Raw genomic sequence first — 55479 nt, forward strand, 5'->3', positions numbered from 1 at the left:
ATGGGTATGAACGAGGCTGCAGCGCTCGCGGAGGTCGAGGTCCCGGCAGGCGAGATGCCGGCAGGCGCGACGGAAGTGCTGGCGCTGGCGCAATCGCCGCAGCGCTTCATCAACCGCGAGATTTCCTGGCTGCACTTCAACCGGCGCGTGCTGGAGGAGGCGGAGAACCGCAACCACCCCCTGCTGGAGCAGTTGCGCTTCCTCTCCATCTCCGCCAACAACCTCGACGAGTTCTTCATGGTCCGCGTGGCGGGCCTGAAGGAGCAGGTGCGCGAAGGCGTGCAGACGCGCAGCCCCGACGGCCTCACCCCGTCCGAGCAGCTCGCCACCATCCTCGCCAGCGCCGCCCAGCTCATCTCCGACCAGCAGGGCCGCTGGCTGGAGCTGCGGCACGACCTCGCCGGCGTTGGCATCGTGCTGGTGGACGGCGCGGAGGTCACGGCCGACGACCTGGTGGTGCTGGACCGGCACTTCCTCAACCATGTCTTCCCGGTGCTGACCCCGCTCGCCATCGACCCGGCGCACCCCTTCCCGTTCATCCCCAATCTTGGCTTCTCGCTTGCGCTCCAGCTGGTGCGGCAGTCGGACGGGCGGGGCATGAACGCGCTCATCCGCATCCCCGCCAAGGTGGAGCGCTTCATCCGCCTGCCGGATCTTGGCACCGGCGCCCTGCGCTTCATCACCCTGGAGCAGATGATCGGCCTGTTCATCTCCCGCCTCTTCCCCGGCTACGCGGTGAAGGGTCAGGGCGTGTTCCGGGTGGTGCGCGACAGCGACCTTGAAATCGAGGAAGAGGCGGAGGATCTCGTCCGCCTGTTTGAGACCGCGCTGAAACAGCGGCGCTATGGCGAGGTGATCCGCATGGAGGCGGATGCCGCCATGCCGGCGGAACTCCGCAATTTCGTCGCCCGCGAGCTGGGTGTGAACGACGACGAGATCTTCGTGGTGGGCGGCGTGCTCGCCCTGAACGAATTCTCCCAGCTGGTCTCGGTGGACCGGCCGGACCTGAAGTTCCAGGCCTACAACGCCCGATTTCCCGAGCGCATCCGCGACCACGGCGGCGACTGCTTTCTCGCTATTCGCGAGAAGGACATTCTGGTTCACCACCCTTATGAATCCTTTGACGTGGTGGTTCAGTTTCTCCGCCAGGCCGCCCGCGACCCCAACGTCGTCGCCATCAAGCAGACCCTCTACCGCACCTCCTCCGACAGCCCCATCGTGAAGGCGCTGGCCGAGGCGGCGGAGGCCGGCAAGTCGGTGACCGCGCTGGTGGAGCTGAAGGCCCGCTTCGACGAGGAAGCCAACATCCGCTGGGCCCGCGACCTGGAGCGCGCCGGCGTGCAGGTGGTGTTCGGCTTCATCGAGCTGAAGACCCACGGCAAGCTCTCCATGGCGGTGCGGCGCGAGGGCGCACAGCTCTCCACCTACGTGCATGTGGGCACCGGAAACTACCACCCCATTACCGCCCGCATCTATACGGACCTTTCCTTCTTCACCGCCGATCCGGTGATCGCCCAGGACGTGGCCCGCATCTTCAACTTCATCACCGGCTATGCCACCCCCGGCGAGCTGGACGCCATGGCGGTCTCGCCCACGGGCCTGAAGCCGCGGCTGCTCAACCACATCGCCGACGAGATCGAGTTCGCCAAGGCCGGCCGCCCGGCCGCCATCTGGCTGAAGTGCAACTCGCTGGTGGATCCGGAGATCATCGACGCGCTGTACGAGGCCAGCGCCGCCGGCGTGCAGGTGGATTGCATCATCCGCGGCATCTGCTGCCTGCGCCCCGGCATTCCCGGGCTCTCCGAGAACATCCGGGTAAAGTCCATCGTGGGCCGCTTCCTGGAGCACTCGCGCGTGTACTGCTTCGGTGCCGGCCACGGCCTGCCAAGCCCCAATGCGGTGGTCTACATCTCCTCGGCGGACCTGATGCCGCGCAACCTCGACCGCCGGGTCGAGACCCTGTGCCCCATCACCAATCCCACGGTGCACGAGCAGGTGCTCGACCAGATCATGGTCGCAAATCTTATCGACAACCAGCAGAGCTGGCGTGTCTTGCCGGACGGCTCCTCCGAACGCATAGTCCCCGCGCCGGGCGAAGAGCCGTTCAACGCCCATCAATATTTCATGACCAACCCGAGCTTGTCCGGACGTGGAAAGTCTCTCAAAGATTCTTCGCCGCGTAGCCTCTTCGTCCGTCGTTGACGGCGAGGAGGTGACCCGCGCGCCCGGCCGGCTCTTCACCGGGGCGCCGGTCGCGGTCATCGATATCGGCTCCAACTCGGTCCGCCTCGTGGTCTATGAGGGGCTGAGCCGCGCGCTCACGCCCATCTTCAACGAGAAGGCCCTGTGCGGGCTCGGCCGCGAGGTGCTCTCCACCGGGCGCCTGCCGCAGGATGCGGTGGACCGTGCCCTGGCCGCCCTGAAGCGGTTCCGCGCCCTGTGCGACGCCATGGAGGTGGGCGAGGTCCATGCCCTCGCCACCGCCGCAGCGCGCGACGCGGAGAACGGCCCCGCCTTCATCGCCGAATGCGAGGCCATCTGCGGTCGCAAGATCGAGCTGCTCACCGGCAAGCGCGAGGCGGAACTCGCCGCCGCCGGCGTGGTGGCCGGTGTCTATGCGCCGGACGGCATCGTGGGCGATCTCGGCGGCGGCTCGCTGGAGCTGGTGGACGTGAAGGGCCGCGCCATCGGCACCGGCGTCACCCTGCCGCTCGGCGGGCTCGCCCTGCAGGATCGCTCGGCCCGCTCGCCGCGTAAGGCGGAGAAGATCGTCCGCGAGACCATCCCCGAGGCCGAGGTTCTGGGGGCGCTGGCCGGCCGCACCTTCTATGCGGTGGGTGGAACGTGGCGGGCGCTGGCGCGCCTGCACATGTACACCAAGGGCTATCCGCTCCACGTGATGCATGGCTATGTGATTCCCGCCCGCGAGGCGCTGGACTTCACCCGCATCGTGCACCGGGCCGACGCCGAGGCCCTCGCCCATATCGACGTGGTCTCCGATGCCCGCCGTCCCCTACTCGCCTATGGCGCGCTGGTGCTGGAGAACATCGTGCGGCAGGGCCGGCCGTCCGAGGTGGTCATCTCCGCTCTCGGCGTGCGCGAGGGCCTGCTGCATTCCCTGATGCCGGAAGAGGAGCGCGTCCGCGACCCGCTCCTGATCGCGGCAGCCGAGATGAACGTGCTGCGCTCCCGCTCGCCCCGCCACGGGGAGGAGCTGGTGGCCTGGACCGACGGCTTTTTCGCTTCGGCGCCGGTGCTGGAGGAAGCGGAAGACGAGAAGCGCCTGCGCCGTGCCGCCTGCCTGCTGGCGGACGTGAGCTGGCGCGCCCACCCGGACTATCGCGGCGAGCAGAGCCTGAACATGATCGCCCACGCGGCGTTCGCCGGCATCGATCATCCCGGCCGGGCCTATGTCGCCCTCTCGGTCTATTTCCGGCACATGGGCCTCAACACTGACGAATCCGACACCCGTATCCTGGAGCTGCTCACCACCGGCATGCTGGACCGCGCGCGCATCCTCGGCGCGGTGATGCGGGTCGCCTACGTGCTCTCGGCGGCCATGCCTGGCATCCTGCCGCAGATGCCGCTTCAGGTGCGCGGCGACCAGCTGGTGCTGTCGGTGCCGCGCAAGGTTGTCTCGCTGGTGAACGACCGGGTCTATAACCGCCTGCGCCAGCTGGCCCGGCTCATCGGCCGCGAGCCATTGCTCGAACAGGGCGACTGACCGGCCCGGCCGGGGTCCGCCGGCCTGTTCCTTGGGAAGGGACCGCCTCAGGCGGGCACTGATACACCTGTGACCGGCGTCACGCCGGCGGCGCGGGGCGGTCGCAAGTCCGCCCCAATCCACCTTCACGCTGGTGCCATGAAACAGCTTCTGAACCTGTTTGGCGGAGTTGCCGGCCTTGTGGTCGCGGGCCTCGTGGGCCTTGCGCTGTTCACGCTCGTGGGCGGCCTCATCGTCGTGGCCGGCATCGTGATCACGACACTCGTGCTCGGCGGGGGTGTCTACGCTCTCGTCACCGGCCGGGCGCCGGGCATGCGCCGGGGCGGCTTTTCGTCCCCCTTCGGCTCGGTGCGGGTGTTCGACCTGCGCAGCGGGCAGCCCTTCGGCAATGCCGAACGCGCGCCCGACGAGAACGGCATGATCGACGTGACCCCGCCCAAGCCCTCCGCGTCTTCCGCCCGCACTCAGCGCGACGGCGCCTGAGGATCGCCGACCGGCGATTTTCCTCACCGCCGGAAGCAGCTAGGTTGCCCCGACGCGCGACACCGCGCGGAGGGGGTCGGCACGCGTCATGGACGGGGGTATCGGATCGGGCGCGTATCTGGCGCTGCTTGTGGTCTGCGTCGCGCTGGCGATGCTTACGGTGGTTTCCCACGCCATCGCGCTGGCGATCATCCGCCGCCGCCTCAGCCGGCGCATCCGCGGCAAGATCTACTCCGATCACGTATTCCGCGAGGCGGTGATCATCAGCGCCACCGTGCTGAGCCTCAGCCTTGCCCACATGTTCGAGGTCTGCATCTGGGCAACGGCCTATGTCGCGCTCGGCGCCATCGCCGACCCGCACGACGCGATCTATTATTCCATCTCCACCTACACCACGGTCGGCGCGGACGGGGTGTCCATCGCCAAGTCTTTCCGCGCCATCGCCGGGTTCGAATCGCTCCTCGGCCCGATGATGGTGGCCTGGTCCACCGCGTTCCTGGTGGAGTTCGTCGTGCGCATGCGCGGCCCGGACTCCACCTGAGCCGGGCCGTCGCTGCCCACACGAGCGGCGCCGGTCTTCGACCGGCACGAAGGGGGTTGCGCTCAAGCGCCGCGCGGGCTTGTGCCGATGGGAGATGAGACAAGCTCATCACCCATCGCTGTCACACGCTGGTGGGATAGTTCGGGCTCTCGCGGGTGATGGTCACGTCGTGCACGTGGCTCTCGCGCAGGCCGGCGGAGGAGATGCGCACGAACTGGGCCTTCTCGCGGAATTCCTTCAGCGTGCTGCCGCCCACATAGCCCATGGCCGCCCGCAGGCCGCCGGCAAGCTGGTGGAGCACCGCGCCCACCGGGCCCTTGTAGGCCACCTGGCCCTCGATGCCTTCCGGAACCAGCTTCAGCGTGTCGCGCACTTCCGCCTGGAAGTAGCGGTCGGCCGAGCCGCGGGCCATGGCGCCCACCGAGCCCATGCCGCGATACGACTTGTAGGAACGGCCCTGATAGAGGAACACCTCGCCCGGGCTCTCGTCGGTGCCGGCGAGCAGCGAGCCCACCATGGCGGCGGAGGCGCCGGCCGCCAGCGCCTTGGCGAGGTCGCCGGAATACTTGATGCCCCCGTCTGCGATCACCGGCGTGCCGGTGGCGTAGGCGGCTTCCACCGCATCCATCACCGCGGTGAGCTGGGGCACGCCGACACCCGCCACGATGCGGGTGGTGCAGATGGAGCCCGGGCCGATGCCCACCTTCACCGCGTCCGCCCCGGCGTCGATGAGCGCACGGGCGCCTTCGGCGGTGGCGATGTTGCCGGCGAGGATCTGGGTGCGGTTGGAGAGCTTCTTGATGCGCTCCACCTGATCCAGCACCTTGCGGGAATGGCCGTGGGCGGTATCCACCACCACGAGGTCCACGCCGGCGTCGATCAGGCGCTCGGTGCGCTCGAAGCCGTCAGGGCCCACGGTGGTGGCGGCGGCGACCCGCAGGCGGCCCTGCTCGTCCTTGGCGGCGTGGGGATAGGCCACCGCCTTCTCGATGTCCTTGACGGTGATGAGGCCGACGCAGCGTTCGTCGTTGTCCACCACCAGCAGCTTCTCGATGCGGTACTGGTGCAGGAGGCTCTTGGCTTCCTCCTGGTTCACCTGGCCCTCGCGCACGGTGATGAGCCTGTCCTTGGTCATCAGCTCGGCCACGCGCTGCTCGGGATTGTGGGCAAAGCGCACGTCGCGGTTGGTGAGGATGCCGACCAGCCGCCCGGCGATGGCACCCACCCCGCGCTCCACCACCGGAATGCCGGAGATGGAATAGCGCTTCATGAGGGTGAGGGCGTGGGCGAGGGTCTCGTCGGGATGGATGGTGACCGGGTTCACCACCATGCCCGATTCATACTTCTTCACCTGCCGCACATGCTCGGCTTGAAGCTCGGGCGTGAGGTTGCGGTGGATGACGCCGATGCCGCCCGCCTGCGCCATGGCGATGGCGAGGCGCGATTCGGTCACCGTATCCATGGCCGCGGAGATGATGGGCAGGTTGAGGCTGATGGTCTTGGTGAGCTGGGTGGCGACATCGACCTGGCCCGGCATCACTTCGGAGGCGCCCGGCGTCAGCAGCACGTCGTCGAACGTCAGCGCCTCGCGGAACGGCGCGCGACCGTTGGCGATGGCCGCGGAGGGGGGCACGTTCGAAATCGGGGTGGTCATGGCCAACTCCTTAAGGCGGCGCGGGAAGCCGGGCCGCTGGATCGGGGCCGGAACGGGTTGCTGTCAGACACCCCGCTACGAGTTGGCAGTGGCCGATACCATGAGTGCACGACGAATAGAAGACCTGTTGCGAGGCATTCGCTGCAACGCTCCCATGCACGCAGCGGCGAGCAGCCACCCGCGCGCCTGCACCGGGCCGGCCGGACACCCCGCCGGCCCGTGCGAGCGCTCTATTCGCCGGCGAGGCGCAGCGGCGCGCGGGCCGCGGCTTCCGCACGCCTCAGGCGGTCCTCCGCCGCCGCCACATAGTCCCGGGTCAGCGGCACCGCCTGCTGCCGGCGGGCGAGCTGGATCTGGAACACGTTCAGGCCCTGGTGGCGGAATGCCATCTCGCTGGACGCCAGATAGAATTCCCACATGCGGCAGAAGCGTTCGTCGGTGAGGCGGGCGGCCTCCTCCCGGCGGGCCAGGAAGCGCTGGCGCCAGGCCTTCAGCGTCTCGGCATAATGCAGGCGCAGGAGCTCCACGTCAGTGACGACGAGGCCGGCCCGCTCGATGTGCGGCAGCACCTCCGACAGGGCCGGGATGTAGCCGCCCGGGAAAATATACTTGGTGATGAAGGGGTTGGTGACGCCCGGCGGATCGGAGCGGCCGATGGCGTGCAGCAGCATCACCCCGTCGTCCTTCAGCAGGCTGCGGGCCTTGCGGAAGAAGACGCCGAAATGGCCCACGCCCACATGCTCGAACATGCCCACCGACACGATGCGGTCGAATACCCCCTCCACGTCGCGATAATCGCGCAGGGTGAAGTTCACCCGATCGGCAAGGCCGCGCTCGGCGGCGCGGTGGCGCGACAGTGCCAGTTGCTCGCTCGAGAGCGTGACGCCCTGAACCTTCGCCCCCGCCATCTCCGCGAGATAAAGACCGAGCCCGCCCCAGCCCGAGCCGATGTCCAGCACGTCCAGACCTGCGCGGTCGAGCACGAGCTTGGCCGCGATGTGGCGCTTCTTGGCCAGCTGGGCGTCGTCGAGGCTCTGCCCCTCATGCTCGAAATAGGCGCAGCTGTACTGCCGGTCATGGTCGAGGAAGAGTGAATAGAGCCGCCCGTCGATATCGTAATGGTGCGCCACATTGCGTTGCGACCGGCCGGGCGGGTTGAATTGCGTAATGCGGCGCGACACCCGCCGCAGCAGGTAGAGCAGCTTGGCCGGCGCCGTGGGGTTGATTGAAAACGGCTGGGCCATGACCAGGTCGAGGAAGTCGGCGATGGTGCCCTCCTCCATAACCAGCGTGCCGTTCATGTAGGCTTCGCCGAGCTTCAGCTCCGGGTCGAGGCAGATGTCGCGCTGGGCCGCCGGGCAGGTGATGCGAAGCGCCACCGGCTTCTGCCCTGGCGGCGCATTCCCTAAGGTCATTGTCCGACCGGACGCGGTTGTCACCCTCAGGCCGCCGTGAACGACAACCCGCCGCAAGACCTTTTCCAGCAACCGCTCCATCGGCCGCCTCCACTCAGCTTCAGCCCCAAACCTTTCTCCCGCTCCAAGCCGCGGAGCGTTCATCCGCGGGCCGGCGCCAAGGGGGCGCCACGGGCGCGCCCATTCACGCTCCCATGCCCTGCCTGAATGAAAACGCTCCGGATCCGGCTTTGGTCCGCTCGCCGGCCTTCGACGCCTGATCTGGCGCAGGGCGACGCGGCAAACGTCCCGGCCGGTCCACCCGGATGGCCGCAACGGGTTTCATGAAACCACCAAGGCTGCGGCGTCGCAATATGGCGCTGGGGCGACAACGTCACGTGCGCGCGAGCAGGCGCCGGCAACGTGTGAATGCAAAACGGCGCCCCGGCAGGGGGCCGGGACGCCGTTGGTCTTCCGCGTCGAAAAAGCGTCGCCCCCAATGGAGGGGGCGATAAGGCCTCAGCCCTCGGTGCCTTCCTCGGCCGCCAGCTCGGCGGCGACTTCGGCGCGCTCGATGGCGAGTTCGGCCTCGATCTCGGCATCCTCGTCACGGGCGGTGCGCACGTCCTCGCCGCGGGCCTGACGCTCGGCCTCCTCGGCGTTGCGGGCGACGTTGACCTTCACGGTCACCTCGACCTCGGGGTGCAGGGTCACCGGGACCACGTGCACGCCCAGGGTCTTGATGGGGTGGTTGAGGACGACCTGCTGGCGGTCCACCGTGAAGCCGGCGGCGGTGAGGCCATCGGCGATGTCGCGGGTGGAGACCGAGCCGTAGAGCTGGCCGCTCTCGCCGGCCTGGCGGATCATCGCCACGCTCTGGCCGTTGAGCTTCTCGGCCACCGCCTCGGCGTCCTTGCGGCGCTCCAGGTTGCGGGCCTCAAGCTCGATCTTCATGGTGTCGAAGCGGGTCTTGTTCGCCTTGGTGGCGCGCAGGGCCTTGCCGTTCGGCAGCAGGAAGTTGCGAGCGTAGCCGTCGCGCACCTTCACCACTTCGCCCATCTGGCCGAGCTTGGCGACGCGCTCGAGAAGAATGACATCCATTTTCGTTTCTCCTGTTCGTATTGGATTGGGATTTCTTGGTCGGAATTTCTTGGAAAGTCAGCGGTCGTTCGCGGCCGGCGGTCCCTTGCCGGTGGCGATACGGGAGCGAAGGTCGAGCATGCCGTCGGCAAAGCCGAGCACGGCCATGGCCAGCACCGGCCAGCCCAGCACGGCCGAGGTCACCCAGAGCGCACCGAGGATGAGGGTCCGCGCCGGCTGGCCTTCGGTCAGGGCGTGGACCACAGCGAAGCCGGCGAGGGCATAGGCGAAGGCGAGTGTCAGGGCGCCGGCCGAGGCCGCAAGGCCGGCGAGGCCACCGGCCATGGACAGGGCCAGCACCACGGCAAGCACCAGCGAGGTCACCGGCGGCAGCCGGAAGGCGGCCAGCTTGGGCCACGGCCGCGCCAGCGTGCCGGAGACCCGCGCCGCGCGGGCGGAGAGGTAGAGGCAGGCGAGGTAGGAGGCCATGGCCATCCCCGCCGCCATGGCGGGCAGGACATGGGCGATCAGCGTGGCCATGGCGAGGGGGTCGCGCCCCTCCGCCCCGATGGGCAGGGCCTGGCCGGCCACGAACGCCTGGAAGGTGGCGGTCACCGCCGCATGGTACGCCTCATAGTCCGAGGCCATACCGAACAGGGCCACGGTGACGGAGACGGTGGCGAAGCCCGCCGCCAGCAGCACCAGCCCGCCCACGGGAAACCAGACGAAGCCGTCACGGGCCGCCGGATCCGTCCGGGCGAGAAGCGCCGCATAGGACAGGCCGAGGGCCGGGCCGCCGAGGCCCACCAGATAGGTGATGAGGAAGGTGCCGCCGAAGCCGAGCCACAGCCCGGCGCCCCCGGTGATCACGGCAAGGACCGCAGCCAGCGGGCTGAACGCGATGCCGGCGATCATCACCGGCAGGGGCGAGAGATAGAAGAGGGGGACGGCCAGAACCGAACCCGCCGCGGCGCTGGCGGCAAGCAGTGCGGAGGCCGATCCGGCGGCCAGGCCGATGAGGATAAGAAGTGCCATCCGACAAGCTGTCCCGCTGACGCGGTTAGAGGCGGACCTTGGGTCCACCCCAGCAGACGCCCCGGAGACTTCCCCGCGGCGCGTCGCCAAAACCAAAGGAAAACGCCCTCCCTGGCGGGGAGGGCGAATGGATCAGCGGATCACGAAGGGCAGAAGGCCCAGGAACCGCGAGCGCTTGATGGCGGTCGACAGCTCACGCTGCTTCTTGGCGGAGACCGCCGTGATGCGCGAGGGCACGATCTTGCCGCGCTCGGAGATGTAGCGCTGCAGGAGGCGCACATCCTTGTAGTCGATCTTCGGCGCGTTGGGGCCGGAGAACGGGCAGGTCTTGCGACGACGGAAGAAGGGACGACGCTGGCCACCGCCACCGCCGGCGCCACCGGACTGAGCGAATGCCATCAGACTTCCTCCTCGCCGCCATGGGACTCTTCAGTGGGACGCGGACGGCGCGGGCGGTCCTCGCGACCACCGAAGCCGCGGTCGCCACGGTCACCGCGATCGCCACGGTCCCCACGGTCCCCACGCTCGCCGCGATCGTCGCGGTCGCGCTTCTGGAGCATGGCGGACTGGCCTTCTTCGTGCTCGTCCACGCGCAGGGTGAGAATGCGCAGGACGTCCTCATCGATGCGCTGCTGGCGCTCCAGCTCCTGGATCGCCGCCGCGGGGGCAGTGATGTTCAGGAGCGTGAAGTGCGCCTTGCGGTTCTTGTTGATGCGATAGGTCAGGGACTTCACGCCCCAGTACTCGGTCTTGCCGACCGAGCCGCCATTCGCCTCGATGACACCCTTGAATCGGGTGGTGAGTTCCTCGACCTGCTGCGCCGTCACGTCCTGGCGCGCGAGGAACACGTGCTCGTAAAGCGGCATGTGTTCGTGTGCCTTTCGTTTCACTTCCGTCCACCGGCGCCAAGCCCTTCTTGCCGGAAAGGCGCGAAGCTCGGAAGGCGGGGACACGGGACGACGGGCAGGTGCCCTGTTTTTCAACGCCACAGCGGAGAACGCCGAGGCAAAGAAAGACCGTCCGTTCAGCCCCCGGCCGGGTGCGACGGAAGCGGGGCGTATAGCAGATTCTGCGCCGAAGGCAAGTTTCCGCGCGCCTCTCAGCCGCGAACGCGCCGGCCCTCGCTCAGAACAGGCCCATGCTGGTGCTGGAATTGCGGGTCGGCGCCGCTGGCTTGGCAGAGGCGGGCTTGGCCGAGACCGGCTTCGCGGTGGCGCCGGTCGCGGAGGCGGAGGCCGGATTGGCCGGCTTCGGCTTCTTCTTCGGCGCGGGGGTGGTGGAGGCCACCTTCGGCTCCGGCACGCCCTTGTTCATGGCGATCAGCTCGGAGACCGTGACGAACTTGTAGCCCTTGGCCTTCAGGTCATCGAGCACCTTGGGCATCGCATCCACCGTGGTGGGGTGGATGTCGTGGGCGAGCACGATGGCGCCGGGATGGGCGTGGGACACGATCCGGTCGTGGATGACCTGGGCGTTGCGGTCCTTCCAGTCGAGCGGATCCACCGACCAATAGATGAAGGTCGAGCCGAACTTCTCGCGCAGATGGGCGCGCAGCGCCGGGGTCATGGCGCCGTAGGGCGGGCGCACATAAAGGGGCGACTTGCCGGTGAGCTGCTCGATGGCGGCGTTGGTGTCGCCGATCTGCTTGTCGGCGGCCGCCACCGAAATCTTGGGCAGTTGCGGGTGGTCCCAGGAATGGTTCGCCACCTCGTGGCCCTGCGCGATCATCTGCTTGATGATGGCGGGCGAGGCCGTCGCCCGGCTTCCGAGCACGAAGAAGGTGGCCTTGATGCCCCTCTGCTCCAGCATCTTAAGCAGCCGGGGCGTGGTCTCGGGGTTGGGCCCGTCGTCGAAGGTCATGGCGATGTAGGGGCCATCCACCACCGCGGAGGAATAGGCCACCAGCTTCTGCGGCGAGGTTCCGGTCGGGGCGGACGTCGCCGCCGGCGTGGACATGCCTGCGGCGGGGGCCGGCGGCTCGGCGGCGGTCTGCGAGGCGGCGAAGGTGCCGGTCGGCGTCATGGTCGCGAGGGGCTGGGTCGCGAGAGGCTTGTTGGCGGAGGGCGCCGGCTGAAAGGTCTGGCCAAAGGCTGAGCCCAGGCCGATCACGCCCACGGCGGCAAAAGCGAGAAATCCCCAGGAAGCCTTCACGACGGACCACTTTCCATGTCTGTGCCAGGCGACCATAGCCCGGTTTCGTTCACGCCTGACCCACACGTTTCGCCTAAGGCCTATGCATAAAATGTGAAGCGGAAGAGGCAAACGCCCCTGCTTCCGCAAAGTCAAGTTCCCTCGCCTTGACTCGCCCACATTCCGGGTGTCTCTGCCCTCCCCAAATTTGATAATTGGAGGGCCGCGCATGTCGGATGGGCCGCGTACAGGATCTCAGACCGCCTTTATCTTCCCCGGGCAGGGCAGCCAGGCCGTGGGAATGGGCAAGGCGCTGGCGGACAATTTCCCGGCCGCGAAGGCCGTGTTCGATGAAGTGGACGCCGCCCTTAACGAGAGCCTGACGCAGGTGATGTGGGACGGCCCCATCGACGCGCTGACCCTCACCGCCAACGCCCAGCCGGCCCTCATGGCGGTTTCCCTCGCCGCGCTGCGCGTGCTGGAGACCGAGGCGGGGCTGGACCTCGCCCGCGAGGCCGCCTTCGTGGCCGGCCATTCGCTGGGCGAATATTCGGCCCTCGCCGCCGCCGGCGCCCTCACCATCACGGAAGCCGCCCGGCTGCTGCGCATCCGCGGCCGCGCCATGCAGGAGGCGGTGCCGGTGGGCGAAGGCGCCATGGCTGCCCTGCTGGGCCTCGACTACGACCAGGCGGTGGCCGTGGCGGCGGAAGCTGCCGGCGACGACGTGTGCGAGGCGGCCAACGACAACGCCCCCGGCCAGGTGGTGGTCTCCGGCACCAAGGCGGCGGTGGAGCGTGCCATCGTTATCGCCAAGGAGAAGGGCGCCATGAAGGCCCTGCTCCTGCCCGTATCCGCCCCCTTCCATTGCCGCCTCATGGGACCGGCCGCCGAGGCCATGGAAGTGGCTCTCTCCGGCTCCACCGTGATGACGCCGCGGGTGCCGCTGGTGGCCAATGTGCGCGCCTCCCCGGTGACCGACCCGGCCGAGATCGTGCGCCTGCTGGTGGAGCAGGTGACCGGCACCGTGCGCTGGCGCGAAAGCGTCATCTACATGGCGGGCGCGGGCGTGACGCGCATGGTCGAGATCGGCACGGGCAAGGTGCTGTGCGGCCTCGTCAAGCGCATCGACAAGTCGGTGTCCACGAGCGCCGTGGGCACGGCGGAAGACGTCGCGGCCTTCATCGCCGCCCGCAACGCCGCCGCCTCGGCGGCCTGAGGCGCTTTTCTCCCTCACTGATATACCGTCATGGCCGGCTTTATGCCGGCCATTGGCGCGTTCGACCCGCGCCGGCATTGCGGAACGCCGTTAAAGCCCTGCACAAGGCCGGGGCGAATTCAGGCGATGCGCTCGGGCTGGCTCGCTCATCTCCAACCGGCCCTGACGCCGGACACCCGACAAAGGACTGGGGGACTACATGTTTGATCTTTCCGGCAAGACCGCGCTCGTCACCGGCGCCACCGGCGGCATCGGTGGCGCGATTGCCAAGGCGCTGCACGCCCAGGGCGCCATCGTCGCCATTTCCGGCACCCGCAAGGAGGCCCTCGACGTCCTCGCCGGCGAGCTGGGTGGCGACCGCGTCCACGTGCTGCCCTGCAATCTCGGCAGCACGGAAGAGGTGGAGAAGCTGGTGCCGGACGCCGAGGCGGCGCTGGGCGGGCACATCGACATTCTCGTCAACAATGCCGGCATCACCCGCGACAACATCTTCATGCGCCTCTCCGACGAGGCGTGGGACCAGGTGATCGCGGTGAACCTCACCGCCGCCTTCCGCCTGTCGCGCGCGGCCGTGCGCACCATGATGCGCCGCCGCTCGGGCCGCATCATCTCCATAACCTCCATCGTCGGCGTCACCGGCAATGCGGGCCAGGGCAATTATGCCGCCGCCAAGGCCGGCATGATCGGCATGTCCAAGTCGCTGGCCCAGGAAGTGGCTTCGCGCGGGGTGACGGTGAACTGCGTCGCCCCCGGCTTCATCGCCACCCCCATGACCGACGCCCTCAACGACAAGCAGCGCGAGGGCATCCTGAAGGCGGTGCCGGCGGCCAAGCTCGGCACCCCCGAGGACATCGCCGCCGCCTGCGTCTACCTCGCCTCCAACGAGGCCGCCTATGTCACCGGCCAGACCCTGCACGTGAACGGCGGCATGGCCATGATCTGACCTCGACCCCGGCCGGCCCCGCGCTGCGGCGGCCGGCCGTTGTCTGTGTCCTTCGAAAGTTGTAGTGTCTTCAGGCGTGCGGGGACTGGAGGCACGCATGAAGATCGAGCCTGTGAGCCCTGAAATCGGGCTCAAAGGGCGGAGTGCGGCGGCGCCGTACACGTCCTATCTGCTCGGCCGGATCTGGGGCCGCATTCTCGATTTCGGACTGATCCTGTGGGTGGTGAGGGTGCCGCTGGCCAGCGTCGTCCTCGGCCTGTTGCTCATGTCCGCCGTGACCCAGGGCCAGGATGTCACGCTGGACGTCGCCATGGCGGGAGCGCCCGTGGGCGCGGCCGCCGGCCTGTCCCGCGCCATGATCGCCCTCCTCGCCGCCGTCTTCCTGTTGTGGGCCATGCCGGTGCACTACGCCGCCCGCCTCCTGATGGAGACGGACCAGGGCCTCGCCGACATCAGCGCCCGACGCAATGCCGCCGCCGTCGCGAGGGGGCGCAAGCACGATCTCATCTTCTGCCTGATGCTGCGCCACGTGCCGCGCATTCTCGGCGCGCTGACCTTCGTTGCCTTCGCCATCGGCGCGCGCAACGCCATCGGCAACCTGCCCACCCTCGCCGACCGGCCGGCCATGGCGGCCGCCCATGACCAGCTGGCGCTGCTGTCCTGGGTCATGCTGGCCGGCGCGCCGCTGTTCTATGCCTATTCCCTCCTGCGCGGGCTTTTCACCGACGTGGGTCCCCTCAAGGCATTCGATGCGGCGCTGGGGCGGCGGCTCGCCGGCATGTTCGCCCTGCTCGGCATCGAAGCCCGGCCCGACGATCCCGAGGCGGAGCTGCATGCCACGGGCCGGCTGATCCTCCTCGCCTATGCGGTGCTGGTCATCGTGGTGCTGGCCGCCAGCCCCCACTGGCTGGCCCGGCAACTGCCCCTCGCCTTCGCCGTGCCGCTCATCTTCGGCGGCTGGGTGCCGATTCTCGGCTACCTGTCATCGGTGGGGCGGCGCTTCCACGTGCCGATCCTGACCGGCCTCTTCCTTTTCGGCGCCATCGGCGTCTATGTCTTCGGCGACAACCACGCGGTGCGCACCCTCGCGGCCGTCGAGCCGGCGTACCGACGCACATCCATGGTGCAGGCGGTCCAGCTGTGGATGCGCGCCAATGGCTGCGCGGAGGCCCCGGCCTCCTGCCCACGCCCGGTCCTCGTCGCGGCGGCGGGCGGGGCGAGCCGGGCCGGCTTCTTCACCGCCAGCGTCATCGGCCATTTCCTCGATTTCGAGCGCCACAAGCAGGCCTTCTCCTTCACCCGTGCCGACGGCTCGAAGATCAACCGGGCCGCCCGCGACGACGGCCGCTTCACCCCCGCCATCGAGCAGGCCCTGAACGGCAAGGACATCGCGACCCGCATCTTCGCCATTTCCGGCGTGTCGGGCGGGTCCTACGGCGCCGCCGTGGTGGCGGCGGCGCTCGCGGCCCGCACCGGTTCCGCCGCGCCCTGCCCCGAAAAGGCGCCGGATGGCTGGTTCGGCGGCACGCTCGCCGGCTGGCGCGACTGCCTGGAGAGCATGACGGCGGGCGATTATCTCACCGCCACCTTCTTCGGCCTCGCCTTCCACGACCAGGTCCAGATCTTCCTTTCCGATCGCGCCGCACTGCTGGAGCAATCCTGGGAGGACAATTTCGCCCGGCATGTTCGGGCGGCGGGCGCAAAGGCGGCGCCCGATACGGCGGGCCGGCTGGCCACGCCATTCCTCGGCGCGCCGCCCGATCCGAGCCGCTGGGTGCCCTTCCTCGTGCTGAACGGCACGTCGGTGGAGACCGGCCAGCGCATCGTCACCACCGACCTTTCGCCCACCTATGCCGCCACCGGCCGCTGCCCCTCGGGCGGCCCCAACGCGGAATGCGCCCTCTTCACCCACGCCATCGACTTCCACGGCCTGGTGCGATCCGATCTCGACGTGAGGCTGTCCACCGCCGCCACCAACTCCGCCCGCTTCCCGGTGATCTCGCCGCCGGGCTCCATCTACCAGATGGACACGGACGTGGTGGACCGCATCGTGGACGGCGGCTATTTCGAGAATTTCGGGGTGGAGAGCGCGCTTGAACTGGCCGAGGCCATGGTGGAGATCGAGCCCCGGCTCGCCCCCTTCATCCTGGTGGTCGCCAACGATCCCGGCAGCGTGCTGACCGAGGAGCGCACCGCCCGCACCGGCAGCGGCGTCGTGGTGCCGGACGCCCCGGACCATGCCGCCTTCACCGAGATCACCGGGCCGGTGGGCGCCATCGGCGCGGTGCGCAGCGGCCGAGGGCGGCTCGCGGTGGCGACGGCCACTCACTGGCTCGACGCCCGCTTCAGCGACCGCTGCCCCACCAATCTCGTGCAGATCAAGGTGTGGCCGGAGGCGGTGAGGGACGGCCACTGCCCGGTGGGCGAGGCCACACCGGAGAAGATCCGCGACGTATCCATGAGCTGGTGGCTCTCCAAACCCGTGCAGATGAACCTGCACGAGCAGCTGGAGGCCACCGCCGACCGCTGCAACAACGGTACGGCGGTGGAAGCCGTATGGACGGCGCTGGCGACACCGTCGCTGGTCTGCACCGGCGGCGCCCCGCCGCGCTGATCCAAATGGCCTCGGCCGGCGACCGAACGAGCGTCGCACGGGTGCCATAGGAGGCTCCCGGACACTGGCGGCGGAGGCGCGCGGATCTTCCACGCGCCGGCATTCCCCTTTAGGATTTTCCCGTTTCAGCCCGCTGCCGGCCCGTCCGGCAGCCGTTTTTCAACGACCCAAATTTGGAAGGAGCCGCCATGGCGCGCGCCCAGACCGCCTATTTGTCCCGCAGCGACGTGCCGGCCCGCCCGGCGCTGCAACAGGCCATCGACGCCCTCAAGCTGAAGCTGGTGCTGGATGACGGCTACGTGCCGTTCGAATCGTCCGGATACCTGCCCTGCACCCTCGACGGCGAGGATGCCGGCTTCACCCTCCGCTTCGGCGCCGTGGAAGCGGGCGGCCCCCGATCGGCCACGCTGGCCGAGGCCCTGGGCGGGCGGGACGTGGCCCTGGACTTCAAATGGAGCGGCGACGTGCGCGAGCAGGTCAGCGCCATGGGCGTGTGCGCCGCGCTCGCCGGCACTTTCGGCGCGCTCGTTCACGATCCGGACAAGGATGTGATTCTCGACGCCGCCAAGCTCCTCGCCCGCGCCAAGGCCGGGCTGGAAGAGCTCTGACCGGCGCCCGGCACGCGACCGCGGCCCGAGCAGACATGAAAAAGGGGCGCCGAAGCGCCCCTTCAAAACCTGTTCGTGACCGCGATCACTTCTTGGCGGGGTCGGCCGCAGGCGCCGGCGCAGCGGGAGCAGCAGGCGCCGCCGGGGCGGGCGCGGCAGCGGCGGTCTTCTCGATCTTGGCGTCGGTGCGCAGCTTGGTGACGAGGTCCGCCTGGGCCTTGCGCACAAGGTACTGCTCCACCTGGTCCGACACCTGCTCATAGGTGGGAACCGGCTTCTGGCGCTTGTCCTCGACCTTGATGACGTGCCAGCCGAACTGGCTCTTCACCGGGTCGGACACCTGGCCCTTGTCCAGCTTGAAGGCGGCGTCGGCGAATTCGGGGACCATCTGGTCCTTGGTGAAATAGCCCAGATCCCCGCCGTCCTCGGCGCTGTCCTTGGAATATTCCTTGGCGAGCTTGGCGAAATCCTCGCCGGCCTTGGCCTTCTTGGCGATCTCCTTGGCCTTGGCCTCGTCATCCACCAGGATATGGCGGGCGCGGACCTCGGCCTCGGCCGGCGCGGACTTGACGAATTCCTCGTAAGTCTTGCGCTTGGCCTCTTCGGAAACCGCCTTCTTGGCTTCCTGGGTCATCAGCGTTTCCATGAGCGCCTTGGTGCGGGCATAGGCGAGACGCTGCTGGAAATCCGGCGACTGGTCGAGCTTCTGCGCCTCGGCGAACTTGGCCAGCAGGGTCATGTCCGTGAGGAAGGAGAGGACATATTCCTCCCGCTGCGGGCCCTGGAGCTGGGGCGGCAGGCCGGCGCCGATGTCTTCCACGGCAATGGTCACATCGCTCTGGCGGATGGGCGTTCCGTTGACGGTCGCAACCACGGTGTCGGGGGCCGGCGCCGCCTGCGTCGCGGCGGGGGGAGCGGCCGGGGCGGCCCCCTGCGCGAGCGCCGCCGAGACGGACGCGACGGAGACGGTCGCGGCGAGCGCGGCGGCGAAAAGACGGGTTTTGGCGGAACGCATCATGGGTCCGGTTTCCTCGGGATGTCTTCGGGCGAGCCGAAGCGGGGCGCAACCTCGCTTAGCTCTCCTCGGCTGACAAGAGGGCATTGTTGGGGCATAGAGCGACTGGAAAAGCGCGTTGCAGGGCTTTCGCTCCCCCGCGCGAGGCTGTATAAGGCGCGCCTTCCATCGGGAATGCTGGCCGTTCAGCGCGCCCCGGGCGAACCGCTCCAAGCGGCTCGCGTCTGGGCTCACCTTCGGCGCGTTCGCGATCATAAGTTCGCCAATTCACAAGTTGGCCAAGTCGGCAGCGCGCCTTGTTTCAGCGACCACGCCGCGCTTGCCACGTTATGTCGTTCAGGAGTTTGGACAATGGCTGTCCCGAAGAGAAAGACCTCGCCGTCCCGCCGTGGCATGCGCCGCTCGGCCGACGCGCTGAAGCAGCCCACCTATGTGGAAGACAAGGATTCGGGCGAGCTGCGCCGTCCCCACCACGTGGATCTGAAGACCGGCATGTATCGCGGTCGCCAGATCCTGAAGCCCAAGGCCGAAGCCTGAGGCTTTAGGCCCGCGCGCCGGCTTTCCGGCGCCGGCAAGAGCATGGCCCGCGCCCCAGGCGCCGGCCGATGCTTCGTGGCTTCGTGATTCGAGTCCCACGGCTCCGGGCGGGTTTGACCGGGCCGGGTTGCAGGGGGACCACGGGCTCCGGACCAACCAGGGTGTACCTTCCGGCCCTGCGCTTTGCCGTGCGCAGCGCGGAGATCGACGGTCCCCAGCGCGCGACGCCGCGATGCGGGACCGTGACTTTCCGCCGGTCGTGACTTTCCGCCTCCGATGTGGCACCCATCCGCAGCGCAAGAGCACGCGCCGATCAGGTTGCATCGCAATCTGGGAGGGCGAGCGCGCCCGCGCACAGCGGCCCGAGGAGCACATATGCTGACGCCCGTCCCGTTGCTGATCGTCCCCCTCGCGATCTACAACATCATCACCTTCCTGATGCCCGGCATCTCGTGGTCCACCGTGCTGACCACGATCTCGATGCTTTCGGGGGCGGAATGGACCATCAGCATGGCGGAGGCGTTTATCGCGCTCAGCCTGTTCTTCTTATTTTTCGAAATCCTCAAGGCGACGCGGATCACTCACCGCTCCATCGTCGATCACATGCTGTCCATGCTGGTGTTCGTGATCGGCATAACGGAGTTTCTGCTGGTGCGGCAGGCGGGAAATTCTGTGTTCGCCATCCTGCTATGCATCATGCTGCTGGATGTGATCGCCGGCTTCTCTGTCTCGGTCCGGGTCGCCCAGCGCGATTTCTCCGTCGAGCCCCGGGAATAGGGCGCAACCTGATCACTGATCGGCCTGAATCCGAGAACGAGCAGGCGCGCAAATGCGTGCCGCGCGGAAACAGGAAAGCCGCAAGAATAGGCGCGCCGCGAAATTGATCACGACGCACAATCCGGCCCGCTGCGCGGAGAATCACGCAGCGCCTTCAACAAAAGCAAACATATGTGACGTGCTGGATCGCCCTCGGCTGCATGATGCGTCACGCGCCGGCTGATTCCCAATCACGGCGGGACAGGCGGTCACAAAGGCCGGCGCGCGGCTTCCCGCCGCGCGCCGGCCTTTGGACTCAGCTGTCCGAGCCTTCCGGCTTCGGCTCGCTTTTCGGCACCAGTTGCTCAAGCTTGGCCTGCATGTCGGCCATCTGGCGCTTGAGCGCGTCGAGATCATCGCTGCGCTCGGCCACCGGAACGGCAGGCGTCTGGGCTGGCGTCGGCGAAACCGTTCCCGCCGGCTCCTCGCCCTTGGGGAAAGGCAGGAACATGTGGAAAGCGCGCTCGAACATTTCCATGTTGCGGCGCACGTGATCGTCGAGCCCGATGAAGCTCGGTCCCGTCATCGTCTTGGCGACGTGCTCGCGGAACTTCCCCTGATCTTTGGTGAAGCTGTCGATGGACGCTTCCAGGTAACGCGGCACCAGCATCTGCATGCTGTCGCCATAGAAGCGGATGATCTGGCGCAGGAACGCGATGGGCAGAAGATTCTGGCCCTTGTTTTCCTGCTCGAAGATAATCTGCGTCAGCACCGAGTGGGTGATGTCGTCGCCGTTCTTGGCGTCGTACACCACGAAGTCCTCCCCCTCCTTCACCATGTTGGCGAGGTCTTCGAGGGTCACATAGGTGCTCGTCCCCGTGTTGTAGAGACGGCGGTTGGCGTATTTCTTGATGGTGACTGGCTCTTGCGATTTTGCCATTGTCCGGTCATCCGTTTTCCTTGGGCGCTGCCGCAGGTTAAGGCGTTTCCAAGTGCAGAGCTACCACTTTGTGTGCGCCGCGCACCGGCCTTTTTGCAATGCGCGCCAGTGTCATCGGGCCGTCGCCCAGACGAAGGTTCAATTTGCGTGCGAGGCCCTCCCTTGCAATGAGGTGGGTCATTGACACATGGTCGGCCCCGGCCACGATAGGGGCCGGCACTCTACACGGCACTGGCAGCACCGCACTGGCAACGAGGCGCAAAGCCGCCCGCCCGATCTTCCCCAGGAGAGACACCCATGAAGGACGAGGTCGTCATCGTCAGCGCAGCGCGCACCCCGGTCGGGTCGTTCAACGGCGCGCTCGCGCCGTTGCCCGCCCATGAGCTGGGCGCGATCGCCATCAAGGCGGCGCTGGAGCGCGCCGGACTTCCCGCGGATACCGTCAGCGAAGTGATTCTGGGCCAGGTGCTCACCGCCGCCCAGGGCCAGAACCCGGCCCGCCAGGCCTCGCTGAAGGCCGGCCTGCCCATCTCCGTCCCGGCCTGGGAAGTGCAGATGGTGTGCGGCTCCGGCCTGCGCTCCGTGGCGCTGGGCGCCCAGGCCATCGTCAACGGCGACAGCGAAATCGTCGTGGCCGGCGGCCAGGAATCCATGAGCCAGTCCACCCACGCGGCCCACGTGCGCAACGGCACCCGCATGGGCGGCCTCGAGTTCGTGGACACCATGATCAAGGACGGCCTGTGGGACGCCTTCAACGGCTACCACATGGGCAACACCGCCGAGAACGTGGCCCGCCAGTTCCAGATCACCCGCCAGGAGCAGGACGAGTTCGCCGTCGCGTCCCAGAACAAGGCGGAAGCGGCCCAGAAGGGCGGCAAGTTCAAGGAGGAGATCGTCCCCGTCACCATCTCCACCCGCAAGGGCGACGTGGTGGTGGACCAGGACGAGTACATCCGCCACGGCTCCACCATCGAAGCCATGACCAAGCTGAAGCCCGCCTTCGCCAAGGACGGCACGGTGACCGCCGGCAACGCCTCCGGCATCAATGACGGCGCCGCCGCCGTGGTGCTCATGAGCGCCGCCAAAGCCAAGGCAGAGGGCCGCACCCCGCTCGCCCGCATCGTGTCCTGGGCGCAGGCCGGCGTCGATCCGGCCGTCATGGGCACCGGGCCCATCCCCGCCTCCCGCCTCGCGCTGGAGAAGGCCGGCTGGAGCGCCTCGGACCTCGACCTGGTGGAAGCCAACGAGGCCTTCGCCGCCCAGGCCATCGCCGTGAACAAGGACCTCGGCTGGGACACCAGCAAGGTGAACGTGAACGGTGGCGCCATCGCCATCGGCCACCCCATCGGCGCCTCGGGCACCCGCATCCTGGTGACCCTGCTCCACGAGATGCAGAAGCGCGACGCCAAGAAGGGCCTCGCCACCCTGTGCATCGGCGGCGGCATGGGCATTGCCATGTGCCTCGCAAGGGACTGAGTGCCTCGCGCGGGCCTGACCTGGCCTGCGGCGCAGCGGAAGTAACCCCGCCGTCCGGCTCGCCGGGCGGTATCGGGTCCCGCAACCGGTGCGCGCACAACCGGGCCGCGACCTTCCATCGCGGCCCACTGTTTCCCGACGGAAATACAGACTTGCTAAACCGCCGGAGCGTGGCTCGACCCGCTCCGGATCACGGGAGAAGTGTCGTCAGGTCGAGCCAATAGAGTGAGGAGGGAACCATGGGACGCGTCGCGTTGGTCACGGGCGGCACGCGTGGAATCGGCGAAGCGATCTCGGTGGCGCTGAAAGCCGCCGGCTACAAGGTCGCAGCGAACTATGCCGGTAACGACGAGGCAGCCAAGGCGTTCACCGAGAAGACCGGCATTGCCGCCTTCAAGTGGGACGTGTCCGATTTCGAATCCTGCAAGGCAGGCATCGCCAAGGTGGAGGCCGAGGTCGGTCCGGTCGAAGTGCTGGTGAACAATGCCGGCATCACCCGCGACGGCCAGTTCCACAAGATGTCACTGGAGCAGTGGAGCGCGGTGATCAACACCAACCTCAACTCTGCCTTCAACATGACCCGCCCGGTCATCGAGGGCATGCGCGAGCGCAAGTTCGGCCGCATCATCTGCATCTCGTCCATCAACGGGCAGAAGGGCCAGTTCGGCCAGACCAACTATTCCGCTGCCAAGGCCGGCGAGATCGGCTTCGTCAAGGCGCTCGCCCAGGAGAGCGCCCGCGCCGGCATCACGGTGAACGCCATCGCCCCCGGCTACATCGGCACCGAGATGGTGCGCGCCGTGCCCGCGGAAGCGCTGGCCAAGATCGTGGCGACCATTCCGGTGGGCCGCCTCGGCGAGCCGGAGGACATCGCCCGCGCCGTGGTCTTCCTCGCCTCAGACGACGCCGGCTTCATCACCGGCTCGACCATGACCGTCAACGGCGCCCAGTACATCACCTGATACCATCGGCCCCGGTCTTCGACTGGTGCCAAGTGGGTCACGCTCAAGCGCCGCGCGGGCTTGACCAACGGCCCATGAGCAAAGCTCACGGGCCGTTGGTATGAGCCCGACGCCGGTTCGAGCACCGCAACATCGCCATGCCCCGGCTCGTCCGGGGCATGTGCGTTTTCGGGGACGCGTTGGCCGCCGCTCACACCACCAGGGTCTGGAGCAGTGCCCGGACCGAATCGGGTATGGGCACCGGCTTCTGGCTGGCGCGGTCCACATAGACGTGGACGAAATGGCCCTGCGCCGCCGCGCGCGGGTCCTCGCCCTGGAACAGGGCAATCTCGTAGCGCACCGACGAGGAGCCGAGCTTCGCCACCCGCATGCCGGCTTGGACCGGGGCCGGATAGGTGAGGCTGCGGAAATAGGTGCAGCGCGTTTCCACCACCAGGCCGATGATGGGGCTTGTCTGCGGGTCCAGCAGGCCGGCGGAGACCAGTTGCTCGTTCACCACCGTGTCGAAGTAGGAATAGTAGACCACGTTGTTCACGTGGCCGTAGACATCCACGTCCGCCCAGCGCGTGGTGATGGGCAGCACATGGGAAAAGCCGTCAATCAGAACCGGCTCTTCCCGCCCGCCGCCCTGGCCCGCCTGTCCGCTCATCCGCTCCCCCCTCGCTTGAGCCGCCCTTGCGGCCTGCATGTCTAACGTCCGAATGCCCACTGCCAAAGGCGTCGCTCAGCCCTCGTCGTTACCCACTGGCGGCAGCGGCACTTCGCGCGCGCCGAGGGCGTCGGCGAGGCGCATCTTGGCGGAGCCGGGACGCAGCGGCTTCTGCTGGCTCTCATGGGGTGCCCAGCCGGACAGGAACACGATTTCGAAGGTCGCGCGCACCCGCCCGTCCGGATCGGCGAATCGCTCCCCATAGATTTCCGCCGCCCGGAGAAGGGTGGCGCGACGCAGGGGCACCCGGCGACGCTCCAGCAGCGCGTTGGCCGCGCCCATGCGGCGCAGGTCTGAAAACAGGGAGAAGGGCGAGCCGTAGCGCACCACCACGCGGTCCACGTCGGTGACCGGCAGGGCAAAACCCGCGCGCTGGAGCAGGGCGCCGAGGTCGCGCACATCCGCAAACGGAGCGACGCGGGGGGACAGGCCGCCGGTGGTCTCGCTCTCGGCGATGGCGAAGGCCTGCCGCAGCTCGGACAGGCTGCCGCCGCCCAGAAGCGCGGCCATGAAAAGCCCGTCCGGCTTCAGCACCCGGCGCACCTGTGCAAGGACGCCGGGCAAATCATTCACGCTCTGGAGCGACAGGGCGGACACCACAAGATCGAGCGAGCCGGCGGCGAACGGCAGCGCCTCCTCGTCGGCCACCACGCCGGGCGTGGAGAATCCCACCGCGAGCGGCGCGGCGCGGAACAGGCGCCCCACCGCAGCGTGGCCGTCGAGCGCGTGGGCCAGCGCATCGGTGGGCGTGCCGAGATCCACCGCCGTCTCGAACTGCCGCTTCACCGCGGCCAGCCGGTCCGCCATGTCCTCCGCCGCCCGTTCCAGCAGGAAGGGTTCGGGACCTAGGCGGGCGGCCCGCTCCAGGCGGCGGCGCAGCAGGGGCCGGTCGAAGACGAGATGGGGCGCATCGCGCGTGACATCGCTCATGCGCCGCATATAGGGCCTCGGGCGCAGCGATGCGAGCGGGCACGCCGCTCGGGGGCGCTTGCCGAGCCGAACCTTGCCTTCCGGATTAAAGCTGCCTTTCGTTTCCCGCTTATTGATCCCTCGCCGGGAGCCGGTTACAGCCGAGCCTGAAACGCATGAAAGGGCCCCCGACAAGGCGGGCTGCGGGAGAACGCCATGACCCTTGCGACCCTGTCCGACCGGGACATCCTCCTCGCCTTGTTCGATGCGGGGCTCGCGGCGGCGCTGCCGGAAGGCAAGTTCAAGGATCGCCTGCCCGCCCCGCCGAAAGGCCGCACCATCGTCATCGGCGCCGGCAAGGCCTCGGCCCGCATGGCCCGCGCCTTCGAGGAAGAGTGGGGCCACCCCTGCGAGGGGCTCATCGTCACCCGCTACGGCCATGGCTGCGAGACGCGCCATATCGAGATCGTGGAAGCCTCCCACCCGGTGCCGGACCAGGCTGGCCTCGACGCCGCCCGCCGCATCCTGGAGCTGGCGCAGGGCGCCGGGCCGGACGATCTGGTGGTCTGCCTCATGTCGGGGGGCGCCTCCTCGCTCCTTACCATGCCGGCGGAGGGGCTGACCCTGGCCGACAAGCAGGCGCTGAACAGCGCGCTCCTGAAATCCGGCGCGCCCATCGGCGTGATGAACCAGGTGCGCAAGTCGCTCTCCGCCATCAAGGGCGGCCGGCTTGCCGCCGCCATCGCCCCGGCGCGGGCGGTGACCTACCTCATCTCCGACGTGCCGGGCGATGATCCGGCCACCATCGGCTCCGGCCCCACCATTCCCGAGGCCTCCGACCCGGAGGGCGTGCTGGGCCTGATGCGCGCGTGGGGCATCGAGGTCACGAACAAGCTCGAACAGGTGATCCGCGCCAACACCGTCCCCGGCGACGCTCTCCCCGGGCAGGAGGTGCACATGATCGCCACCCCGCTGATGGCGCTGAAGGCGGCGGAGGCGAAGGCGCGCGAACTCGGCATCACCCCCCTCATTCTCGGCGACGCCATCGAGGGAGAGGCGCGGGAGGCCGCCATCGTGTTCGCCGGCATCGCCAATTGCACGGCCTCGCACGGGCTGCCGGCGGCGGCGCCTTGCGTGCTGTTGTCCGGCGGCGAGACCACGGTGACCGTGCGTGGCAAGGGCCGGGGCGGACGCAGTGTGGAATTCCTGCTGGCCCTCGCCATCGCGCTGAAGGGACGGCCCGGCATCTCCGCCGTCTCCTGCGATACGGACGGGGTGGACGGCACCGAGGACAATGCCGGCGCCTGGTTCGATGCCTCCATCCTCGAAGAGGCCGCTGCGCGGGGACTGAAGCCCGCCGACTACCTCGCCAACAATGACGGCTACAGCTTCTTCTCCGCCCTCGACCGGCTGGTGATCACCGGCCCGACCTTGACGAACGTCAATGATTTCAGGGCGATCCTCGTGCGATAGACGCTGCCCCGGTTTCATTGCGGCAGGGCCGTGGCGAAGGCCTGCCCCTGCGGCGCAGCCGCGCTGCGCCGCGCGCATAGCCTCAATTTTTAACGTAATATCATATACTTATCTGATATGCGCTGCCTTTTAGGCAGAGCCTTAACCTAATGGTCAAGGTCAACCCCATTGACCTTTGCTGCATTGCACCTAAATTCCGCTGCGGAGGAACCGGGGGGCTTTCCAAGACGCCAAGTCTGGAGACCACAATGACCGTTGAGGTCACACCGGGGATCATCCGCAAGCTGTGGACCGGAGAGGCCGGAATTTTCCGGGACCATCTCCTTCGGCTCGATACTGAGAGCCGCCGGTCCAGGTTCGGCTCTGCGGTGTCTGCCGAATTCGTCGAGCGCTACGCGTCGCGGGTGTTCCGCACGGGTGCGATCGTGCATGGCTGCTTTGTGGACGGCGAACTGCGCGCAGCAGCCGAGCTTTATCCCATGGGCGACGTTCTGCCCGGAGAGGCGGAAGCCGCCTTCAGCGTGGAGCAGGAGTTCCAGAACCACGGTCTCGGCAGCCAGCTGCTGGAGCGCGTGATCCTGAGCGCCCGCAACCGCGGGATCCGTACCTTGTGCATGAACTGCCTCGCCCATAACCGGCGGATGCAGCAGATCGCGCGCAAGTTCGACGCCGAATTGAGTTTCGACACCGACGAAGTGGTCGCCGAGCTCACCGCCCCCTTCCCCACCGCGCTGTCCCTGGCGCAGGAAGCGGCGGCGGATGCCCAGGGCATGGCCGGTGCCGTGTTGCAGGCCCAGCGCATGGCCACCGGACGGTTGTTCGACTGGCTGATGCCGGACCTCGCCCCGGCGGAGCCCGAGCTGGAAGCCCACTAGAGCAGTCGCTCCCACAAGGACCCGTCTGCCCCGACAGGACGTAGAAGGCGGCGCCTAATCAGGTGCCGCCTTTTTCAATGGGCGACGCTCTTCGAGAGCAGGTTGATCACCATCACCCCGGCGATGATCAAGCCCAGACCGATCAGGGCCGGCAGATCGAGCCTCTGGCCATACCACAGCCAGGCGATGGCCGTGACCAGCACAATGCCCACCCCGGACCAGATGGCATAGGCGATGCCCACGGGCATGGTCTTCAGCGTAAGCGACAGGCAGAAGAAGGCCACCGCATAGCCCACGATCACCAGCACCGATGGTCCGGGCCGGGTGAAGCTCTCCGTGGCCTTGAGGGCGGAGGTGGCGATGACCTCGGCGACGATGGCGATGATGAGATACAGATAGCCCATGGCAGCAGGATCCCGGCACGGCCGGTGCGCCGCTCGGGAGAGAAGAGGCGGCGGCGGGCGGTCCTGTCAATGCGGCGCCAGCGCTTGACTTACCGGGCTGCAACAAATTTCGAGTTCCGCCCTTCGCAATTTCTCGGTCACATCATCTACATTTGGCAAATCCCACACACCATCGCGCAGCATGAACCTCCAGGCTTTGACACTATCAACATACGTAGCTCGCGATTGCACAACTTCATAAGGAACAATGGCCCCGCGTAGGACGCGGAATTTGCCATCGAGCAGGACGGCGGCAAGCCGGTCGAACGGACGGTCTGGCAGGCGACGAAGAAAGCCCAATTGGCGCGACCCGTTCGGCTTGGCCAACTTTCGACACTTAATTTGATAGGTTAATCCCTCTGCGTCAGTGGCATCCGCGTCGGCCGATGAATTCCGGTTTAGCCTCCATCCGAAAGCGCGCGAGAATAGCAATTCTGCATAGTCGCCCGTCGGGTTGTTGGCACTGCGGACTATTTCACGCCGTCGTAACTCGGCAATAACATCGCCATGCAGTTCCAGCAGCTCGGAAACGGGTATATTCGTAAGGTCAATCATAGTCCTACAAGATATCGAGATTCGGCCTCGCCAACCAAGATGGACTGTACGAACAAATAGATACGCACTCCAAATTTCGTCCTCTGCGGCGCGCCAGCGCCCCACCAAGACCACTGCCCCAATGCCAAATCATCCCACCCCTACCTTCACCCCGCCCGATCCCGCCTTCGAGACCAAGATCCGCGAGAGCTTCGCGCGCCAGCCCTTCATGGCGACCCTCGGCGCCGTGCTCGGCGCTGTGGTGCCGGGACGGGTGGAAGTGGTGCTGCCCTATGGCGAGGGCGTGACCCAGCAGCACGGCTTCTTCCACGGCGGCGCCATCGGCACCATCGCCGACTCGGCCGGGGGATACGCCGCCTTCACCCTGTTCCCACCCAACTCCACCGTGCTCACGGTGGAGTACAAGATCAACATCATGGCCCCGGGCCGGGGCGAGCGCCTCATCGCGGTGGGCGAGGTGACGCGCTCCGGCCGCACCCTCACCATCGTGCGGGTGGATGTGTATGCGCAGGCCGGTGAGGCGCGCACCCATTGCGCCACCGCCACCCAGACCCTCATCTGCCTCCACGGCAAAAGCGACGCGCGTTCCGAGGGCTGATGCGCTTCGCCACCCCGCTCATTCCGGGCCGCCTCATCCGGCGCCACAAGCGCTTCCTCGCCGACGTGGTGCTGGCCGACGGCACCGAGACCACCGTCCACGTGGCCAATTCCGGCGCCATGCTGGGGCTCGACGCACCGGGCAGCCGGGTGTGGCTGTCGCGCGCCACCAACCTCGCCCGCAAGCTGCCGCTGAGCTGGGAACTGGTGGAGGCGGATTTCGGCGCGGGTCCCGAGATGGTGGGGGTCAACACCATGCATCCCAACCTGCTGGTGGCGGAGGCCATTGCCGCCGGGGCGGTGCCGGCGCTCTCCGGCTACGCCCGCCTGCGGCGCGAGGTGAAGTACGGGCTCTCCAGCCGCATCGACATCCAGCTGGAGGACGAGACCAAGCCGCTCTGCCTCGTGGAGGTGAAGAACGTTCACCTCATGCGGAGCCCAGGCTACGCCGAGTTCCCCGATTGCGTGACGGCGCGCGGCGCCAAGCACCTCGAAGAACTGGGCGCGGAGGCGGACAAGGGCAACCGCGCCGTCATGGTCTATCTGAGCCAGATCGGCTCGGCCCGCACCATAGGCCTCGCCCGCGACCTCGATCCCGCCTATGGCCGCGCCTTCGACCGGGCGCGGGCGCGGGGCGTCGAGGCCATCGGCCTTGTGTGCCAAATCGATCCCGAGGGCATCGAGGTGGCCGACATCATCCCCATGACCGGGTAAGCCCCCCTCCCCCTTCGTCAGGGTGCGCCGCGCATGGACAGGCCCCGCGTGGCGCGCCACACATAGGGAAAGGCGATTCGCACGTTGGGGGGCCTCAAGATGCCGTTCACCCTTCACCTCTCCCGGCGCGGCGCGCTCAAGCTGGGCGCGGCCTTCGCCGGCGCCCTCCTCGCCGATGCGCTGATGCCGGTGCGGGCCGAGGATGATCCGGATGTCACCGCCATCAAGGCGCTCAAGCCCGGGCAGTGGGTGTGGTATCCGGAGCGCGCACCGGAAGGCTTCGTCGCCATCGTGGTGAACCTCACCGACCAGCTCTGCTTCGTCTATCGCAACGGCGTGCGCATCGGCGTCGCCACCGTCTCCACCGGCAAGGACGGGCACGAGACGCCCACCGGCGTGTTCACCATCCTCGGCAAGGACGTGGACCACCACTCCTCCATCTACAACAACGCCTCCATGCCCTACACCGAGCGCCTGACCTGGTCGGGAGTGGCGCTGCATGCGGGCGGACTGCCGGGCTATCCCTCCTCCCACGGCTGCGTGCACCTGCCGCTCGCCTTCTCCAAGCTGGTGTTCACCGTCACCCATCTGGGCACGCCGGTGATCATCGCCGACACCCATTCGGCGCCGCAGGACGTGCTGCATCCCGGCCTGCTCATGAGTGAAGGGCTGGAGCAGCAGCTCGCCGTCTCGGCCACCGGCCAGGGGGCGCCGCCGGAGGACCAGGCGCAGGTGGCGGCGGCAGCAGGCGCTTCGGTGCCCATCGCGCCCGCCCCGCCGGAGCCGGTGTCCATGGTGGTGAGCGGGGCGGACCGGAGCATCACCGTGCTGCGCGGCGCCCAGACCACCGTGCAGGGTGCGGTGACCATCCGTGATCCGGGAAAGCCGCTGGGCAACGTGGTCTATGTGCTGATGACCACGGACGGCGCGTCGCCGCGCTGGAGCGCCATTTCCTACGAGGGCGGCAAGCAGCCGCCGGGCGAGGCGCAGCAGGCGCTGGCGCGCATCACCGTGGACCCCGCCATCAACAAGCAGGTGGCGGCGCTGGTGACGCCGGGGGCAACCCTGTTCGTCACCGACCTGCCGGCCCATCCGGGCACCCGCAACGACGGCGGCTTCGTGGTGATGACCCACAAGGTGGAAAGCTGATGCGCCGCGCCATCGCCGCCGGTGTTGTCGGCCTGATGCTCGTGAGCGCGCCCACGCTGTCGCAGCAGGTAGCGCCCCCGGCCGCAGTTCCCGGCAAGCCGGCGGCGCGGCCCGCTGCGGCAGGCCCTGTCCCGGCCAAAGAACTGTTCGGCCGGGTGGAGGGCCCTGCCCCGCTCGCCGCCCGATCCATCGGCTTTTATTCCAAGGGCTGCCTCGCGGGCGCTCAGGCTTTGGCCGTGAACGGGCCGAACTGGCAGGTCATGCGCCTGTCCCGCAACCGCAATTTCGGCCACCCCGATCTCGTCGCCTTCCTGGAGCGCTTCTCCGCGCAGGTGCCGAAGGTGTCGTCCTGGCAGGGCATCCTGGTGGGCGACATGTCCCAGCCGCGCGGCGGCCCCATGCTCACGGGACACGCCTCCCACCAGATCGGCCTCGACGCCGACATCTGGCTGACCCCGAGCCCCGGCCGGGAACTCTCCCGCGAAGAGCGCGAAAAGCTCTCCGCCTCCATGATGGTGCGCGCCGACCGCCGCGACATCGATCCCGCCAACTGGCGGCCCGACCACTGGAAGGTCATCCGCGCCGCCGCCCTCGACCCGCGGGTGGAACGTATCTTCGTGAACGCCGCCATCAAGAAGGCCCTGTGCCGGGAGGCGAGCGGCGACCGCTCCTTTCTCGCCAAGGTGCGCCCCTATTGGGGCCACGACTACCACATGCACGTCCGCCTCACCTGCCCGGCCGGCACCCCCGAATGCCGCCCGCAGGAAGCCCCGCCCACCGGCGAGGGCTGCGGATCGGAGCTGGACTGGTGGTTCACCGACGAGGTGCTGCATCCCAAGCCGGAGAAGGAACCGGCGAAGCCCAAGCCGCCTTTAACCCTTGCCGACCTGCCCGAGGCCTGCGCGGCGGTGCTGGGCGCCAAGTGAAGCTTCAGGTGAGGGTCGCGCGAAGGCCTGCATGAGGGACGCCTGAACCCGCCCGGCGCGGGGAAGCAACGATAACGGAGGACGCCATGACCGATCTTACCGACCTCTTCCCCGGCTTCGACTCCCACTATGTAGACACCAAGGCCGGCCGCATCTTCCTGCGGCAGGGCGGCACCGGATCGCCGCTGCTGCTGCTGCACGGCTTCCCGCAGAGCCATGTCATGTGGCACAAGGTGGCGCCGAAGCTCGCAGAGCAGCACACCCTGATCATCCCAGACCTGCCCGGCTACGGCTGGAGCGCGGCGCCGGAAGAGGGCCCGGACCACAACCCCTATTCCAAGCGCGCCATGGCCGCCGCGCTGGTGGAGGTGATGGAGCATCTGGGCTTCGCCCATTTCTCCCTCATGGGCCACGATCGCGGCGCGCGGGCCGGCTACCGGCTCGGCCTCGACCATCCCGGCCGGCTGGATCGCCTGGTGGTGCTCGACATCGTCCCCACCTATGTCATGTGGCACAAGATGGACCGCGCGCGGGCGCTTCAGGTCTATCACTGGTCCATGCTGGCCCAGCCCAAGCCCCTGCCCGAGAAGCTCATCGGCTCGCATCCCGCCTGGTTCCTCGACTGGACCATGGCGAGCTGGACCGGATCCAAGGACCTCTCCCCCTTCGATCCCCGCGCCATGGCCCAGTATCGCGCCGCCATCTCCTCGCCCGACCGGCTCCATGCCATGTGCGAGGACTACCGGGCCGGCGCCACCATCGATCTTGCCCATGACGAGGCGGATCTGGCCGCCGGGCGCACCCTCTCCTGCCCCACCTTTGCCCTGTGGGGCGCGGCGGGCATTCCCACCCGGGGCGTCAGCCCGCTGGAAGCCTGGAAGGTCTTTGCGCCCAAGCTCGGGGGCGCGGCGGTGGAAGCCGGCCACTTCGTCGCCGAGGAGGCGCCGGGGGCGGTGCTGGCGGCGGTGCTGCCGTTCCTCGCGCAGGGATGAGGTTTTACCGCCGGTCCTGGAAGAAGGCGCGCAGCACCTCGGCGGCCTGCCGCTCGGCGATGCCGCCGTAGACTTCGGGCATGTGGTGGCAGGTGGGCTGGGAGAAGAAGCGCGGCCCGTGCTCCACGCCGCCGCCCTTGGGATCGGACGCGCCATAATAAAGTCGGCGGATGCGCGCGAAGGACAGGGCCGCCGCGCACATGGCGCAGGGCTCCAGCGTCACGTAGAGATCGCAGTTGAGCAGACGCTCGGATTTCAGCCGCGCGCCGGCCGTGCGCAGCACCAGAACCTCCGCGTGCGCGGTGGGATCATTGAGTTCCCGGGTGCGGTTGCCGTCCCGGGCGATCACCTCGGCCCCGCGCACCAGCACGGCACCCACCGGCACCTCGCCGCGCTCTGCGGCGGCCCGCGCCTCGTTCAGCGCCATCTGCATATAGGTTCCGGACATGGTGCCTCTGTCATCGCCGCGCTCGCCGCGCGGCCTCGCCTGTGCTAACTGCCCCTCATGCCGCGCACATCACCGCCCCGCAAGGACAAGAACCGCGTTCCGCGCATCAAGCGCGAACTCACCCCCGCCTCGCCCAAGGAGGCCGAGCGGATCGCCAAGGTCGTCGCCCGAGCCGGCCTCGGCTCGCGCCGCGAGATCGAGGAATGGATCGAGGCCGGCCGCGTGGCTGTCAACGGCGAGGTGCTCACCACCCCCGCCGTGACTGTTACGGCCGAGGATGCCATCACGGTCGATGGCGCGCCCCTGCCCGAGCGCGAACGCACCCGCCTCTTCATTTACCACAAGCCCAGGGGCGTGGTGACCACCAATCGCGACCCGGAAGGCCGCACCACCCTGTTCGAGATCCTGCCTCAGGGCCTGCCGCGCCTCGTGAGCGTCGGGCGGCTCGACCTGAATTCCGAAGGCCTGCTGCTGCTCACCAACGACGGCGGTCTTGCCCGCGTGCTGGAGCTGCCGGAGACCGGCTGGCTGCGCCGCTACCGCGTGCGCGCCAATGGCGAGGTCAACCAGGCCCAGCTCGACAGCCTGCTGAAGGGCATCACCGTGGACGGGGTGGAGTACGGCCCCATCGAAGCCGAGCTTGACCGGGTGCAAGGCGCCAATGCCTGGATCACCGTGTCCCTGCGCGAAGGCAAGAACCGCGAAATCCGCAATGTCTTCGGCGCCCTGGGCCTGCAGGTGAACCGGCTCATCCGCGTCTCCTACGGCCCATTCCAGCTAGGCGATGTTCCGGAAGGCGGCATCGAGGAAGTGCGCACCCGCGTGCTGCGCGACCAGATCGGCGCCGACCTCGCCGCCGCCGCGGGAGCGGATTTTACCGGCCTGCTGGTGGAGCGCGAGCTGGAAGAGGCCCCGCCCCGTGTGGCGCTGCGCCCCGCCGGCAAGCGGCAGGCAGCGGCCGAGAGTGGCGGCACCCTGAAGGCTCCGGCCCGCCGCGCGCGGCAGGGCGAGGATTTCGACGCCCCGGTGGAGGATGTCATCCGCCCCGCTGGTCCCCGCACGCGCCGGCGCATGAGCGATGAAAATGCCGTGGAGAGCCGTGGCTCGGTAGCCGACCGCAAGGGCCGCACGGTGAAGGTGGAGCGCGTGGTGGCGCCGAAGTCCGACGCCCCGGCGCGCGGCGCCCGGACCGGCACCCGCAGGGGCGACAAGGACGAAGCGGGCGCCCGCCCTTTCCGCCGTGGCACCGCCGAGGGCAAGGAACGCTTTTCCGAGCGCGGCCCGGCCCGCCCCGGCTTCCGCGACGATGCCCGCGGCCCCCGCCGCGAGCGCGACGACCGCGAGGATTTCCGCCGCCGTCCCACCCGGGAGGGGGAGGATCGCCCCCGCCGCCCGCGTCCGGAGATAGCTGACGGCCCGCCCCGTCGCGGCCGCGACGAGCGCCCGCAGCAGGGCGAGCGGCCCTTCCGCGCCCGCAGCGAACGGCCGGAAGGCCGTGGCGGCGAGCAGGAGGGCCGGCCCGCCCGCAGCGGCAGCCGCCCCTATGGCGATAAGCCGGCGGGTCGTGCCCGTCCGGCTGGTGACAGGCCGGCAGGTGCTGGTCGCGCTTACGGCGAACGATCCTCCGAGGGCGCAAGCCGCGCCTATGGCGACAAGCCCGCAGGTCGCGCACGTCCCACCGGTGACCGGCCGTCGGGCGGCGCAGGCCGCTCTTACGGCGAACGTTCGTCCGAGGGCGCGGGCCGCGCCTATGGCGACAAGCCCGCAGGTCGCACTCGTCCCACCGGTGATAGGCCGTCGGGCGGCGCAGGCCGCTCCTACGGCGAACGCTCCTCCGAGGGCGCGGGCCGTTCCTATGGTGACAAGCCCGCAGGTCGCGCTCGTCCCACCGGTGACCGGCCGGCGGGCGGCGCAGGCCGCTCTTACGGCGAACGTTCGTCCGAGGGCACGGGCCGCGCCTATGGCGACAAGCCGGCTGGGCGTGCCCGTCCCGCTGGTGACAGGCCGGCAGGTGGCCCGGGCCGCGCTTACGGCGACAAGCCCGCCGGCGCGCGCAGCTTCGGCGGCAAGCCGGGGGGCAAGCCCGGCGCGGGTCGTGGCGGGTTCGGTGGCAAGCCGGGCGGGAAGCCCGGTGGGCGACCGGCTGGCGGTGGCAAGGCCGGCGGCGGCAAGCCGGCGGGTCCGCGCGGCAAGCGCTGATCCGAAGGCGACACGTCCATGCGCATCGTCGGCGGCAGATTGAAGGGGCGCGCGCTGAAGGGCCCCACCTCCAGCGCCACCCGGCCCACCTCGGACCGGCTGCGCGAGAGCCTCTTCAACATGCTCGCCCATGCCTACGGCGATCCGTGCGACGGCGTGCGAGTGCTGGACCTGTTCGCCGGCACGGGGGCGCTGGGCATCGAGGCGATCTCGCGCGGCGCCCGCTTCGCCCTGCTCGTGGAGGATGCGGCGGAGGCGCGCGGGCTCATCCGCGACAATGTGGAGGCGCTGGGCCTCACCGGCGTCACCAAGGTGTTCCGCCGCGACGCCACCCGCCTCGGCGACATGGGGCCGGGCGAGCCCCATGGCCTCGTCTTCTGCGACCCGCCCTATGGCAAGGGGCTCGCCGAGCAGGCGCTGGCGAGCGCGGTTACCGGCGGATGGCTCGCGCCCGATGCGCTGGTAGTGGTGGAGGAGCGCACCGGCCTCTTCACGCTGCCGGACGGCTTCCGCGAGATCGAGCGCCGCGCCTATGACGAGAGCGAACTGATCTTCCTGGAACGGGCCTGAACGTCGGCCTTATACCAACGGCCCCGGTCTTTGACCGGTGCCGAGAGGGTCGCGCTCAGGCGCCGCGCGGGCTTGACCAAACCCCATGAGCCAAGCTCACGGGCTTTTGGTACTACCGCTCGGCGCGGACGATCACGTCCATCAGTTCCTTGACCTTCTGCCGCTGGTCCTCCGCATCGCCGGAGCGGATGGCATGCTCTACGCAATGGGCCACATGGTCCCGCAATACCTCCTCCTCCACCCGCTTCAGAGCGGCGCGGACGGCGGACACCTGCGTGATGAGGTCGATGCAGTAGCGGTCCTCCTCCACCATGCGGGAGAGGCCGCGCACCTGGCCCTCGATGCGGCTCAGGCGCTTCAGGACTTGCTCTTTCGTCGGGGTTCGCATGGCTTGTCACATACCCCCTCAGGGTATATTTAACAAGGCGACATACCCCCAGGGGGTTCATACAACTTCCTGAACATGAGCCAGCGCAAGGCCCCCTCGCGGAAAATGGCCTTTATCTGGCCCCGACACTTCCGGAGCCGCAGCCCCATGGCCCAAGATCCCTCGGCCCAAGATCATTCGGCACACGATCATTCCCACCCTGCGGACGGCGGCCACGACTGCTGCGGCGGCAAGGCCCCTCCACCCCTGGATCTCAACGCCGCCCCGAAGGCCGCCCCAAAGGCCACCGCGCTCCCAGAGACGGTGAAGGACCCAGTCTGCGGCATGGACGTGAAGACCGACCCGGAGGCTGCAAAGCCCTCGTCCGTCTACAAGGACCAGACGTATTTCTTCTGCTGCAACGGCTGCAAGACCAAGTTCGAGGCCGAGCCGGAGAAATACCTCGCCCCGGTGAAGGACCCGGTCTGCGGGATGACCGTGGAGCCCGGCCGCGCCAAATATTCGGCGCGCCACGACAAGAAGCCCTATTTCTTCTGCTCCTCCTCCTGCGAAACCAAATTCAAGGCCGATCCCGGCCGCTATGTGGAAGGCGGGGCCAAGGGATTACCCTCCGCTCCGCCGCCGGAGAAGGTTCCGGAAGGCACCATCTACACCTGCCCCATGGATCCGGAGATCCGTCAGATCGGCCCCGGGATCTGCCCCATCTGCGGCATGGCGCTGGAGCCGGAGATCGTCACCCTCGACGAGGGGCCGAACGCGGAACTCGCCGACATGACGCGGCGGTTCTGGATCGGCCTCGCGCTGACGATCCCGGTCTTCGTGCTGGAAATGGGCCAGCATCTGCTCGGCCTCCACCTGCTGCCGCAGCAAACGTCCGACTATGTGCAGTTCCTGCTGGCGACGCCGGTGGTGCTGTGGGTGGGCAAGCCCTTCTTCGAGCGCGGCTGGCTCTCGCTCAAGTCGCGCCATTTCAACATGTTCACCCTCATCGCGCTCGGCACCGGGGTGGCCTATCTCTATTCGCTGGTGGGCACCTTTGCCCCCGGCCTGTTCCCCCACGATTTCCACGCCCACGAAGGCGGCGTGCCGGTCTATTTCGAGGCCGCCGCCGTCATCACCGTTCTGGTGGCGCTGGGCCAGGTGCTGGAGCTGCGCGCCCGCGAGCGCACATCCGGGGCCATCAAGGCGCTGCTGTCGCTGGCACCGAAGACCGCCCTGCGCGTGAAAGCCGACGGCACCGACGAAACCATCGACCTCGGCCTCGTCGCTCCCGGCGACGTGCTGCGCGTGCGCCCCGGCGAGAAGGTGCCGGTGGACGGCGTCGTCTCCGAAGGCCGCGCCGTGCTGGACGAAAGCCTCGTCACCGGCGAGAGCCTGCCGGTGAGCAAGGAAGCCGGCGAGAAGGTCATCGGCGGCACGCTCAATTCCTCCGGCGCCTTCACCATGCGCGCCGACAAGGTGGGCCGCGACACCCTGCTCGCCCAGATCGTGCAGATGGTGGCGCAGGCCCAGCGCTCCCGCGCGCCCATCCAGCGCCTGGCCGACCAGGTGTCCGGCTGGTTCGTCCCCCTGGTGCTGGTGGCCGCCGCGGTCGCTTTCGCGGTGTGGATGATGGTGGGACCCGAGCCGCGCCTCACCTTCGCGCTGATGGCGGCGGTGTCCGTGCTCATCATCGCCTGCCCGTGCGCCCTCGGCCTTGCCACCCCCATGTCGGTGATGGTGGGCGTGGGCCGCGGCGCCCAGCTCGGCGTGCTGGTGAAGAATGCCGAGGCGCTGGAGCGCATGGAGAAGGTGGACGTGGTGGTGGTGGACAAGACCGGCACCCTCACCGTGGGCAAGCCCAAGGTGGTGGCGGTCGAAGCCCTGCGGAACATCGACGAGGTAGAACTGCTGCGCCTGGCCGCGAGCCTCGAGCGGGCGAGCGAGCATCCCCTCGCCGCCGCCATGGTGCAGGAGGCGAAGGCACGCACGCTCCCCCTGTCCGAGCCATCCGGCGTGGAAAGCCCGGCCGGCAAGGGCATCACCGGCACGGTGGACGGCCGTTCGGTGGCTGTGGGCCATGCCGCCTTCATGAGCGAGAAGGGCATCGCCACTGACCACCACACCGCCGCCGCCGAAGCCTATCGCCGCGAGGGCGCCACCGCGGTGTTCATCGCGGTGGACGGCAAGGCCGCCGGCCTCATCGCCATCGCCGATCCGGTGAAGGACACCACCGAGGCGGCCCTGAAGGCGCTCACGAGCGACGGCGTGCGGGTGGTCATGCTCACCGGCGACAACCGCACCACCGCGCTCGCCGTGGCCAAGCGCCTCGGCATCACAGAGGTGGAAGCGGAAGTGCTGCCCGACCACAAGGCCGACGTGGTCCAGCGCCTGCGCGCGGAGGGCCATGTGGTGGCGATGGCCGGCGACGGCGTGAACGACGCCCCTGCCCTCGCCGTGGCGGACGTGGGCATCGCCATGGGCACCGGCACGGACATCGCCATGGAAAGCGCGGGCATCACTTTGCTGAAGGGCGACCTCTCCGGCATCGCCCATGCGCGCGGCCTGTCGCGGGCGACCATGGCCAATATCCGCCGCAACCTGCTGTTCGCCTTCCTCTACAACGCGGCAGGCGTGCCCATCGCGGCGGGCGTGCTCTATCCCAGCCTCGGGCTGCTGCTCTCACCCATGGTGGCGGCCGCGGCCATGGCGCTCTCCTCGGTGAGCGTCATCACCAACGCCCTGCTGCTGCGCGGCTGGCGCCCGCGCTGAGGGATGCACAGGAAGCTCGGGCCGGTCCGGAGGTTTCGGACCGTCAGCCACCGCCTTTACACCCGCGCCACGCCCGCCGATCATGGCGCGGGATCGCACATGGCTGACATTTCCTCCCAGTTCGCACAGGCGCGCGGCGCGCTGCGTGCCTTCGGCTCGGGGCTGCTGGGGCTTGCCCTGCCGCCCACCTGCATCGCCTGCGGCGGCATCACCGGCATGGCCGGCGGCCTGTGCGGCCCCTGCTGGGGCAAGCTCGCCTTCATCAGCCGTCCGTTCTGCGAGCGCACCGGCGCGCCCTTCACCCACGATCCCGGCGGCGCGCGCATCTCGGCGCAGGCGCTGGACGATCCCCCCGCCTTCGACCGCGCCCGCGCCGCCGTGACCTTCAACGATGTCGCCCGCGACCTCGTCCACAAGCTGAAATACGCTGACCGGCTGGATGTCGCCGCCCCGCTGGCCCGGCTGATGGCCCAGGCTGGCGCGGATGTGATCGCCTCGGCCGAGCTCATCGTGCCGGTGCCGCTGCATCCGTTTCGCCTGTGGCGCCGCCGCTTCAACCAGGCGGCACTCCTCGGCCGGCATCTGGCGGCGGCCACCTCCCTCCCCCAGCGCACCGACCTGCTCGCACGGCGCCGCCCGACCCCCTCCCAGACCGCGCTGGGCCGCGCGGAACGCCGCGCCAACGTGGCCGGCGCCTTCGTCTTATGCGGCAATGCAGCATCACGCCTCGACGGCCGGCGCGTGCTGCTGGTGGATGACGTCTTCACCACCGGCGCCACGCTGGACGCCTGCGCGCAAGCCCTGCGCCGGGCGGGGGCGACGCAGGTAGATGCCCTGACATTTGCGCGGGTTGTCGATTTCGCCTGAAATCCCTAACTATGGTACGACGCTTTCGTGACGGTGCCCCGCCGTCCTGCAACCCATCTGTGACCGCATGAAACCCATCGAGATCTACACCAAGAGCTGGTGCCCCTATTGCCATTCCGCCAAGGAATTGCTGCGCCGCAAAGGCTTGACCTTCACTGAGATCGACGTGACCACCGACAAGGACGGTCAGGACGAGATGACGCGCCGCGCCGGCGGGCGCACCAGCGTGCCGCAGATCTTCATCGGCGAGACCCATGTGGGCGGCTGCGACGACCTCTACGCCCTTGAGGACGCCGGCCGGCTGGACCAGCTGGCGGCCTGAGCTTTTCTTCCCGTGGTGCGCGGACCCGTGCAAGACTAGAAAAAGCCCCCATCTGTCTGGGGAGACGCCGGCATCGGGCGCGCGCAACATGCGCATGACGGATCAAGGCGGGTTCAGCATCCAGGAAAGAGCGGGCCTCATGACCTCGGCCGACACATCCGACACCCTCCGCATCGCGCTGGTGCAGTTGCGCAGCGGCCGGGATCCGGCAGCCAATCTCGACGCCACCTCCGCCCTGGTGCGCGAGGCCGCGCGGGACGGGGCGCGCTACGTGCAGACGCCCGAGGTCACCAACCTCATGGAGCTGGACCGCACGGTCCTGTTCGAGAAGCTGCGGGAGGAGGCGGACGACGCCACCCTCGCCGCCCTGCGCCAGCTGGCGAAGGAACTCGGCATTTTTCTCCACATCGGCTCGCTGGCGCTGAAGGTCTCCGACAAGAAGGCGGTCAACCGGGCCTTCATGATCGGCCCGGACGGTGCGATCATCGCCCGCTACGACAAGATCCACATGTTCGACGTGGACCTGGGAAATGGCGAAAGCTATCGGGAATCCTCCGCCTACCGCCCCGGCGAGCGGGCGATCCTCGCCAATGTGGGCGCGTTCCGCTTCGGCCTCACCATCTGCTACGACCTGCGCTTCCCCTCCCTCTACCGGGCTTTGGCCGAGGGTGGCGCGCAGGTGCTCACCGTGCCCTCCGCCTTCACCCGGCCCACCGGCGAGGCGCACTGGCACGTGCTGCTGCGCGCGCGGGCCATCGAGAACGGCGCCTATGTGCTGGCGGCCGCCCAGGGCGGCAAGCACGAGAATGGCCGGGAGACCTTCGGCCATTCGCTGGTGGTGGACCCCTGGGGCCGGGTGATCGCCGAAGGCGGCGCCGACCCCGGCGTGATCCTCGCCGAGATCGACCTGAAGGAAGTCGCCGCCGCCCGCGCGCGCATCCCCTCCCTCTCTAACGGCCGCCGGTTCGAGATCGCCGAGCCCGGCCAGACCATCGGGCACCTCAGCGTGGTGCGGGCCTCGTCATGATCCGCTACACCCTCAATTGCGCGGCGGGTCACCAGTTCGAGAGCTGGTTTCCCTCCTCCGCGAGCTTTGACGCCCAGCAGGCACGCGGGCTGGTCACCTGCCCCACCTGCCGCTCGCCCGAGGTTCAGAAGGCGGTGATGGCGCCCTCCGTCGCCCGCACCGACCGTGCCCCCGCCCCGGCGGTGGAGGATGCCCCGTCGGCGGCCGGCGCCCCGGTCGCCGCTCCTGCCCCTGCACCGGCGGAAGCTCCGGTGCCGGTGATGAGCCACCCCGACGGCGAGCTGCGCGCCCTCATCCGCGAGCTGCGGGAGCAGATCGTGAAGACATCCGACTATGTGGGCGACGAGTTCGCGGACCTCGCCCGCAAGATGCACGACGGCGAGATCGAGCACCGCTCCATCTACGGCGAGGCGACAGTGGAGGAGGTCAAGGCCCTGCGCGAGGACGACGTGGAGGTGCTGCCCCTCCCCGTGCTGCCGGAAGACCGCAACTGAGGGGTGGTCTCATCCTGAGACGCCGACCTATCCCTCCCGCTGCGCCACCAGAAAGTAGTTCACCGACAGATCCTCGGTGAGATGGAAATCCCCGCTGAGCGGCTCATAGGCGAGACCCACTTTCTCCCGCGCGGCGAAGCCGGCGGCGGCAAGGGTCGCCTCCAGTTCTTCCGGAGTGATGAACTTCTCCCAGCGATGGGTGCCCGGCGGCAGCCAGCGCAGCACGTACTCGGCCCCCACGATGGCGAGGGCGAAGCTCTTGGCCGTGCGATTGAGGGTGGAGAGCACCAGCACGCCGCCTTCCGCCACCAACTGCCCGGCGGTGCGCACGAACAGGCTCACGTCCGCCACGTGCTCCACCACCTCCAGCGCCACCACCACGTCGAAGCGCGCACCGCGGGACGCCAGTTCCTCGGCCGTGACCGCCTCATAGTCGACGGTAAGGCCGGAGGCCGCCGCATGGGTGCGGGCGATGTCCACATTGCCGGGGGCGGGATCGATGCCGCGCACCTGCCCGCCCATGCGCGCCAAAGGCTCGCTGAGCAGGCCGCCTCCGCAGCCGATGTCGAGGATGGAAAGACCCTTCAGGGGCCGCAGCGCGCGGGCATCGCGGCTGAAATGGCGCACCAGCGCATCGCGCAGGAAGGCGAGCCGCGCCGGGTTCATGGCGTGGAGCGGGGCCATCTTGCCCTTCTCGTCCCACCATTGTGCGCCCAGGGCATCGAAGCGGGCGACCTCGGCCGGATCGACGGTGGCGTTCATCTCGGACATGGGGCCTCCCTAGAACGCGATCCGAGCAGATTGAACCAATTTGCTCGGTGAATCGCCCTCTACCTTAAGGAAAGAGCGCGCGTCGTCGCGCCCCAGCATTAGGCGGGAGGCGAGGAGGGAGCAAGGCGGCGCAAGGCAGCAGCGCCGCCCCCGGCTCAGCCGCGCACCAGGCCGACGATGTCCTTCACCTCGGCGATGGTCTGGTCGGCGATGACGCGGGCACGATCCGCACCATCGATGAGGATGGCGTCGATGGCGGCGGGCTCCGCCATCAGCCGCTGCATCTCGGCGCCGATGGGGCCGAGCTTGTCCACCGCCAGATCCACCAGCGCCGCCTTGAAGGCAGAGAACTGGGCGGTGCCGTAGTCCTTCAGCACGTCGGCCTTGGTGCGGTCGGAGAGCGCGGCGAAGATGCCCACGAGATTGTCCGCCTCGGGGCGGCCCTTCAGGCCCTCCTCCTCGGTGGGCAGGGGCTCGGGATCGGTCTTCGCCTTGCGCACCTTGCCGGCGATGGTGTCGCGGTCGTCGGTCAGGTTGATGCGCGAGAAGTCGGAAGGGTCCGACTTGGACATCTTCTTGGCCCCGTCCCGCAGGCTCATCACCCGCGTGGCAGGCCCGGCGATCAGCGGCTCGGTGAGGGGGAAGTAGCCATCCGCGTGGCCGTGCCCGGCGATGGAGGGGGCAAAATCCGTGTTGAACTTCTGCGCGATGTCGCGCGTCAGCTCCAGATGCTGCTTCTGGTCCTCACCCACCGGTACATGGGTGGCACGATAGAGCAGAATGTCGGCCGCCATCAGGTCGGGATAGGCGAACAGGCCCACCGAGACGTTCTCGCGATCCTTGCCCGCCTTCTCCTTGAACTGGGTCATGCGGTTGAGCCAGCCCATGCGGGCGACGCAGTTGAAGATCCAGGCCAGTTCCGCGTGGCCCGACACCTGGCTCTGGTTGAACACGATGTGCGCCTTGGGGTCGATGCCGCAGGCGATGAAAGCGGCGGTGACCTCGCGGATGTGACGCTTCAGCTCCACCGGGTCTTGCCAGACGGTGATGGCGTGGAGGTCCACCACGCAATAGATGCACTCGTGGCTCTCCTGCAGCGCCACGAAGCGCTTGATGGCGCCGAGATAATTGCCGAGGTGCAGATTGCCCGTGGGCTGCACGCCGGAAAACACGCGATCCGCGACCGCCGCCATGGCGACCTCCAAAAGAGCGGCGCACCGCTCGTAAAAGCCTTGCGGGAGCAGGACGCGGCGGGGGCTTTCGCCCGGCGCAGCTTTGGCCTTCCCGACCCGCATGGATGAACCCCGGCGGCCGAAAGCGCGGCCATGTGCGGGGAGACGATGGGCCGCGTCATGCCACCTGGTGCCCCGCCGCGCAAGGGGCGCAAAGACGGGCCGCAGGCAAAGCGCGCGGGACGGGACGCCTCAGGCCTTTGGCGCCAGCTTCGGCACCAGCGCCTTGAGCAGGAAGGCGGCAGCGCCATAGACCACGCCGCCGCTGCCCACCAGCCCGGCCAGCCGCACGGCGGCGGCCATCTGCCCCTCCGGTGCCGGCCAGAGCGCCGCAAGCGATGCGACGCAGCCACCCATGAGCAGGCTCGCCGCCAGAAGCCCAAGGCTGGAGAACAGCACCGCGCGGGAGAAGACCAACACTCCCGCGCGCACTAGCAGGCCGCCCAGCACCAGGATGGAGGCGAAGGCCGAAAGCGCCGCCGCCCCCGCCGCCGCCCGCGGCCCGCAGACCAGTCCCAGGCCGAAGGCCGAAAGCAAGCAGACGGCGAGGGAGCCGAGGGCGACGCGCTCCGCCGTCTTCACGCGGCCCGAGGTGGATGCGGTAGCGGAGAGGATGCGCTCCAACCCCTGCGCCGGCAGCGACAAAGCGAGCACGGCCAGCAGCACGCCGGTGAGGCGGGCATCCTCCGCATCGAAGCTGCCGCGCTGGAACAGGGTGACGACGATGGGATCCGCCAGCACGGCAAGCCCGGTGGCCGCCGGCAAGGCGAAGGCGAGGGCGGCCAGCATGGCGCGGCCCGAAGCCTCCGGGGCGTCGCTGGCCGCGCCCGAGAGCGCGCTCTTGCGCAGCAGGGCCGGCACCAGCACAGCCCCCGCGCTCGCGCCCACGAGGCCGAGGGGCAGGTCCATGAGGCGCTGGGCATAGTTCAGCGCCGCCACGGCGCCTGGGCTCGCCGAGACCGCGGCGGCGATGATGATGAGGCGGAACTGGCTCAGGCCCGCAAACAGCAGCGCCGGCGCGGCATCGCGGATGACGCCCAGCGCCTTGCGCCACGGCCAGCCGCCCGCCGAGCCCCCCGGCAAGGTCCCGGGCGCCGCCGGGCAGCCGCGCGCGGCCACCATCATGAGACAAAGCTGGGAGACGCCCGCAGCCACGGTGGCGGCGGCGATGGCCAAGGCAGCGGTGTCGCTCTCCATCAGCCCACGCAAGAGCAGCACAGCGATGACGGCGAGCACGGTGAGGTTGGCCGCCACCGGGGCCAGGGCCGGCAGCAGCACCCGGTAGGCGCCGTTGGCGACGCCCCCATAAATGGCGGCAAGGCCGGCGAACGGTAGATAGAGCACCGCCACCCGCCCGCACAGCACGGCCACGTCCGCGCGCGCGCCGCCCGGCTCGAAGCCCGGCGCCAGCAGGCGGATGACCTGCGGCATGAACAGCGCGGCAAGGAGCGCGAACGCGAGCAGGGTGCCGAACAACAGCGCCAGCGTCGCCCCCGCGAGCCGGCGGGCGGCGCCCTCCCCCTCGCCCTCGGCATGGGCGAGGGCCGGGATGAAGGCGAGGTTGAACGCGCCTTCCGACAGCAGCCGCCGCGCCAGCAGCGGCAGCGCAAGGGCCGCCACCAACGCATCGGCGGTGGGCCCGGCACCGAGCACCGCGGCAGTGGCTGCATCGCGCACGAAGCCAAGGACACGGGAGGAGAGTGTCGCAGCCGAGACGATGGAGGTGCGGGCGAGGAGGGACATGGCTCGGTTCTGCCCCGCCCCGCTTGGACTGTCGATGGCCATCCGGTGTCGCGGGCCCAAAAGAAAACGCCCGCTTGCGCGGGCGTTTTCCTCGTTCGGGACCAGTGGACCCGGTCAGGCCTGGGGCTGGGGCTCGATGGAGCCGCCGGCGCCGCCGGGACGCGGGCGCTTGGTGGTGGGAATGGCCGAGCCGCGCGGGTTCGACGGCTCGATCACGCTTTCCCGGTTCGGCGTCTTGCCGTCCAGAAGGTCGATGATCTCGTCGCCGGACAAGGTCTCGTATTCCAGCAGGCCGCGCGCCAGGGTCTCGAGGTCCTGCTGGTGCTCGGTGAGGATGCGCTTGGCCTCCTGATGGCCCTCGTCCACGAGGCGGCGCACCTCGCGGTCGATGGTCTGGGCAGTGGCCTCGGACACGTTCTGCTGGCGTGACACCGACATGCCGAGGAACACCTCGTCCTGGTTGTCGCCATAGGCCACGGCGCCGAGATCCGCCGAGAAGCCCCAGCGCGTCACCATCATCTTCGCGAGGCGGGTGGCCTGCTCGATGTCGGAAGCGGCGCCGGAGGTCACCTTGTCGTGGCCGAAGATCAGCTCTTCCGCCACGCGCCCACCCATCATGATGGCAAGGCGCGAGGTCATCTGCTCGTAGGACATGGAGAGCTTGTCCCGTTCGGGCAGCTGCATGACCATGCCCAGCGCGCGGCCGCGGGGGATGATGGTGGCCTTGTGCACCGGGTCCGTGGCCGGCACGTTCAGGGCCACGATGGCATGGCCGCCCTCGTGATAGGCGGTCAGCATCTTCTCTTCCTCGGTCATGACGAGGGAGCGGCGTTCCGCGCCCATCATGACCTTGTCCTTGGCATCCTCGAACTCGGCCATGGTGACCATGCGCTTGTTGCGCCGGGCCGCCATCAGCGCCGCCTCGTTGCAGAGGTTGGCGAGGTCCGCGCCGGAGAAGCCGGGGGTGCCGCGGGCGATGGTCTTCAGGTTCACGTCCGGGGCGACGGGGATCTTGCGAGCGTGCACCTTCAGGATCTGCTCGCGGCCCACCACGTCCGGGTTCGGCACGATGACCTGGCGGTCGAAGCGGCCGGGACGCAGCAGCGCCGGGTCGAGCACGTCGGGACGGTTGGTGGCGGCGATGAGGATGATGCCCTCGTTCGCCTCGAAGCCATCCATCTCCACCAGCAGCTGGTTGAGGGTCTGCTCGCGCTCGTCGTTGCCGCCGCCGAGGCCGGCGCCACGGTGGCGACCCACCGCGTCGATCTCGTCGATGAAGATGATGCAGGGCGCGTTCTTCTTCGCCTGCTCGAACATATCGCGCACGCGGCTGGCGCCGACACCCACGAACATCTCCACGAAGTCCGAGCCGGAGATGGTGAAGAACGGCACGTTGGCCTCACCGGCGATGGCGCGGGCGAGCAGCGTCTTGCCGGTGCCGGGGGGGCCGACCAGCAGCACGCCGCGCGGGATGCGGCCGCCGAGGCGCTGGAACTTCTGCGGGTCGCGCAGGAATTCCACGATCTCGGTGAGGTCGCTCTTGGCCTCGTCGATGCCGGCCACGTCGTCGAAGGTGACGCGGCCATGCGCCTCGGTCAGCAGCTTGGCGCGGCTCTTGCCGAAGCCCATGGCCTTGCCGCCGGCACCCTGCATCTGGCGCGACAGGAAGATCCACACGCCGATCAGCGCCAGGAACGGCAGCCAGGAGACGAGCAGGCTCACGAACCACGGCACGTTGTCCGACGGCGCGCGGGCGGTGATCTGCACGCCCTTGCCGTACAGCCGCTGCACCAGGGACGGATCGTTCGGCGCGTAGGTCTGGAAGCTGCCGGAACGGTCGGAATAGGTGCCGGTGATGTTCGGCCCCTCGATCACGACCTCGCGCACCTTGCCGGCGTCAACGTCGTTGAGGAGCTGCGAGAAGGAGATCTCGTTCGCGTTCGTGCGCTGCCCCGGGCTGTTGAACAGCGAGAACAGGGCCAGAAGCAGGAGGACGATGATCACCCAAAGGGCGAAATTGCGTAGATTGGCGTTCATTGAACCCTCGTGGGGACAGACAGGGCCAGCCCGTTTTGACGCCTTACCATACGGAAGGAATGCCTCCGCACTGGACTGCCGTCAGTGGGACCTCCCGCACCGTCCGCTGCCTAATCTAGGAGCGAGGCCCCTTTTTGCCAAGGACGACAGGCCCATCGACTGCTGAATTCGGTGCGAGCAGGCCGGTTTCCCGCCGGGGGGGGGCGGCCGAAACGTGCAGAACCTCGCCGCGCAGGCTCACCAGGGCACCGGCCAGCGTGCGGCGAAATGGAGCAGAGCGTACCGGCGCCGCGGCTTTCAGGGCCTCGAACAGGGCTTCCAGCTTGGCAAGCTCCACCGGGCCTTCGGTCCCCACCCTGTGGATGGCGCGGCCCAGCAGGCGCAGGGCGATCTCATCCGGCAGGCTGGCGAAGATAGGGGCGTCGAGACTGAAGGTATCCGGGCGCTCTTCGGTACCAAGACGGCGTACGGCGACCTCGGCAGCATCGGTGGCAGCCTCCAGCGCCTGGTCGGCCCGGGCGATCCGGCGCGCCAGCACGGCGAGGCGGCGGGCGTCGAGCCCCTCCCCCGCCAGAGCCGGCGCCATGGCGCGCAGGCGCGGGCGGGCGAAGCGGAGATCGCCATTGCTAGGGTCGCGCACGAACGCGAGGCCTGCGGCCTCGAGCGTCGCCACCAGTCGCGCCTTGGGCACGTCGAGAAAGGGGCGCAGCAGCGCGAGGCCATGGCGCGCGGCATCGCCGCGCATGCCGGACAGGCCGGAGAGGCCCGAGCCGCGGGCGAGACGGAACAGCACCGTCTCCGCCTGATCGTCGCGGGTGTGGGCGAGCGCGATGGCGGTGGCCCCGGCCTGCCGCCCGGCATCCGCCAGCAGGCTGTAGCGCGCCTCCCGCGCCGCCTCCTGGATGCCGTGGGCGGGCTTGGCACCCTGCCAGACGAGGATGCGGTGGGGCACGCCCAGAAGGGTGGCGAAGGCACCGACCGCCTCGGCCTCGGCTGCGGCCTCCGCCCTCAGACCGTGGTCCACCGTAGCGGCGATCAGGTCCGGACCGGACGCACGGCCGGCGCGCCAGCGCGCGGCGAGATGCAGCAGGGCGGTGGAATCAGGCCCTCCGGAAACGGCGATCAGGATGCGGGTGTTGCGCGTGAAGGGAGCGAACAGGGTATCGAGCGCGCTGTCCTCGATGGGGCTGGTCTCCTGAGGGGCGCTCTCCTGAGGGGCGCCCTCTTGGGGGCCGGTCTCCCCGGTGTCCATCGCCGCACCGCCGCCCGTGGTCATTCGGCCTCAGCAGCCGACGCGCTTCTGTTCCCGCTCCACCGCCTGGCGGATGGAGGACGGGGCGCGCGGATACTTGCGGTCCACCTCCTGCAGGGTGGCGCAGGCGGTTTCCTTCTCGCCGAGGCCGGCGAGGGACTGGCCGAGCCGCAGCAGCGCCTCGGGGGCGCGGGTGGAGTTGGGATATTTGGTGGAGACCTCGAGGAAGGAGGCCGCCGCGTCCCCGTAATTCTGGCGCAGGAACAGGCTCTCCCCGAGCATGAAGGTGGCGTCGGGAATGATGCGGTCGCCGGACGCGGACTGGATGATCTGCCGGAAGGTCTGCTCGGCGCCGGCATAATCCTGGCGCTGAAGCTGGGCCTGGCCGGCGTCGTAAAGCTCGCGCACGGAGGCGCCTTGCCCCGGCAGCGCGGCCACCTGGGTGCCCCCGGCCGGGCGCCCGCCGGGAACGGCTTCAGCCGGGCGCGGCAGGGCCGCGGCGGCGCTCGCGGGCGAGCCCAGGGGCTGCGGCGCGCCGGGGGCGGCGGGGTCCATGTTGGGATCGAAGGCGTCGGACCTCTTGCCGGAGGCGCCGGGCACGGTCGCCGGGCGACCGGAGGGCAGCGTCGCCGCCGGCGCCAATGCGGGTGCGGACGCCGCGGCCGGAGCCCGGGCGCCGCCGGCACCTTCCTCCAGCCGGCGCACCTGCGCCTCGAGCTGCTGGTTGCGATACTGCAGTTGCTCCACCTGCCCGGTGAGCTGGCGCAGGGACGATTCGAGCCGCTCCATGCGGCCGACCAGCTCGGTTTCGTCGCCGCCCTGCACGGGCTGGGGCGTTGCGGCCGGGGGCTTGAAGATATTGCCGAACAATCCACCGTCCTGCTGGGCGGCGGCGGGCAGCGCGACGGCGCTCAGGGCGAGGGCGAGAACACCGACCAGCGGCAGGCGCATCATCTTGGGTCCAAGGGCTTGTGGCGGGAAGGACGGCCGGGATCAGCCTCCCGAGCGCTCAAGAATAGGGGATGGATCACGTCCAAAGTGTGACTCGGCAAGGGCTTGGAGGGGCGCTGTCGGGAAGTCGTGCACCGTGTCTCGCCGTCTGCCGCCACCGGACGCAAGACACCGCCCCTTTCCTTGCCCCGCAAAGCGAAAGGGCCGGCGGCCGCTGGCGGCGCCGGCCCTTTTCGATGATACCGGCTGCCGCGCTCAGGCGCCGCCGGCGTTCAGCACGGTAACGGCGCGACGGTTCTGCGACCAGCAGGAGATGTCGTTGCAGACCGCGACGGGGCGTTCCTTGCCATACGAGATGGTCCGCATGCGCGACGGATCGATGCCGCGGGCGGAGAGATAATCCCGCACGCTCTGGGCCCGCTTGGCGCCGAGGGCGATGTTGTATTCGCGGGTGCCGCGCTCGTCCGCATGACCTTCGATGGTGAAGGTGTAGCGGTTCCACTGCTGCAGCCACTGGGCCTGACGATCCAGGGTGGCCCGCGCCTGGGGCGTGAGGTCGGTCTGGTCGCTTTCGAAGAACACGCGATCGCCCACCGCCACCACGAATTCCTGTGGCGAACCGGGCGGGCCGCCCGCACCGCCAGCACCGGCGGCGTTCTGGTTGGGATTATTGGCACACGCGGCAAGGGCCAGCGCGAAGCCGAAAAGCGCCGCGAACCGGAACCCGCGAGCTAGCCTGAGGAAACGCATTCCGGTATCTCCCTTCTCAACGCTGGACCGGAGGCTTTCGTCTATCAGCCGCCCGGTTAAGCGAACGTTCCGTGCACGGCCTGAAGCCGCATGTCCTGCCGGAAACCGTGCGGCGCGCCGCAGTTCCTGCGCGCCATGGTTTCCAAGCCGTTATCCTTGTCGCCTCTTCCCGGCGCGCGGCGGCACGCCCGCTCCAGGCGGACAACGCGCATGCGGCGGTTCCGAAGAGGGCCGCAGGGCTGGCAACGCCGGCCCGTCGACGAGGTCTTCACTGATGCCGTCTCGTGGCGTCATCATGGCGAGCAGGTGCAGGGCTCGGGGGCAGACCGACGACACCGGCGAGCGTTGCACAAGTGCCACACTCACCCGAGCCGTATCAGGCGCGGCCGGCTTCCCAGCGGGCAGCCTGGGCCTCGGCCTTCTTGCGGTCGGCAGCAGGCAGCTGGGTGACCATCTCGTCCAGCATGGGGTCGCCAAGCCCGCGATGCTTGGCGAGCAGGTGCCAGACGGCGGCCTGGGCCTTGTCCTGCGACACGCCGCGGCCCACAGCGAGCAGCCGCGCATAGCGATTCTGGGCGATGGCATTGCCACCGAGAGCGGCCTTGCGGAACATGGCGGCCGCCGCCGCCTCGTCCTTGGGCACGCCCACGCCGTTGAACTGCATGATGGCGAATTCCACCTGCGCCGTGATGTGGCCGAGCCGAGCCGCCGAAGCCATCAGCTGCGCCGATTGGGCAACGTCCTTTTCCACGCCGTTGCCCTCCTTGAGCAGCACGGCGAGGGCATATTGGGCGTCCTCGATATCCTTGCCGGCCGCCACTTCGAACCAGCGCGCGGCCTCCGTTGGCTCCTTGGGGATCTGGCGACCCTGGAGATAGAGCAGGCCGAGATTGTAGGCCGCAGGGCCATTGCCCTTTTCCGCCGCCTCCCGGAACAGCCTGGCGGCCTCCACTTCGTCCTTCTTGAGACCCTGCCCGGCCAGCGTCAGGTTGCCGAGGGACAAAAGCGCGCCCGGCGAGCCGGCCGCTGCGGCCTTGCGATACCATTCGATGGCCTTGGCGAAATCCAGCGGCACGCCGTAGCCCGAGCCGTAGAGGTCGCCGAGCAGGGTCATGGCTGCCGGGTCGGTTCCCGCGCGGGCACGCTTCAGCGCCTCGTTGAAGGCGGAAAGGTAATAGCCGCGCTGGTAGGCGCCGTAGGCCAGATCACCGCTGCCCCCCGGCGTATCGAGGCTGGGATAGGAGATCTGCGGCCCCAGCAGCGGCGGCCCGCCGCCGGCGTCGGGACGCGGCGCACCGGGCTTGTCGGTGGGTTTGGCCGCAGGCTTCGCGGCAGGTTTGGCAGCGGGCTTGGCCGCAGGCTTCGCGGCGGGCGGCTTGTCGGAAGTGGGCTTGTCGGAGGAGGGTTTTTCGGAGGGTTTGGGCTGTGGAGCGGTCTGGGCGAGTGCGGAGGTGCCCGCCAGCGCAAGGGCCAGCGCGAGGTTCAAGGCCGCGACGCGCGCCATTCCCCGCGCCGCCGCCGGCGAAACCCGCCGGACCTGGCCCATGCTCATGGCTGCGCGTCCACGCGTGCAAGGCGGTCCATGGCCGCCCTCACCGTCGCCGCGCCGCCGTCCGCCACCAGCGTCTCGGCCAGCGCGACGAAATCGGCACCGGCGCGGGCCAGCGCCTCCGCCTCGTCGAGGGAGGCCGCAAGACCCACGCATGGCACCTCGAACAGCTCGGCCCACCAGCCCACGAGATCGAGAATTTCAGCAGTGTCCCCCGGCTGGGGCTCCAGGGCGCCGAAGAAGACATAGTCCGCCCCGCCCTCCCCGGCCTCCATGGCGTCGTGGCGGCTGGCGAGGCCGCCCGCCCCCACGATGGCCTGCGGCTTCAGGGCGCGCAGCGCGGCCTGAAGGCTGCGCAGATCGCTCACATGGACGCCGTCGAGGCCGGCCGCCGCGACGAGATTTTCCGGCCCGTCCACCAGCACCGCCGCATCGTGCTTCTGGATCGCCTCGGCCACGGCGCGCAGGTGGCCGCTGTCAGGCGCGCCGCCTTCGGGCACGCGCAGCACCACGGCGGCCACGTCGCCGGCGCGCACGGCCGCTGCAGCCACGTCCGGCCGCAGCTCGGGCGTGAGGGTGAAGACCAGCATGAGTCGGGCGCCAGGCGGCGGCAAAGGGGAAGACATGGATGATCGGTCGGCCAAGAAATCGGCAAATTGGGGGCACGGCCCGCGGGAGCGCAAGCCGATCAGGCTGCGGCGCAATCTGACTGGTATCTGCTCTACCGCAAGTTCGCGGGCCGATATATGCCCAGCGGCTTCAAGGCGAACTGAACCTGCATCGACGACGCGAATCGGGCAGGACGAGCAGCGCCATAAAAAAGGGCCGGCGCGAGCCGGCCCTTTGTCTTCTCATGAGGCAAGGCGCGCTCAGGCGGCCTTGCGCTCTTCCTCCGACGACCACTGGCCGAGGGCGGCGAGCGAGTTCATGTGGGCGCGATGGGTGAACGCCGCCTGGGCCTTGGCCACGTTCTCGGCCTTGCCGGCCCACGCCTTCTGCGGCGCGGCCTGGAGGGCGCGGCCGTAGGAGTAGGTGAGCTTCCAGGGCAGGCCGCCCAGCTTCACCATGGCGTCGAGATGGGCGGTGGCATCCTCGTCCGACTGGCCGCCGGAGAGGAAGGCGATGCCGGGCACCACGGACGGCACGGTGCTCTTCAGCACACGCACGGTCTTCTCGGCCACCTCCGCCACAGAGGCCTGCTTCGCGGCCTTCTTGCCGGGCACGATCATGTTGGGCTTCAGCACCATGCCCTCGAGGCGGACTCGCTGGTAGTACAGCTCCTCGAAGGTGGTATTCAGCACCCACTCGGTCACCCGGTAGCAGGTGTCGATGTCGTGGCTGCCGTCCATGAGCACTTCCGGCTCCACGATCGGCACGATCCCGGCTTCCTGGCACAGGGCCGCATAGCGGGCCAGCGCATGGGCGTTGGCCCGGATGGAGCCGTAGGAGGGGATGCCCTTGGCGGTGTCGATGTCGATCACCGCGCGCCACTTCGCGAAACGGGCTCCGAGATCATAGTATTCCTTGAGGCGGCCGGCGAGGCCGTCGAGGCCCTCGGTGATGGTCTCACCCGGGAAGGCCGGCTGGGGCTTGGCGCCCGCGTCCACCTTGATGCCGGGGATGGAGCCGGCCTGCTGGATGAGGCTGACGAGCGGCGTGCCGTCCTTGGCCTTCTGCCGGATGGTCTCCTCGTAGAGGATGACGCCGGAGATGTATTTGGTCATGGCTTCCGAGCGGAACATCAGCTCACGATAGTCGCGGCGGTTCTCTTCGGTGGATTCGACACCGATGGCGTCGAACCTCTTCTTGATGGTGCCGCTGCTCTCGTCTGCCGCCAGAATGCCCTTGCCGTCGGCCACCATTTTCTGCGCGATCGCGTCGAGCTCAGCCGTCATGTGCCTTCACCTGCCTTTTTGCCGCCCCTCGGCGGGCGTGGAGACCAGGGCGCGCCGGCCCCGATCATGAAGGACCCACGCACACCCCGACCGGCGGGGCGGGCGTGGGCCAGCGAGACATCATACCATTGCAGCGCAGCAAATGAACCCGCTGCGGTGCAACAAACAAACGCCCGGACGACATTTTGCCATCCGGGCGGTCTTTTTTCAGCGCCGTAGAGCCTCGACGCCCGGCAGGGCCTTGCCTTCCAGCCATTCCAGGAAGGCGCCGCCGGCCGTGGAGACGTAGGAGAAGTCTCCCGCGACCCCGGCATGGTTGAGCGCGGCCACCGTGTCGCCGCCGCCGGCTACCGACAGCAGCGTGCCGGCGCGGGTCCGCTTGCCCACGTCGCGGGCAACCGCCACAGTCGCGGCGTCGAACGGCGTCATCTCGAAGGCGCCGAACGGGCCGTTCCAGACCACGGTCTTGGCACCGTCGAGCTTCTGCGCCACCACGGCCACGGTTTCGGGACCGGCGTCGAGAATCATCTCGTCGTCGCCCACCTCGTCCACGCCGACCACGCGGTGCGCGGCATTGGCCTTGAACTCCTTGGCCACCACCGCGTCCACCGGCAGCACGATCTCGCAGCCGGCCGCCTTGGCCTTCTCCAGGATCTCGCGGGCGGTGTCGGCCAGGTCGTGCTCGCACAGCGACTTGCCCACCTTCTTGCCGAGGGCGGCAAGGAAGGTGTTGGCCATGCCGCCGGCGATCACCAGGATGTCCACCTTCTTCACGAGGTTCCCGAGAAGCTCGAGCTTGGAGGACACCTTGGAGCCGCCGACCACGGCGAGCACCGGACGCACCGGGGCCTCGAGGGCCTTGGTGAGCGCGGCCAGCTCGCTTTCCATGGAGCGGCCGGCATAGGCCGGCAGCTTGCGGGCCAGCCCCTCGGTGGAGGCATGGGCGCGATGGGCGGCGGAGAAGGCGTCGTTCACATAGATGTCGCCGAGGCTGGCGAGAGCCTCCACGAAATCCGGCGCGTTCTTCTCTTCACCCGCGTGGAAGCGGGTGTTCTCGAGCACGATCACCTCGCCGGCGGCGAGCCGGGAGATGGCGCTCGACGCCGCTTCGCCCACGCAGTCGGAGGCGAACGCCACCTTGCGGCCGAGCTGGCCTTCCAGCGCCTTCGCCACCGGGGCGAGGGACTGGCTCTCGTCGCGGCCCTTGGGCCGCCCGAAATGCGCCAGCAGCACCACCTTGCCGCCCTTGTCCGTGATGGTGCGGATGGTGGGCAGGATGGCTTTCAGGCGGGTCTCGTCGGTGACCCGTCCGCTTTCCATGGGCACGTTGAGATCAACGCGCACGAGGACCCGCTTGCCGGCGAGGTCCGCGTCGTCGAGGGTTCGGAAGGCGGTCATCTTGGCGCCCCCTTCCCCGCTCAACCGAGCTTGCCCATGGCGACTGCGGTGTCGGCCATGCGGTTGGAGAAGCCCCACTCGTTGTCATACCAGGACAGCACGCGCACCAGCGTGCCTTCCAGGACCTTGGTCTGGTCCAGGTGCAGGGTGGAGGAGTGCGGGTCGTGGTTGAAGTCGATGGAGACGTTGGGCTGGTCGGTGACGCCGAGGATGCCCTTCAGCGGTCCGGACGTGGCCGCGGCGATGACGGCCGCGTTGATCTCGTCCTTGCTGGTGGCCCGCTTGGCGATGAACTTGAAGTCCACCACCGAGACGTTCGGGGTCGGCACGCGGATGGAGGTGCCGTCCAGCTTGCCGTTCAGCTCGGGCAGCACCAGGCCCACCG

The 55479-nt window shown here is 68.9% G+C and carries 53 protein-coding genes (1 of these 53 cut by a window edge); 26 read left to right on the forward strand and 27 right to left on the reverse strand.

Annotated elements, in window-relative coordinates:
- Nucleotides 1-54 precede the first annotated feature (54 nt).
- The 4 genes from FZ033_RS04145 (at nucleotide 55) to FZ033_RS04160 (ending at nucleotide 4748) form a co-directional block, all read left to right on the forward strand.
- On the forward strand, nucleotides 55-2202 hold the full coding sequence (locus tag FZ033_RS04145) for an RNA degradosome polyphosphate kinase (RefSeq protein WP_232847332.1): 2148 nt from the start codon (nucleotides 55-57) through the stop codon (nucleotides 2200-2202).
- A gap of 10 nt (nucleotides 2203-2212) precedes the next feature.
- Nucleotides 2213-3724, forward strand: coding sequence for an exopolyphosphatase (ppx, locus tag FZ033_RS04150; protein ID WP_149574885.1), 1512 nt, complete (start codon nucleotides 2213-2215; stop codon nucleotides 3722-3724).
- Nucleotides 3725-3862: 138 nt separating this feature from the next.
- Nucleotides 3863-4207 (forward strand): hypothetical protein, encoded by a 345-nt coding sequence (locus FZ033_RS04155; RefSeq protein WP_149574886.1) that lies wholly within the window; start codon nucleotides 3863-3865, stop codon nucleotides 4205-4207.
- Nucleotides 4208-4295: 88 nt separating this feature from the next.
- Nucleotides 4296-4748 carry an ion channel gene (locus FZ033_RS04160; RefSeq protein WP_149574887.1) on the forward strand — a complete coding sequence of 151 codons (453 nt, stop codon included), beginning with the start codon at nucleotides 4296-4298 and terminating at the stop codon, nucleotides 4746-4748.
- A gap of 121 nt (nucleotides 4749-4869) precedes the next feature.
- Here the strand turns inward: FZ033_RS04160 and guaB are convergent, their stop codons facing one another.
- The 7 genes from guaB to FZ033_RS04195 form a co-directional block, all read right to left on the reverse strand.
- Nucleotides 4870-6402: an IMP dehydrogenase gene (gene guaB / locus FZ033_RS04165; protein WP_210247857.1), complete on the reverse strand. Its 1533-nt coding sequence runs from the start codon at nucleotides 6400-6402 to the stop codon at nucleotides 4870-4872.
- A 230-nt stretch (nucleotides 6403-6632) separates the two neighbouring features.
- Nucleotides 6633-7898, reverse strand: coding sequence for an SAM-dependent methyltransferase (locus FZ033_RS04170; protein ID WP_149574888.1), 1266 nt, complete (start codon nucleotides 7896-7898; stop codon nucleotides 6633-6635).
- A gap of 417 nt (nucleotides 7899-8315) precedes the next feature.
- On the reverse strand, nucleotides 8316-8897 hold the full coding sequence (gene rplI / locus FZ033_RS04175; RefSeq protein ID WP_149574889.1) for a 50S ribosomal protein L9: 582 nt from the start codon (nucleotides 8895-8897) through the stop codon (nucleotides 8316-8318).
- 57 nt (nucleotides 8898-8954) lie between these two features.
- Nucleotides 8955-9911 (reverse strand): YybS family protein, encoded by a 957-nt coding sequence (locus FZ033_RS04180; protein WP_149574890.1) that lies wholly within the window; start codon nucleotides 9909-9911, stop codon nucleotides 8955-8957.
- Nucleotides 9912-10043: 132 nt separating this feature from the next.
- Nucleotides 10044-10310: a 30S ribosomal protein S18 gene (gene rpsR, locus FZ033_RS04185; RefSeq protein ID WP_138399794.1), complete on the reverse strand. Its 267-nt coding sequence runs from the start codon at nucleotides 10308-10310 to the stop codon at nucleotides 10044-10046.
- Entirely contained in the window at nucleotides 10310-10777 is a 468-nt protein-coding gene (gene rpsF, locus FZ033_RS04190) for a 30S ribosomal protein S6 (protein WP_149574891.1), read from the reverse strand. The genes rpsR and rpsF overlap by 1 nt, the downstream gene beginning before the upstream one ends.
- A gap of 259 nt (nucleotides 10778-11036) precedes the next feature.
- Entirely contained in the window at nucleotides 11037-12062 is a 1026-nt protein-coding gene (locus FZ033_RS04195) for a polysaccharide deacetylase family protein (protein WP_149574892.1), read from the reverse strand.
- A 208-nt stretch (nucleotides 12063-12270) separates the two neighbouring features.
- Here FZ033_RS04195 and fabD point away from each other — a divergent pair, with 208 nt between their 5' ends.
- The 4 genes from fabD to FZ033_RS04215 all read left to right on the forward strand — a co-directional run bounded on the left by fabD (nucleotide 12271) and on the right by FZ033_RS04215 (nucleotide 17422).
- Complete coding sequence (gene fabD, locus FZ033_RS04200) at nucleotides 12271-13257, forward strand: ACP S-malonyltransferase (RefSeq protein WP_149574893.1); 987 nt, start codon at nucleotides 12271-12273, stop codon at nucleotides 13255-13257.
- 199 nt (nucleotides 13258-13456) lie between these two features.
- The gene (gene fabG / locus FZ033_RS04205; protein ID WP_149574894.1) at nucleotides 13457-14200 is read left to right on the forward strand and encodes a 3-oxoacyl-[acyl-carrier-protein] reductase; all 744 of its coding nucleotides are present in this window, start codon (nucleotides 13457-13459) and stop codon (nucleotides 14198-14200) included.
- Between the two features lie 97 nt (nucleotides 14201-14297).
- Complete coding sequence (locus tag FZ033_RS04210) at nucleotides 14298-16814, forward strand: hypothetical protein (RefSeq protein WP_149574895.1); 2517 nt, start codon at nucleotides 14298-14300, stop codon at nucleotides 16812-16814.
- A gap of 188 nt (nucleotides 16815-17002) precedes the next feature.
- A complete protein-coding gene (locus FZ033_RS04215) occupies nucleotides 17003-17422 on the forward strand; it encodes a hypothetical protein (RefSeq protein ID WP_149574896.1) in 420 nt (139 codons plus the stop codon).
- Between the two features lie 85 nt (nucleotides 17423-17507).
- Here FZ033_RS04215 and FZ033_RS04220 read toward each other — a convergent pair whose 3' ends face one another.
- Nucleotides 17508-18440, reverse strand: a complete 933-nt coding sequence (locus tag FZ033_RS04220; protein ID WP_232847322.1) for a peptidylprolyl isomerase — start codon at nucleotides 18438-18440, stop codon at nucleotides 17508-17510.
- A 348-nt stretch (nucleotides 18441-18788) separates the two neighbouring features.
- Between FZ033_RS04220 and rpmF the strand changes: the two genes are divergently transcribed.
- Both rpmF and FZ033_RS04230 read left to right on the forward strand, forming a co-directional pair.
- On the forward strand, nucleotides 18789-18974 hold the full coding sequence (rpmF, locus tag FZ033_RS04225; RefSeq protein ID WP_024279215.1) for a 50S ribosomal protein L32: 186 nt from the start codon (nucleotides 18789-18791) through the stop codon (nucleotides 18972-18974).
- Nucleotides 18975-19349: 375 nt separating this feature from the next.
- On the forward strand, nucleotides 19350-19751 hold the full coding sequence (locus FZ033_RS04230; protein WP_012115087.1) for a hypothetical protein: 402 nt from the start codon (nucleotides 19350-19352) through the stop codon (nucleotides 19749-19751).
- A gap of 295 nt (nucleotides 19752-20046) precedes the next feature.
- On the opposite strand, the gene phaR is transcribed toward FZ033_RS04230, so the two are convergent.
- Entirely contained in the window at nucleotides 20047-20670 is a 624-nt protein-coding gene (gene phaR / locus FZ033_RS04235; RefSeq protein WP_149574898.1) for a polyhydroxyalkanoate synthesis repressor PhaR, read from the reverse strand.
- Nucleotides 20671-20967: 297 nt separating this feature from the next.
- Here phaR and FZ033_RS04240 point away from each other — a divergent pair, with 297 nt between their 5' ends.
- Nucleotides 20968-22146: an acetyl-CoA C-acetyltransferase gene (locus FZ033_RS04240; RefSeq protein ID WP_149574899.1), complete on the forward strand. Its 1179-nt coding sequence runs from the start codon at nucleotides 20968-20970 to the stop codon at nucleotides 22144-22146.
- 239 nt (nucleotides 22147-22385) lie between these two features.
- Complete coding sequence (phbB, locus tag FZ033_RS04245) at nucleotides 22386-23108, forward strand: acetoacetyl-CoA reductase (protein ID WP_149574900.1); 723 nt, start codon at nucleotides 22386-22388, stop codon at nucleotides 23106-23108.
- A 190-nt stretch (nucleotides 23109-23298) separates the two neighbouring features.
- Here the strand turns inward: phbB and FZ033_RS04250 are convergent, their stop codons facing one another.
- Together FZ033_RS04250 and FZ033_RS04255 are read right to left on the reverse strand one after the other, a co-directional pair.
- Nucleotides 23299-23757, reverse strand: a complete 459-nt coding sequence (locus tag FZ033_RS04250) for an acyl-CoA thioesterase (protein ID WP_149574901.1) — start codon at nucleotides 23755-23757, stop codon at nucleotides 23299-23301.
- 75 nt (nucleotides 23758-23832) lie between these two features.
- Nucleotides 23833-24756: a methyltransferase domain-containing protein gene (locus FZ033_RS04255; RefSeq protein WP_188079297.1), complete on the reverse strand. Its 924-nt coding sequence runs from the start codon at nucleotides 24754-24756 to the stop codon at nucleotides 23833-23835.
- Nucleotides 24757-24942: 186 nt separating this feature from the next.
- Between FZ033_RS04255 and FZ033_RS04260 the strand changes: the two genes are divergently transcribed.
- Both FZ033_RS04260 and FZ033_RS04265 read left to right on the forward strand, forming a co-directional pair.
- On the forward strand, nucleotides 24943-26199 hold the full coding sequence (locus FZ033_RS04260; protein WP_149574903.1) for a glycerate kinase type-2 family protein: 1257 nt from the start codon (nucleotides 24943-24945) through the stop codon (nucleotides 26197-26199).
- Nucleotides 26200-26447: 248 nt separating this feature from the next.
- Entirely contained in the window at nucleotides 26448-27074 is a 627-nt protein-coding gene (locus tag FZ033_RS04265) for a GNAT family N-acetyltransferase (RefSeq protein ID WP_188079298.1), read from the forward strand.
- Between the two features lie 74 nt (nucleotides 27075-27148).
- Here the strand turns inward: FZ033_RS04265 and FZ033_RS04270 are convergent, their stop codons facing one another.
- Together FZ033_RS04270 and FZ033_RS04275 are read right to left on the reverse strand one after the other, a co-directional pair.
- Nucleotides 27149-27478: a DMT family transporter gene (locus FZ033_RS04270; RefSeq protein WP_138399777.1), complete on the reverse strand. Its 330-nt coding sequence runs from the start codon at nucleotides 27476-27478 to the stop codon at nucleotides 27149-27151.
- Between the two features lie 66 nt (nucleotides 27479-27544).
- Nucleotides 27545-28072, reverse strand: coding sequence for a hypothetical protein (locus FZ033_RS04275; RefSeq protein WP_149574905.1), 528 nt, complete (start codon nucleotides 28070-28072; stop codon nucleotides 27545-27547).
- A 121-nt stretch (nucleotides 28073-28193) separates the two neighbouring features.
- On the opposite strand from FZ033_RS04275, the gene FZ033_RS04280 reads away from it, so the two are divergent.
- The 5 genes from FZ033_RS04280 (at nucleotide 28194) to FZ033_RS04300 (ending at nucleotide 32450) form a co-directional block, all read left to right on the forward strand.
- On the forward strand, nucleotides 28194-28670 hold the full coding sequence (locus tag FZ033_RS04280; RefSeq protein WP_149574906.1) for a PaaI family thioesterase: 477 nt from the start codon (nucleotides 28194-28196) through the stop codon (nucleotides 28668-28670).
- The gene (sfsA, locus tag FZ033_RS04285) at nucleotides 28670-29383 is read left to right on the forward strand and encodes a DNA/RNA nuclease SfsA (protein ID WP_149574907.1); all 714 of its coding nucleotides are present in this window, start codon (nucleotides 28670-28672) and stop codon (nucleotides 29381-29383) included. The genes FZ033_RS04280 and sfsA overlap by 1 nt, the downstream gene beginning before the upstream one ends.
- 99 nt (nucleotides 29384-29482) lie before the next feature.
- Nucleotides 29483-30532 (forward strand): L,D-transpeptidase, encoded by a 1050-nt coding sequence (locus FZ033_RS04290; protein WP_149574908.1) that lies wholly within the window; start codon nucleotides 29483-29485, stop codon nucleotides 30530-30532.
- Nucleotides 30532-31458 carry a penicillin-insensitive murein endopeptidase gene (gene mepA / locus FZ033_RS04295; protein WP_149574909.1) on the forward strand — a complete coding sequence of 309 codons (927 nt, stop codon included), beginning with the start codon at nucleotides 30532-30534 and terminating at the stop codon, nucleotides 31456-31458. Before FZ033_RS04290 ends, mepA begins: the two co-directional genes overlap by 1 nt.
- A gap of 86 nt (nucleotides 31459-31544) precedes the next feature.
- Nucleotides 31545-32450 (forward strand): alpha/beta fold hydrolase, encoded by a 906-nt coding sequence (locus tag FZ033_RS04300; protein ID WP_149574910.1) that lies wholly within the window; start codon nucleotides 31545-31547, stop codon nucleotides 32448-32450.
- Between the two features lie 4 nt (nucleotides 32451-32454).
- On the opposite strand, the gene FZ033_RS04305 is transcribed toward FZ033_RS04300, so the two are convergent.
- The gene (locus FZ033_RS04305; RefSeq protein ID WP_149574911.1) at nucleotides 32455-32898 is read right to left on the reverse strand and encodes a nucleoside deaminase; all 444 of its coding nucleotides are present in this window, start codon (nucleotides 32896-32898) and stop codon (nucleotides 32455-32457) included.
- 57 nt (nucleotides 32899-32955) lie between these two features.
- Here FZ033_RS04305 and FZ033_RS04310 point away from each other — a divergent pair, with 57 nt between their 5' ends.
- A complete protein-coding gene (locus FZ033_RS04310; protein ID WP_149574912.1) occupies nucleotides 32956-35097 on the forward strand; it encodes a pseudouridine synthase in 2142 nt (713 codons plus the stop codon).
- A gap of 18 nt (nucleotides 35098-35115) precedes the next feature.
- On the forward strand, nucleotides 35116-35667 hold the full coding sequence (rsmD, locus tag FZ033_RS04315) for a 16S rRNA (guanine(966)-N(2))-methyltransferase RsmD (RefSeq protein WP_149574913.1): 552 nt from the start codon (nucleotides 35116-35118) through the stop codon (nucleotides 35665-35667).
- A 112-nt stretch (nucleotides 35668-35779) separates the two neighbouring features.
- On the opposite strand, the gene FZ033_RS04320 is transcribed toward rsmD, so the two are convergent.
- Nucleotides 35780-36055, reverse strand: coding sequence for a metal-sensitive transcriptional regulator (locus FZ033_RS04320; RefSeq protein ID WP_149574914.1), 276 nt, complete (start codon nucleotides 36053-36055; stop codon nucleotides 35780-35782).
- A gap of 147 nt (nucleotides 36056-36202) precedes the next feature.
- Between FZ033_RS04320 and FZ033_RS04325 the strand changes: the two genes are divergently transcribed.
- From FZ033_RS04325 to FZ033_RS04345, 5 genes are all read left to right on the forward strand, one after another.
- Entirely contained in the window at nucleotides 36203-38806 is a 2604-nt protein-coding gene (locus FZ033_RS04325) for a heavy metal translocating P-type ATPase (protein ID WP_149574915.1), read from the forward strand.
- A 99-nt stretch (nucleotides 38807-38905) separates the two neighbouring features.
- Complete coding sequence (locus tag FZ033_RS04330) at nucleotides 38906-39673, forward strand: ComF family protein (RefSeq protein ID WP_149574916.1); 768 nt, start codon at nucleotides 38906-38908, stop codon at nucleotides 39671-39673.
- A gap of 67 nt (nucleotides 39674-39740) precedes the next feature.
- Entirely contained in the window at nucleotides 39741-39995 is a 255-nt protein-coding gene (gene grxC / locus FZ033_RS04335; RefSeq protein ID WP_149574917.1) for a glutaredoxin 3, read from the forward strand.
- A 139-nt stretch (nucleotides 39996-40134) separates the two neighbouring features.
- Nucleotides 40135-41022, forward strand: a complete 888-nt coding sequence (locus tag FZ033_RS04340) for a carbon-nitrogen hydrolase family protein (protein ID WP_149574918.1) — start codon at nucleotides 40135-40137, stop codon at nucleotides 41020-41022.
- Nucleotides 41019-41516, forward strand: coding sequence for a DUF1178 family protein (locus FZ033_RS04345; RefSeq protein WP_149574919.1), 498 nt, complete (start codon nucleotides 41019-41021; stop codon nucleotides 41514-41516). Before FZ033_RS04340 ends, FZ033_RS04345 begins: the two co-directional genes overlap by 4 nt.
- Before the next feature lie 27 nt (nucleotides 41517-41543).
- Here the strand turns inward: FZ033_RS04345 and ubiG are convergent, their stop codons facing one another.
- From ubiG to gap, 12 genes are all read right to left on the reverse strand, one after another.
- Complete coding sequence (ubiG, locus tag FZ033_RS04350; protein ID WP_149574920.1) at nucleotides 41544-42287, reverse strand: bifunctional 2-polyprenyl-6-hydroxyphenol methylase/3-demethylubiquinol 3-O-methyltransferase UbiG; 744 nt, start codon at nucleotides 42285-42287, stop codon at nucleotides 41544-41546.
- 155 nt (nucleotides 42288-42442) lie between these two features.
- Nucleotides 42443-43480 (reverse strand): tryptophan--tRNA ligase, encoded by a 1038-nt coding sequence (trpS, locus tag FZ033_RS04355; RefSeq protein ID WP_149574921.1) that lies wholly within the window; start codon nucleotides 43478-43480, stop codon nucleotides 42443-42445.
- A gap of 231 nt (nucleotides 43481-43711) precedes the next feature.
- Entirely contained in the window at nucleotides 43712-45262 is a 1551-nt protein-coding gene (gene murJ / locus FZ033_RS04360) for a murein biosynthesis integral membrane protein MurJ (RefSeq protein WP_188079299.1), read from the reverse strand.
- Nucleotides 45263-45376: 114 nt separating this feature from the next.
- Complete coding sequence (gene ftsH / locus FZ033_RS04365; RefSeq protein ID WP_149574923.1) at nucleotides 45377-47299, reverse strand: ATP-dependent zinc metalloprotease FtsH; 1923 nt, start codon at nucleotides 47297-47299, stop codon at nucleotides 45377-45379.
- Between the two features lie 115 nt (nucleotides 47300-47414).
- Nucleotides 47415-48551 carry a tRNA lysidine(34) synthetase TilS gene (tilS, locus tag FZ033_RS04370; protein ID WP_149575063.1) on the reverse strand — a complete coding sequence of 379 codons (1137 nt, stop codon included), beginning with the start codon at nucleotides 48549-48551 and terminating at the stop codon, nucleotides 47415-47417.
- A gap of 30 nt (nucleotides 48552-48581) precedes the next feature.
- Entirely contained in the window at nucleotides 48582-49505 is a 924-nt protein-coding gene (gene ybgF / locus FZ033_RS04375) for a tol-pal system protein YbgF (RefSeq protein ID WP_149574924.1), read from the reverse strand.
- 252 nt (nucleotides 49506-49757) lie between these two features.
- Entirely contained in the window at nucleotides 49758-50252 is a 495-nt protein-coding gene (gene pal, locus FZ033_RS04380; protein ID WP_149574925.1) for a peptidoglycan-associated lipoprotein Pal, read from the reverse strand.
- A gap of 376 nt (nucleotides 50253-50628) precedes the next feature.
- The gene (locus FZ033_RS04385) at nucleotides 50629-51804 is read right to left on the reverse strand and encodes a tetratricopeptide repeat protein (RefSeq protein WP_232847324.1); all 1176 of its coding nucleotides are present in this window, start codon (nucleotides 51802-51804) and stop codon (nucleotides 50629-50631) included.
- Nucleotides 51801-52391: a thiamine phosphate synthase gene (locus FZ033_RS04390; protein WP_188079300.1), complete on the reverse strand. Its 591-nt coding sequence runs from the start codon at nucleotides 52389-52391 to the stop codon at nucleotides 51801-51803. Before FZ033_RS04390 ends, FZ033_RS04385 begins: the two co-directional genes overlap by 4 nt.
- Before the next feature lie 279 nt (nucleotides 52392-52670).
- Nucleotides 52671-53696, reverse strand: coding sequence for a class I fructose-bisphosphate aldolase (locus FZ033_RS04395; RefSeq protein ID WP_149574927.1), 1026 nt, complete (start codon nucleotides 53694-53696; stop codon nucleotides 52671-52673).
- 207 nt (nucleotides 53697-53903) lie between these two features.
- Nucleotides 53904-55094, reverse strand: a complete 1191-nt coding sequence (locus FZ033_RS04400) for a phosphoglycerate kinase (RefSeq protein WP_149574928.1) — start codon at nucleotides 55092-55094, stop codon at nucleotides 53904-53906.
- A gap of 20 nt (nucleotides 55095-55114) precedes the next feature.
- Nucleotides 55115-55479: the 3' end of a type I glyceraldehyde-3-phosphate dehydrogenase gene (gene gap, locus FZ033_RS04405; RefSeq protein ID WP_149574929.1), read on the reverse strand. 646 nt of this gene lie beyond the right edge of the window; 365 of the gene's 1011 nt are visible here — the last part of the coding sequence; its start codon lies beyond the right edge, outside the window; its stop codon occupies nucleotides 55115-55117.

Source organism: Xanthobacter oligotrophicus, from assembly GCF_008364685.1.
GTDB lineage: Bacteria > Pseudomonadota > Alphaproteobacteria > Rhizobiales > Xanthobacteraceae > Xanthobacter > Xanthobacter oligotrophicus.

Excerpts from the sequence above, each read along its gene's own strand:
- FZ033_RS04145 (WP_232847332.1), top strand. The coding sequence starts at position 55 with ATGCCGGCAGGCGCGACGGAAGTGCTGGCGCTGGCGCAATCGCCGCAG.
- FZ033_RS04155 (WP_149574886.1), top strand. The coding sequence starts at position 3,863 with ATGAAACAGCTTCTGAACCTGTTTGGCGGAGTTGCCGGCCTTGTGGTC.
- FZ033_RS04160 (WP_149574887.1), top strand. The coding sequence starts at position 4,296 with ATGGACGGGGGTATCGGATCGGGCGCGTATCTGGCGCTGCTTGTGGTC.
- guaB (WP_210247857.1), bottom strand. The coding sequence starts at position 6,402 with ATGACCACCCCGATTTCGAACGTGCCCCCCTCCGCGGCCATCGCCAAC.
- FZ033_RS04170 (WP_149574888.1), bottom strand. The coding sequence starts at position 7,898 with ATGGAGCGGTTGCTGGAAAAGGTCTTGCGGCGGGTTGTCGTTCACGGC.
- rplI (WP_149574889.1), bottom strand. The coding sequence starts at position 8,897 with ATGGATGTCATTCTTCTCGAGCGCGTCGCCAAGCTCGGCCAGATGGGC.
- FZ033_RS04180 (WP_149574890.1), bottom strand. The coding sequence starts at position 9,911 with ATGGCACTTCTTATCCTCATCGGCCTGGCCGCCGGATCGGCCTCCGCA.
- rpsR (WP_138399794.1), bottom strand. The coding sequence starts at position 10,310 with ATGGCATTCGCTCAGTCCGGTGGCGCCGGCGGTGGCGGTGGCCAGCGT.
- rpsF (WP_149574891.1), bottom strand. The coding sequence starts at position 10,777 with ATGCCGCTTTACGAGCACGTGTTCCTCGCGCGCCAGGACGTGACGGCG.
- fabD (WP_149574893.1), top strand. The coding sequence starts at position 12,271 with ATGTCGGATGGGCCGCGTACAGGATCTCAGACCGCCTTTATCTTCCCC.
- fabG (WP_149574894.1), top strand. The coding sequence starts at position 13,457 with ATGTTTGATCTTTCCGGCAAGACCGCGCTCGTCACCGGCGCCACCGGC.
- FZ033_RS04210 (WP_149574895.1), top strand. The coding sequence starts at position 14,298 with ATGAAGATCGAGCCTGTGAGCCCTGAAATCGGGCTCAAAGGGCGGAGT.
- FZ033_RS04215 (WP_149574896.1), top strand. The coding sequence starts at position 17,003 with ATGGCGCGCGCCCAGACCGCCTATTTGTCCCGCAGCGACGTGCCGGCC.
- FZ033_RS04220 (WP_232847322.1), bottom strand. The coding sequence starts at position 18,440 with ATGATGCGTTCCGCCAAAACCCGTCTTTTCGCCGCCGCGCTCGCCGCG.
- rpmF (WP_024279215.1), top strand. The coding sequence starts at position 18,789 with ATGGCTGTCCCGAAGAGAAAGACCTCGCCGTCCCGCCGTGGCATGCGC.
- FZ033_RS04230 (WP_012115087.1), top strand. The coding sequence starts at position 19,350 with ATGCTGACGCCCGTCCCGTTGCTGATCGTCCCCCTCGCGATCTACAAC.
- phaR (WP_149574898.1), bottom strand. The coding sequence starts at position 20,670 with ATGGCAAAATCGCAAGAGCCAGTCACCATCAAGAAATACGCCAACCGC.
- FZ033_RS04240 (WP_149574899.1), top strand. The coding sequence starts at position 20,968 with ATGAAGGACGAGGTCGTCATCGTCAGCGCAGCGCGCACCCCGGTCGGG.
- phbB (WP_149574900.1), top strand. The coding sequence starts at position 22,386 with ATGGGACGCGTCGCGTTGGTCACGGGCGGCACGCGTGGAATCGGCGAA.
- FZ033_RS04250 (WP_149574901.1), bottom strand. The coding sequence starts at position 23,757 with ATGAGCGGACAGGCGGGCCAGGGCGGCGGGCGGGAAGAGCCGGTTCTG.
- FZ033_RS04255 (WP_188079297.1), bottom strand. The coding sequence starts at position 24,756 with ATGCGGCGCATGAGCGATGTCACGCGCGATGCGCCCCATCTCGTCTTC.
- FZ033_RS04260 (WP_149574903.1), top strand. The coding sequence starts at position 24,943 with ATGACCCTTGCGACCCTGTCCGACCGGGACATCCTCCTCGCCTTGTTC.
- FZ033_RS04265 (WP_188079298.1), top strand. The coding sequence starts at position 26,448 with ATGACCGTTGAGGTCACACCGGGGATCATCCGCAAGCTGTGGACCGGA.
- FZ033_RS04270 (WP_138399777.1), bottom strand. The coding sequence starts at position 27,478 with ATGGGCTATCTGTATCTCATCATCGCCATCGTCGCCGAGGTCATCGCC.
- FZ033_RS04275 (WP_149574905.1), bottom strand. The coding sequence starts at position 28,072 with ATGATTGACCTTACGAATATACCCGTTTCCGAGCTGCTGGAACTGCAT.
- FZ033_RS04280 (WP_149574906.1), top strand. The coding sequence starts at position 28,194 with ATGCCAAATCATCCCACCCCTACCTTCACCCCGCCCGATCCCGCCTTC.
- sfsA (WP_149574907.1), top strand. The coding sequence starts at position 28,670 with ATGCGCTTCGCCACCCCGCTCATTCCGGGCCGCCTCATCCGGCGCCAC.
- FZ033_RS04290 (WP_149574908.1), top strand. The coding sequence starts at position 29,483 with ATGCCGTTCACCCTTCACCTCTCCCGGCGCGGCGCGCTCAAGCTGGGC.
- mepA (WP_149574909.1), top strand. The coding sequence starts at position 30,532 with ATGCGCCGCGCCATCGCCGCCGGTGTTGTCGGCCTGATGCTCGTGAGC.
- FZ033_RS04300 (WP_149574910.1), top strand. The coding sequence starts at position 31,545 with ATGACCGATCTTACCGACCTCTTCCCCGGCTTCGACTCCCACTATGTA.
- FZ033_RS04305 (WP_149574911.1), bottom strand. The coding sequence starts at position 32,898 with ATGTCCGGAACCTATATGCAGATGGCGCTGAACGAGGCGCGGGCCGCC.
- FZ033_RS04310 (WP_149574912.1), top strand. The coding sequence starts at position 32,956 with ATGCCGCGCACATCACCGCCCCGCAAGGACAAGAACCGCGTTCCGCGC.
- rsmD (WP_149574913.1), top strand. The coding sequence starts at position 35,116 with ATGCGCATCGTCGGCGGCAGATTGAAGGGGCGCGCGCTGAAGGGCCCC.
- FZ033_RS04320 (WP_149574914.1), bottom strand. The coding sequence starts at position 36,055 with ATGCGAACCCCGACGAAAGAGCAAGTCCTGAAGCGCCTGAGCCGCATC.
- FZ033_RS04325 (WP_149574915.1), top strand. The coding sequence starts at position 36,203 with ATGGCCCAAGATCCCTCGGCCCAAGATCATTCGGCACACGATCATTCC.
- FZ033_RS04330 (WP_149574916.1), top strand. The coding sequence starts at position 38,906 with ATGGCTGACATTTCCTCCCAGTTCGCACAGGCGCGCGGCGCGCTGCGT.
- grxC (WP_149574917.1), top strand. The coding sequence starts at position 39,741 with ATGAAACCCATCGAGATCTACACCAAGAGCTGGTGCCCCTATTGCCAT.
- FZ033_RS04340 (WP_149574918.1), top strand. The coding sequence starts at position 40,135 with ATGACCTCGGCCGACACATCCGACACCCTCCGCATCGCGCTGGTGCAG.
- FZ033_RS04345 (WP_149574919.1), top strand. The coding sequence starts at position 41,019 with ATGATCCGCTACACCCTCAATTGCGCGGCGGGTCACCAGTTCGAGAGC.
- ubiG (WP_149574920.1), bottom strand. The coding sequence starts at position 42,287 with ATGTCCGAGATGAACGCCACCGTCGATCCGGCCGAGGTCGCCCGCTTC.
- trpS (WP_149574921.1), bottom strand. The coding sequence starts at position 43,480 with ATGGCGGCGGTCGCGGATCGCGTGTTTTCCGGCGTGCAGCCCACGGGC.
- murJ (WP_188079299.1), bottom strand. The coding sequence starts at position 45,262 with ATGTCCCTCCTCGCCCGCACCTCCATCGTCTCGGCTGCGACACTCTCC.
- ftsH (WP_149574923.1), bottom strand. The coding sequence starts at position 47,299 with ATGAACGCCAATCTACGCAATTTCGCCCTTTGGGTGATCATCGTCCTC.
- tilS (WP_149575063.1), bottom strand. The coding sequence starts at position 48,551 with ATGGACACCGGGGAGACCGGCCCCCAAGAGGGCGCCCCTCAGGAGAGC.
- ybgF (WP_149574924.1), bottom strand. The coding sequence starts at position 49,505 with ATGATGCGCCTGCCGCTGGTCGGTGTTCTCGCCCTCGCCCTGAGCGCC.
- pal (WP_149574925.1), bottom strand. The coding sequence starts at position 50,252 with ATGCGTTTCCTCAGGCTAGCTCGCGGGTTCCGGTTCGCGGCGCTTTTC.
- FZ033_RS04385 (WP_232847324.1), bottom strand. The coding sequence starts at position 51,804 with ATGAGCATGGGCCAGGTCCGGCGGGTTTCGCCGGCGGCGGCGCGGGGA.
- FZ033_RS04390 (WP_188079300.1), bottom strand. The coding sequence starts at position 52,391 with ATGCTGGTCTTCACCCTCACGCCCGAGCTGCGGCCGGACGTGGCTGCA.
- FZ033_RS04395 (WP_149574927.1), bottom strand. The coding sequence starts at position 53,696 with ATGACGGCTGAGCTCGACGCGATCGCGCAGAAAATGGTGGCCGACGGC.
- FZ033_RS04400 (WP_149574928.1), bottom strand. The coding sequence starts at position 55,094 with ATGACCGCCTTCCGAACCCTCGACGACGCGGACCTCGCCGGCAAGCGG.